This window comes from Burkholderia sp. AU19243, assembly GCF_018148075.1.
In the GTDB taxonomy this organism is placed as follows: domain Bacteria; phylum Pseudomonadota; class Gammaproteobacteria; order Burkholderiales; family Burkholderiaceae; genus Burkholderia; species Burkholderia latens_A.
In genome coordinates this window covers 1-57671 of sequence record NZ_JAGSTV010000021.1, presented here as the reverse complement: position 1 = coordinate 57671, position 57671 = coordinate 1, and the positions used below count along the sequence as shown (strand labels likewise).

49 protein-coding genes and 2 riboswitches (1 of these 51 running past the window's edge) are annotated in these 57671 nt (G+C 67.9%); of the genes, 32 read left to right on the top strand and 17 right to left on the bottom strand.

Annotation, left to right across the window (positions count from 1 at the left end):
- The 10 genes from KDW55_RS27195 to KDW55_RS27150 all read right to left on the bottom strand — a co-directional run.
- On the bottom strand, window positions 1-114 hold the 5' end (the start) of the coding sequence (locus KDW55_RS27195; protein WP_212161660.1) for an ABC transporter permease subunit. 633 nt of this gene lie to the left of the window's left edge; only the first 114 of its 747 coding nucleotides appear in the window; its start codon is at window positions 112-114; its stop codon lies beyond the left edge, outside the window.
- 12 nt (window positions 115-126) lie between these two features.
- A complete protein-coding gene (locus KDW55_RS27190) occupies window positions 127-849 on the bottom strand; it encodes an ABC transporter permease subunit (RefSeq protein WP_212161659.1) in 723 nt (240 codons plus the stop codon).
- 87 nt (window positions 850-936) lie between these two features.
- Complete coding sequence (locus KDW55_RS27185; protein ID WP_052110933.1) at window positions 937-1797, bottom strand: transporter substrate-binding domain-containing protein; 861 nt, start codon at window positions 1795-1797, stop codon at window positions 937-939.
- Window positions 1798-1974: 177 nt separating this feature from the next.
- Entirely contained in the window at window positions 1975-2241 is a 267-nt protein-coding gene (locus tag KDW55_RS29795; protein WP_212161658.1) for a hypothetical protein, read from the bottom strand.
- A gap of 274 nt (window positions 2242-2515) precedes the next feature.
- Entirely contained in the window at window positions 2516-3427 is a 912-nt protein-coding gene (locus KDW55_RS27175; protein ID WP_038570779.1) for an ABC transporter ATP-binding protein, read from the bottom strand.
- 45 nt (window positions 3428-3472) lie between these two features.
- Window positions 3473-4447 carry an ABC transporter permease gene (locus tag KDW55_RS27170; protein WP_212161656.1) on the bottom strand — a complete coding sequence of 325 codons (975 nt, stop codon included), beginning with the start codon at window positions 4445-4447 and terminating at the stop codon, window positions 3473-3475.
- A 62-nt stretch (window positions 4448-4509) separates the two neighbouring features.
- Entirely contained in the window at window positions 4510-6381 is a 1872-nt protein-coding gene (gene atzF / locus KDW55_RS27165; protein WP_212161655.1) for an allophanate hydrolase, read from the bottom strand.
- Complete coding sequence (uca, locus tag KDW55_RS27160) at window positions 6378-9980, bottom strand: urea carboxylase (RefSeq protein ID WP_212161654.1); 3603 nt, start codon at window positions 9978-9980, stop codon at window positions 6378-6380. Before uca ends, atzF begins: the two co-directional genes overlap by 4 nt.
- Before the next feature lie 79 nt (window positions 9981-10059).
- Window positions 10060-10716: an urea amidolyase associated protein UAAP2 gene (locus tag KDW55_RS27155; RefSeq protein ID WP_006413541.1), complete on the bottom strand. Its 657-nt coding sequence runs from the start codon at window positions 10714-10716 to the stop codon at window positions 10060-10062.
- 11 nt (window positions 10717-10727) lie between these two features.
- On the bottom strand, window positions 10728-11483 hold the full coding sequence (locus tag KDW55_RS27150) for an urea amidolyase associated protein UAAP1 (protein WP_038570788.1): 756 nt from the start codon (window positions 11481-11483) through the stop codon (window positions 10728-10730).
- Window positions 11484-11540: 57 nt separating this feature from the next.
- Window positions 11541-11672, bottom strand: a riboswitch (guanidine-I (ykkC/yxkD leader).
- 433 nt (window positions 11673-12105) lie between these two features.
- Window positions 12106-12227: riboswitch (guanidine-I (ykkC/yxkD leader) on the top strand.
- A gap of 141 nt (window positions 12228-12368) precedes the next feature.
- On the opposite strand from KDW55_RS27150, the gene KDW55_RS27145 reads away from it, so the two are divergent.
- Complete coding sequence (locus tag KDW55_RS27145; RefSeq protein WP_038570797.1) at window positions 12369-13391, top strand: ABC transporter substrate-binding protein; 1023 nt, start codon at window positions 12369-12371, stop codon at window positions 13389-13391.
- A gap of 146 nt (window positions 13392-13537) precedes the next feature.
- Here KDW55_RS27145 and KDW55_RS27140 read toward each other — a convergent pair whose 3' ends face one another.
- Window positions 13538-14278, bottom strand: coding sequence for a TetR/AcrR family transcriptional regulator (locus KDW55_RS27140; RefSeq protein WP_069242452.1), 741 nt, complete (start codon window positions 14276-14278; stop codon window positions 13538-13540).
- Between the two features lie 395 nt (window positions 14279-14673).
- Here KDW55_RS27140 and KDW55_RS27135 point away from each other — a divergent pair, with 395 nt between their 5' ends.
- The 6 genes from KDW55_RS27135 to KDW55_RS27110 all read left to right on the top strand — a co-directional run bounded on the left by KDW55_RS27135 (window position 14674) and on the right by KDW55_RS27110 (window position 24294).
- Window positions 14674-15840 (top strand): efflux RND transporter periplasmic adaptor subunit, encoded by a 1167-nt coding sequence (locus KDW55_RS27135; protein ID WP_212161653.1) that lies wholly within the window; start codon window positions 14674-14676, stop codon window positions 15838-15840.
- Window positions 15837-19007, top strand: a complete 3171-nt coding sequence (locus KDW55_RS27130) for an efflux RND transporter permease subunit (protein WP_212161651.1) — start codon at window positions 15837-15839, stop codon at window positions 19005-19007. Before KDW55_RS27135 ends, KDW55_RS27130 begins: the two co-directional genes overlap by 4 nt.
- Window positions 19007-20479 (top strand): efflux transporter outer membrane subunit, encoded by a 1473-nt coding sequence (locus tag KDW55_RS27125; RefSeq protein WP_212161650.1) that lies wholly within the window; start codon window positions 19007-19009, stop codon window positions 20477-20479. Before KDW55_RS27130 ends, KDW55_RS27125 begins: the two co-directional genes overlap by 1 nt.
- A gap of 134 nt (window positions 20480-20613) precedes the next feature.
- Complete coding sequence (locus KDW55_RS27120; protein WP_212161649.1) at window positions 20614-21951, top strand: PqiA/YebS family transporter subunit; 1338 nt, start codon at window positions 20614-20616, stop codon at window positions 21949-21951.
- Window positions 21952-21991: 40 nt separating this feature from the next.
- A complete protein-coding gene (locus tag KDW55_RS27115; RefSeq protein WP_212161648.1) occupies window positions 21992-23587 on the top strand; it encodes an MlaD family protein in 1596 nt (531 codons plus the stop codon).
- Window positions 23584-24294 carry a PqiC family protein gene (locus tag KDW55_RS27110; RefSeq protein WP_212161646.1) on the top strand — a complete coding sequence of 237 codons (711 nt, stop codon included), beginning with the start codon at window positions 23584-23586 and terminating at the stop codon, window positions 24292-24294. Before KDW55_RS27115 ends, KDW55_RS27110 begins: the two co-directional genes overlap by 4 nt.
- Before the next feature lie 63 nt (window positions 24295-24357).
- Here the strand turns inward: KDW55_RS27110 and KDW55_RS27105 are convergent, their stop codons facing one another.
- Window positions 24358-25122: a TetR/AcrR family transcriptional regulator gene (locus KDW55_RS27105; protein WP_038570824.1), complete on the bottom strand. Its 765-nt coding sequence runs from the start codon at window positions 25120-25122 to the stop codon at window positions 24358-24360.
- Window positions 25123-25301: 179 nt separating this feature from the next.
- Here KDW55_RS27105 and KDW55_RS27100 point away from each other — a divergent pair, with 179 nt between their 5' ends.
- The 14 genes from KDW55_RS27100 to KDW55_RS27035 all read left to right on the top strand — a co-directional run bounded on the left by KDW55_RS27100 (window position 25302) and on the right by KDW55_RS27035 (window position 42534).
- Window positions 25302-26945, top strand: a complete 1644-nt coding sequence (locus tag KDW55_RS27100; protein ID WP_212161667.1) for a bifunctional 3-(3-hydroxy-phenyl)propionate/3-hydroxycinnamic acid hydroxylase — start codon at window positions 25302-25304, stop codon at window positions 26943-26945.
- A 13-nt stretch (window positions 26946-26958) separates the two neighbouring features.
- On the top strand, window positions 26959-28029 hold the full coding sequence (locus tag KDW55_RS27095) for a VOC family protein (RefSeq protein WP_212161645.1): 1071 nt from the start codon (window positions 26959-26961) through the stop codon (window positions 28027-28029).
- Window positions 28030-28061: 32 nt separating this feature from the next.
- Window positions 28062-29018, top strand: a complete 957-nt coding sequence (locus KDW55_RS27090; RefSeq protein ID WP_012218167.1) for a fumarylacetoacetate hydrolase family protein — start codon at window positions 28062-28064, stop codon at window positions 29016-29018.
- Window positions 29015-30967, top strand: coding sequence for an acyl-CoA synthetase (locus KDW55_RS27085; RefSeq protein ID WP_212161644.1), 1953 nt, complete (start codon window positions 29015-29017; stop codon window positions 30965-30967). The genes KDW55_RS27090 and KDW55_RS27085 overlap by 4 nt, the downstream gene beginning before the upstream one ends.
- A gap of 192 nt (window positions 30968-31159) precedes the next feature.
- Window positions 31160-31906: an OmpW family outer membrane protein gene (locus tag KDW55_RS27080; protein ID WP_012218171.1), complete on the top strand. Its 747-nt coding sequence runs from the start codon at window positions 31160-31162 to the stop codon at window positions 31904-31906.
- A gap of 64 nt (window positions 31907-31970) precedes the next feature.
- Window positions 31971-32555 (top strand): TetR/AcrR family transcriptional regulator, encoded by a 585-nt coding sequence (locus KDW55_RS27075; RefSeq protein ID WP_249174122.1) that lies wholly within the window; start codon window positions 31971-31973, stop codon window positions 32553-32555.
- Window positions 32556-32587: 32 nt separating this feature from the next.
- On the top strand, window positions 32588-33349 hold the full coding sequence (locus tag KDW55_RS27070; RefSeq protein WP_209825826.1) for a response regulator: 762 nt from the start codon (window positions 32588-32590) through the stop codon (window positions 33347-33349).
- 134 nt (window positions 33350-33483) lie between these two features.
- On the top strand, window positions 33484-35235 hold the full coding sequence (locus KDW55_RS27065) for an ATP-binding protein (RefSeq protein WP_212161643.1): 1752 nt from the start codon (window positions 33484-33486) through the stop codon (window positions 35233-35235).
- Window positions 35236-35386: 151 nt separating this feature from the next.
- Window positions 35387-36817, top strand: a complete 1431-nt coding sequence (locus tag KDW55_RS27060; RefSeq protein ID WP_212161642.1) for a cytochrome ubiquinol oxidase subunit I — start codon at window positions 35387-35389, stop codon at window positions 36815-36817.
- Complete coding sequence (gene cydB / locus KDW55_RS27055) at window positions 36814-37794, top strand: cytochrome d ubiquinol oxidase subunit II (protein ID WP_212161641.1); 981 nt, start codon at window positions 36814-36816, stop codon at window positions 37792-37794. The genes KDW55_RS27060 and cydB overlap by 4 nt, the downstream gene beginning before the upstream one ends.
- Before the next feature lie 39 nt (window positions 37795-37833).
- On the top strand, window positions 37834-38577 hold the full coding sequence (locus KDW55_RS27050) for a (Fe-S)-binding protein (protein WP_038570843.1): 744 nt from the start codon (window positions 37834-37836) through the stop codon (window positions 38575-38577).
- The gene (locus tag KDW55_RS27045; RefSeq protein ID WP_012218178.1) at window positions 38574-39947 is read left to right on the top strand and encodes a lactate utilization protein B; all 1374 of its coding nucleotides are present in this window, start codon (window positions 38574-38576) and stop codon (window positions 39945-39947) included. The genes KDW55_RS27050 and KDW55_RS27045 overlap by 4 nt, the downstream gene beginning before the upstream one ends.
- Entirely contained in the window at window positions 39944-40543 is a 600-nt protein-coding gene (locus KDW55_RS27040) for an LUD domain-containing protein (protein ID WP_012464880.1), read from the top strand. Before KDW55_RS27045 ends, KDW55_RS27040 begins: the two co-directional genes overlap by 4 nt.
- A gap of 14 nt (window positions 40544-40557) precedes the next feature.
- Entirely contained in the window at window positions 40558-42534 is a 1977-nt protein-coding gene (locus KDW55_RS27035) for an FUSC family protein (RefSeq protein ID WP_212161640.1), read from the top strand.
- Window positions 42535-42638: 104 nt separating this feature from the next.
- Here the strand turns inward: KDW55_RS27035 and KDW55_RS27030 are convergent, their stop codons facing one another.
- From KDW55_RS27030 to KDW55_RS27015, 4 genes are all read right to left on the bottom strand, one after another.
- Window positions 42639-43277 (bottom strand): PqiC family protein, encoded by a 639-nt coding sequence (locus KDW55_RS27030; RefSeq protein ID WP_209825830.1) that lies wholly within the window; start codon window positions 43275-43277, stop codon window positions 42639-42641.
- Window positions 43274-44569 (bottom strand): MlaD family protein, encoded by a 1296-nt coding sequence (locus tag KDW55_RS27025; protein ID WP_209825831.1) that lies wholly within the window; start codon window positions 44567-44569, stop codon window positions 43274-43276. The genes KDW55_RS27030 and KDW55_RS27025 overlap by 4 nt, the downstream gene beginning before the upstream one ends.
- Window positions 44566-45771: a paraquat-inducible protein A gene (locus KDW55_RS27020; RefSeq protein ID WP_212161639.1), complete on the bottom strand. Its 1206-nt coding sequence runs from the start codon at window positions 45769-45771 to the stop codon at window positions 44566-44568. The genes KDW55_RS27025 and KDW55_RS27020 overlap by 4 nt, the downstream gene beginning before the upstream one ends.
- 703 nt (window positions 45772-46474) lie before the next feature.
- Complete coding sequence (locus KDW55_RS27015; RefSeq protein ID WP_212161638.1) at window positions 46475-47044, bottom strand: lipocalin family protein; 570 nt, start codon at window positions 47042-47044, stop codon at window positions 46475-46477.
- 200 nt (window positions 47045-47244) lie between these two features.
- Here KDW55_RS27015 and KDW55_RS27010 point away from each other — a divergent pair, with 200 nt between their 5' ends.
- The 11 genes from KDW55_RS27010 to KDW55_RS26960 all read left to right on the top strand — a co-directional run bounded on the left by KDW55_RS27010 (window position 47245) and on the right by KDW55_RS26960 (window position 57104).
- On the top strand, window positions 47245-48078 hold the full coding sequence (locus KDW55_RS27010) for a DUF1295 domain-containing protein (protein WP_069242214.1): 834 nt from the start codon (window positions 47245-47247) through the stop codon (window positions 48076-48078).
- The gene (locus KDW55_RS27005) at window positions 48075-49175 is read left to right on the top strand and encodes a class I SAM-dependent methyltransferase (RefSeq protein WP_212161637.1); all 1101 of its coding nucleotides are present in this window, start codon (window positions 48075-48077) and stop codon (window positions 49173-49175) included. The genes KDW55_RS27010 and KDW55_RS27005 overlap by 4 nt, the downstream gene beginning before the upstream one ends.
- Entirely contained in the window at window positions 49172-49792 is a 621-nt protein-coding gene (locus KDW55_RS27000) for a lipocalin family protein (protein WP_038570866.1), read from the top strand. The genes KDW55_RS27005 and KDW55_RS27000 overlap by 4 nt, the downstream gene beginning before the upstream one ends.
- 92 nt (window positions 49793-49884) lie before the next feature.
- On the top strand, window positions 49885-51189 hold the full coding sequence (locus KDW55_RS26995) for an FAD-dependent oxidoreductase (RefSeq protein WP_038570879.1): 1305 nt from the start codon (window positions 49885-49887) through the stop codon (window positions 51187-51189).
- Complete coding sequence (locus KDW55_RS26990) at window positions 51186-52040, top strand: DUF1365 domain-containing protein (protein WP_212198114.1); 855 nt, start codon at window positions 51186-51188, stop codon at window positions 52038-52040. The genes KDW55_RS26995 and KDW55_RS26990 overlap by 4 nt, the downstream gene beginning before the upstream one ends.
- Window positions 52037-53254 carry a cyclopropane-fatty-acyl-phospholipid synthase family protein gene (locus KDW55_RS26985; protein ID WP_212161634.1) on the top strand — a complete coding sequence of 406 codons (1218 nt, stop codon included), beginning with the start codon at window positions 52037-52039 and terminating at the stop codon, window positions 53252-53254. The genes KDW55_RS26990 and KDW55_RS26985 overlap by 4 nt, the downstream gene beginning before the upstream one ends.
- A 1-nt stretch (window position 53255) precedes the next feature.
- Window positions 53256-53783: a chalcone isomerase family protein gene (locus KDW55_RS26980; RefSeq protein ID WP_060153056.1), complete on the top strand. Its 528-nt coding sequence runs from the start codon at window positions 53256-53258 to the stop codon at window positions 53781-53783.
- A gap of 102 nt (window positions 53784-53885) precedes the next feature.
- Window positions 53886-54056, top strand: coding sequence for a DUF2256 domain-containing protein (locus KDW55_RS26975; protein WP_212198113.1), 171 nt, complete (start codon window positions 53886-53888; stop codon window positions 54054-54056).
- Window positions 54057-54639: 583 nt separating this feature from the next.
- Window positions 54640-55425 carry a hypothetical protein gene (locus KDW55_RS26970; protein WP_212161633.1) on the top strand — a complete coding sequence of 262 codons (786 nt, stop codon included), beginning with the start codon at window positions 54640-54642 and terminating at the stop codon, window positions 55423-55425.
- A 126-nt stretch (window positions 55426-55551) separates the two neighbouring features.
- Window positions 55552-56283 carry a GTP cyclohydrolase I gene (locus KDW55_RS26965; RefSeq protein WP_038570893.1) on the top strand — a complete coding sequence of 244 codons (732 nt, stop codon included), beginning with the start codon at window positions 55552-55554 and terminating at the stop codon, window positions 56281-56283.
- A 116-nt stretch (window positions 56284-56399) separates the two neighbouring features.
- Window positions 56400-57104 carry a sigma-70 family RNA polymerase sigma factor gene (locus KDW55_RS26960; RefSeq protein WP_038572211.1) on the top strand — a complete coding sequence of 235 codons (705 nt, stop codon included), beginning with the start codon at window positions 56400-56402 and terminating at the stop codon, window positions 57102-57104.
- Between the two features lie 262 nt (window positions 57105-57366).
- On the opposite strand, the gene KDW55_RS26955 is transcribed toward KDW55_RS26960, so the two are convergent.
- Window positions 57367-57671, bottom strand: a 305-nt coding sequence (locus KDW55_RS26955; RefSeq protein WP_212160929.1) for a 4Fe-4S dicluster domain-containing protein, incomplete at its 5' end; no start/stop codon positions are given.

Genomic DNA, 57671 nt, shown 5'->3' with positions numbered 1-57671 from the left:
GAGCGACAGCAGGCCGCCGAGTACGAGCGATGCGGAGAACAGGCCGAGCGTGGTGGGCACGGCCGCGAGGAGCTGGCGCAGCGTATCGACGAGAAAGGCGAAATCGATGGACATGCTGGTTCTCCGTCAATTGCGCGCGAAATTGCGGCGAAACGATCGGCCGACGATCGCCTCGGCCCGGTTGAACACGCGGTTCGACAGCCCCGTCATCAGCAGATACAACGCACCGCCGGCGACGAAGAACACGAAATACTGGTGCGTCGAATTCGCGGCGATCTGGCTCGTGCGCAGCAGCTCGGCGAGGCCGGTGACCGAGATCAATGCCGAGTCCTTCAGGCTCAGTTGCCACACGTTGCCGACACCCGGCAATGCGAAGCGCAGCACCTGCGGAATCAGGATGCGGCGCAGCACCATGCTGCGCGGCATGCCGATCGAGCGCGCCGCTTCCAGCTCACCCTTCGAAACCGCGAGCACGGCCGCGCGATACACCTCCGCCTGGTACGCACCGGAGATCATGCCGACCGCAAGCGCGCCGATCACGAACGGCGGCACGCCGATGAAGCCTTCCGCACCGAACCATTGGCCGACGGCCGTAACGAGCGTCGAGCCGCCGAAATAGAACAGGTAGATGACGAGCAATTCGGGCACGCCGCGAAACACGGTCGTGTACAGGTCGCCGAGCACGCGCGCGCTGCGGTGGCGCGACAGCTTCGCCGCCGCGATCGCCGCGCCGATGACGGCGCCGACCGCCAGCGCGGCCAGCGTCAGCGCGACGGTCATCAGCGCGGCGAGCAGCAGCACGCCACCCCAGCCTTCGGCGCCGAAGCCGAGCATTTCGAGAATCGCCATGCGTGCCTCCTGCAAGTTGAATGAATCGTCAGGCGCATGCCGCCGCGCGCGTGCGAGCCGCTTGCGCGGCGGCGGCGGATCACCCGCTTACGGCGTGACGTCGGTCTTGAACCATTTGTCGGCCAGTTTCTTCACCGTGCCGTCCGCGAGTGCCGCGCCGATCGCCGTATCGAACTTCGTCTTCAGGTCGGCATCCTGCTTGCGGAACGCGAGCCCTTCGCCGGGCCCCCAGATCGGTCCGCCGAGCTTCGGCCCCGCGAGTACGATCGATGCGTTGTCCTTCTTCGCATTGTTCGCCGCGTAGTACGTGACATCGTCGAACGACGCATCGATACGCCCCGCGACGAGGTCGAGATCCCGCTCGGGCGACGTCTTGTACACGCGGATCGACGCGATGTCCTTGAAGCTGTCGTTGATGAACTTCGTATAGACCGTGCCCGACTGGATGCCGATCGTCTTGCCCTTCAGCTGCTTGCGCAGCGCGTCGACGGTCGGCTTGTCGGCGTTCGCATCGCCGGTCAGCTTGACGATCGGGGCGCCGGGCGCCGCCTTCGGCAGGATCTTCGTATCGGTGACGGCGAAGGTCGCCGGCGTCGCCGCATACGGACGCGAGAACAGCAGGATCTTCTCGCGCTCCGGCGTGATCGAGATCGCGTCCATCAGGATGTCGAACTTCCCGGCCTGCAGGCCGGGAATCATCCCGTCCCAGTCCTGCGCGACCATGTTGCACTGCACCTTGATCCGCTCGCACACATTGGCAAGCAGCTCCGGTTCGAAGCCGCCCAGCTTGCCGCCCGGCAGCGTGAGGTTCCACGGCGCGTAGCCGCCTTCGAGCGCGACCGTGACGGTCTTCCACTCCTTCGCCTGTACCGGTGCAGCAAGTGTTGCCGCCGCAGCCGCGACGATGCCGATCGTCCTGATTGCCCAGTTGATGCGCTTGCCGTTCACGAGATTTCTCCTTGCGTTGAAGTTCGCCATCCCTTCGGAGCAGCAAGCTGCCTCAGGAATTTGTCTATACAAGCATGCAAGAAGAAAAACGGCCCGACAAGCAGTGATCAAAAAAAACCGGCAAAGCGCGGGAAATCCCCTAATTTCGGGGCGCAGCAGCGCGTCTCGGCAGCGAATTCAGGCACGGAGTTGGTGCACGCCGAGCGATCGAATCCGCAGGATGACTAGACAAATCCGGGATTCGATCAGACGCGAGAGGATGCCGGGTGTCTGCTCGCGTGCGGCTTCCTGTCCGAAACAGACGTGCAGCAGGTGCCGGCGCCGGTGGATGCCGAACGGATCGACGTCCAGCGCAATATGCAACTGGACCTGCGGGCGCGCTTCGCGCGCGTGACGCCGCCGCATCGGAGGCCGCTCGGATACGCTGCCGCTGTCGCGGCGCATCGCGCTGCTCGACTGGAACGACAAGACGTCGGCCGGTTCGTCGAAGACGACTTCGACAGCGGGTAGCGCTATCTCGACCGCCCGCTGCCGGCGTTGAAAAATCTCGAGCGGCGCGATCGCGTGATCGCGTGATCTATTCCAGCGCGCTCCAGCAAGGCGATGTGTCCGGGTTTGCGGCTCGCATGCGCGGTCGTGCCGCAGCGCACGGTAGAGTGCGTCGAGCGCGTCGCGTGCGGTATGAACCCCGGCGCTGCACGCTCCAAGCTACACGCCGCTATTCGACGTTATCCGCAACGTCCGTCATCCGGATCATGTGCGGCTTGATCCCGTCATCTTCGACCGGCGCGGCCTCCTTCGGATGAATCAGCGCTTCGAGTCGCGCCTTCGTCGCGATGAATTCCGGCGTATTGACCTGCGAATAATCGCGCGGCCGCGGCACCGGCACCTCGATCAGTTCCTGCACGCCGCCCGGATTCGCCTTCAGCACCAGGATCCGGTCGGCCAGAAAGATCGCCTCGTCGAGGTCGTGCGTGATGAACAGGATCGTCACGTCGATGTTGCGCCAGATGTCGAGCAGATGTGTCTGCATCTTCGCACGCGTTTGCGCATCCAGCGCGCCGAACGGTTCGTCCATCAGCAGGATGCGCGGACGGTTCGCGAGCGCGCGCGCGATCGCCACGCGCTGCTTCATGCCGCCCGACAACTGGTGCGGATACACGTCGGCGAAGCGCGTCAGCCCGACGAGATCGAGCCACTGCAGCGCCTCGCGCTCGGCCACGCTGCTGCTGCTGCCGTTCATGCGAAGCCCGAACATTACGTTCTTCTTCACCGTGAGCCACGGAAACAGCGTATACCCCTGGAACACCATCCCGCGATCGGCGCCCGGCCCGTCCACCGGCTTGCCGTCCAGCAGCACCTCGCCGCTCGTCTGCGCATCGAGTCCGGCCAGGATCCGGATCAACGTCGACTTGCCGCAGCCGGACGGGCCGATCACGCACACGAACTCGCGCCGGTGCGTGCGGAAACTGATGTCGTCGAGCGCGACGCATTCGCCCTGCGGCGTCGTGAAGCGTTTGCCGACGTGCCGCACGTCGAGTATCACTTCGCGGGCCTTCAGCCGTGTGAAGCGCTCGCGCACCGCGTCGGATTGAATCAGGTAATCGGGAATGGCTTGCGGGTTCTGCATGATGCCCTCTGCTCAAATCGGTCGTTGGGTGCGTGCGGACGGCGTTCACGCTTTCAGCGTGCGGTCCCACGGAAAAAGCCGGCGGCCGAGCAGCCCGAGCACGATGTCGGTGCCGAGGCCGATGATCCCGATCATCAGGATCGCCGCATACACGTTGTCGAAATGCTGGTAGCGCGCCTGCTGGCTGATGTACCACGTGATGCCCGAGCTCGTGCCGACGAGCTCAGCGACGATCAGGTAAGTCCAGGCCCAGCCGAGCAGGATCCGCTGATCGCGATACAGGTCCGGCAGCACGCCCGGAATCACGACGTGGGTAAGCAGCTTCAGTTTCTTCGTGCCGAGCGTCATCGCGGCTTCGAACAGCCCGTATTCGAGCTTGCGCGTGGTGTTCGCGATGATCAGCACTTGCTGGAACAGCGTACCGATCACGATGATCGCGATCTTCGGCGCGTCATAGATGCCGAGAATCGCGACCATCAGCGCGCCGAACGCCGGCGCCGGCAAATAGCGGAAGAACTCCAGGAACGGCTCCTGCAGCCGCGCGAGCGCGCTGAACGTGCCGCAAACGATGCCGAGCGGCACGCCGATCGCGGACGAAATCACGAAGCCCCAGAAGATGATGCGGATGCTGTGCCACAGGCTTTCGTGCAGCCATACACCGTCGCGCGACGCGGGCGGCGTCGTGAACGCCGTGTAGAACGCACGCAGCACCTGATGCGGCGCCGGCAGGTAGACCGGATTCGCGCGCTCGCCTTCGGGCACCGCCGTGTGCGCGGCCCGCGCATGCGCAAGCTCGTCGTCGAACACGTCGCGCTCGACCTGCATGCTGGCCTGGAAATAGTCGACGCTGCCGGGATTCGTGATGCGCACCTGCGGGTGCCATACGAACGGGACGTAGCTGATCAGGCACCAGACGGCGAACGGCAGCAGGAAGGACGCCAGCCCGAGCGTCCATTTTCCGCGCGTCGTCAGCTCGCGCCGCACGGCGAGCCATCCGTTCGTGTTGCGGGTCGTTGTCATCGGATTCTCCGTATCGTTTCGGGTGCCGGCCGCGGATGCACGGGCATCGCGCGACCGTGCGTTCATTGCAGTGCGCCGCCGCCGGCTTGTGCGCGATAAGCGCGCCAGCCGCCGAACCGCGTGATGTCCTGCGCATCGTCGAGCGCTACGCTCTCGCACAGGAAGCCCTGCACCCGCGAGCCGTCGGCGAGTGTCAGCGTGCCGATGCCGAGCGGCGCCGCGATGCCGGCGACGAAGCTGCCATACGCGTCGACCGGCATCTCCCAGACCTCGACCGCGATCGGCGCGCCGCCTTCCCGCACGCGCACGAGGCCCGGTTTCGCGACGCCGCCGCTCGCGGCGGCGGACAGCGCGTAGAGCCGATAGGCCGGCGCGGTCGTCGTCGCGGCGACGAACCGCGCGCCGCGCTGCGTGAGCTGCCAGTTCAACGGTTCGCCGCGCAAATGCGCACCGACGACGGCCACCCGCACGACACCCGCGGCTGCTTCACGCGCCGACGTCGCTGCCGCAGACGGCCGAACGTCGGCGACCGCGGCAGCGCCGTCGCCCCACGCATGCGCGAGATCGAGCAGACGCGCGTCGTCGTGCGCGCGGCCGACGAACGTGATCCCGAACGGCAAGCCCGCATGCGGTCCGGTTGCGCACGTGCCGGCAGGCACCGCGATCGCCGACAGGTCGAGCAGGTTCACGAAGTTCGTGTAGTAGCCGAAGCGGGAATTGATCGCGATCGGATCGGCTTCCAGCGCATCGACGGTCGCGGTCGTCGCCGAAGTCGGCATCACGATCGCGTCGACGCCGTCCCATGCGCGGGCCGCGTCGACGCGCAGCGCCGCGAGCCGGTCGAAGGCGGCGAAGGCATCGGCGGCGCTGAAGCGCGCCGCGCCGCCGACGATTTCACGAATCACCGGATGCAGCGCATCGGGCTCGCGCGCGGCAAACGCGCCGATCGCCGCGAGCCGCTCGGCGACCCACGGGCCTTCGTACAGCAGCCGGGCGGCGGCGAGGAACGGGCCGAAGTCGATCTCGACGAGCCGTGCGCCGGTCGCGCGCAACCGTTCGAGCGCCGCGCCCCAGGCCGCGCGGTACGAATCGTCGCCGAAGAATTCGAGCTGATCGGCACGCGGCATGCCGAAACGCGATTGCGCGAGCGGGCGTGCCGGCTGCGCACGCAACCCGTCCGCACCCAACAGCGGCTGCCAGGCGCGTGCGTACGGATCGCCTTCCGTCACGCCGTGCGCGGCGGCGAACACGGTGCGCGCGTCGTCGGCCGAACGCGCGAACACCGACACGCAATCGAGCGACCGGCAGGCCGGCACGACGCCGAGCGTGCTGAGCACGCCGCGCGTCGGCTTGAGCCCGACGAGCCCGTGGAACGCGGCGGGCACGCGCCCGGAGCCGGCGGTGTCGGTGCCGAGCGAGAACGTCGCGACGCCGAGCGCCACCGCCACCGCCGAGCCGGAACTCGAGCCGCCCGACGCGTAGCGCGGGTCGAGCGCGTTGCGGCACGCGCCGTAAGGCGAGCGCTGCCCCGAGAGACCGGTCGCGAACTGGTCGAGATTCGTCTTGCCGACCGGAATCGCGCCGGCCGCGATCAACCGCTCGACCACCGGCGCGCTGCGCGCCGGCGTGTACGCATAGGCGGGGCAGGCCGCCGTCGTCGGGATGCCGGCGAGGTCGATGTTGTCCTTGATCGCGAACGGCACGCCGTACAACGGCAACGATGCGATGTCGCGTGCGGCCAGCGCGTCGGCGTACGCCATCATCTCGTCGCGCGTGAGCGGCCGGATCCACGCATGGTGCGGGTCGCCCTCGTCGAAGTGCGCGGCGATCGCGTCGACGAGCGCATGCGGCGTCAGGTCGCCCGCCGCGTAGCGCGCGCGCAGCGCGGCAATCGACTGCAAGCCGGGCAGGATCGAGCGTTCGGCCGTGCTCATGCGACCTCCTCGGCGGCGCCCGCCTTCATCACCATCAGCCGCTGGCCGGCCACCACCGCCGTGCCGGGCGCGCAATCGATCGTCTCGATCGTGCCGTCTTCCGTTGCCGTCACCGCCACCTCCATCTTCATCGACTCGACGATCGCGACGACCTGCCCTTCGGTCACGCGTTCGCCGGGTTCGACCAGCACCTTCCACACGCTGCCCGACACGTCCGCGGCAATCGCGCGCTGCGCGTCGTCGAGTGCGCCCTCTACCCGGTCCGCTTGCGCGTCGCCGTGCTCCGCGTCACCGACGTATTCCGCATGGCCGGCCGCGCGCCAGCGTTCGCGTTCCGCGTCGAATGCGGCCTGCTGCGTCGCCTTGAACGCGGCGATCGAATCCGCTTCATCGCGCAGGAAGCGGTTGTACGCGCGCAGGTCGAACACCGATTCCTCGATCTTGAGCGTCGCGCGGCCCGCGATGAAATCCGCACGCAACGCGCTCAGCTCGGCCTCGCTGACCTCATAGAACCGGATCTCGTCGAAGAAACGCAGCAGCCACGGCTTGCCGGCCTCGAATTCGCGCGTCGTGCGATGGCGATTCCACATCTGCACGGTGCGGCCGACGAACTGATAGCCGCCGGGCCCTTCCATCCCGTACACGCACAGATACGCGCCGCCGATCCCGACCGCATTCTCCGGCGTCCAGGTGCGCGCGGGGTTGTACTTCGTCGTCACGAGCCGGTGCCGCGGATCGATCGGCGTCGCGACGGGCGCACCGAGATAGACGTCGCCGAGCCCCATCACCAGGTAGCGCGCGTCGAATACGATGCGCTTCACGTCGTCGATGCTCGCGAGGCCGTTGATGCGCCGGATGAACTCGATATTGCTCGGGCACCACGGCGCATCGGGCCGCACCGACTGCATGTAGCGCTCGATCGCCACGCGCGTCGACGGGTCGTCCCACGACAGCGGCAGATGGACGATGCGATTCGGCACGCGCATGTCGGTTACGTCGGGCAGTTCGCGCTCGGCAGCTTGCAGATGCGCGAGCAGCCGGGCAAGCGGCAGCGTCCGCGCGTCGAACTGCACCTGAAGCGAGCGGATGCCGGGCGTCAGGTCGAGCATGCCGGGCAGCCGGTGCGCGTCGAGCCAGCACATCAACGCGTGCACGCGAAAGCGCAGGTTCAGGTCGAGCACGAGCGGCCCGTATTCGACGAGCACGTTGCAGTCGCCCGAGCGCCGGTAGACGACGCCGATGCCGCCGCCGGCCGACGGGTCGCGGTAAAGCACGCAGTCGTCGGACGAGCCGGATGCTACGGCGGCGATCTCACGCGTCGACTGCGCTGCCGCGTTAGCCGGCATCCCGGTGCCCGCGCGCACGAACTGCACGGTATCGCCGGGCCGCAACTGCCCGAGCTTCCACAGCTCGTCGCGCACGACCGTCACCGGACACACGAAGCCGCCGAGGCTCGGCCCGTCCGGGCCGAGAATCACGGGCATGTCGCCGGTGAAATCGACGGCGCCGATCGCATACGCGTTGTCGTGGATATTCGACGGATGCAGCCCCGCCTCGCCGCCGTCCGCGCGCGCCCATTGCGGCTTCGGGCCGATCAGCCGCACGCCGGTTCGGCTGGAGTTGTAGTGGACGGTCCACTGCGTGCCGTACAGCATCGCGATGTCGTCCGGCGTGAAGAAGTCGGGCGCGCCATGCGGACCGTCGAGCACGCCGAGCGTCCACGCATGCGTCAGCGCGGGAACGTCGGCTGCGGCCAGCGTCGCGCCGGCGTCGCCACGCCCGGCGTCCGCGTGCAGATGCAGCACGTCACCCTTGCGCAGCGCGCGGCCGGCGTGGCCGCCGAACTGGCCCAGCGTAAAGGTCGCCTTGCTGCCGAGATAGTCGGGCACCTGCAGCCCGCCCTTCACTGCGAGACACGCGCGCACGCCCGCGCCCGTCACGCCGCCCAGTTTCAATACCGCGCCCGCGCGCGCACGCACGACCTGCCAGAACGGCACGGGTTCACCATCGAGCGTGGCCGCGAACGGTGCGCCGCCGAGCGCGAAGAGCGTCGCGGTATTGAAGCGCAGCGTCGCGCCGACCATCGTGAATTCGAGCCCGGCCGCGTCGCGCGCGTTGCCGAGCAGCGCGTTCGCGAGGTCGAATGCGCGATCGTCCATCGGTCCTGACGGCGGCACGCCGACGCTCCAGTAGCCGACGCGCCCCGGCGCCTGCTGCACGGTGGTCTGCACGCCGCCGTCGAGCACGTCGAGCGTGTGCGGCGCGAACGCGAAGCGCGACAGGAAGGCCGTCGTCGGTGCGCCGCGCGCGAACGTGTCGGAGCCGACGACAGCGCGCAGATAGTCGAGATTGGTCTCGATCCCGTACAGCTCGGTATCGTCGAGCGCGGCCCGCAGTGCGGCCAGCGCATCGCGCCGCGTGTCGCCGCGCACGATCAGCTTCGCGAGCAGCGGATCGTAGTGCGCGCTGATCTCCGTGCCCGCGTCGATCCAGCCGTCCACGCGAACGTTCTGCGGAAACGATACGTGCGTGAGCAGCCCTGCGCTGGGCTGGAACTGCTTGTGCGGATCCTCCGCATAGAGCCGCACCTGGATGCTCGCACCGCGCGGCGCAACGGCAAGCGTGTCGAGCGGCGGCAGGTCGCCTTCGGCCTGCAGGATCATCCATTCCACGAGATCGACGCCGGTCACTTCCTCGGTCACGCAATGTTCGACCTGCAGCCGCGTGTTCACCTCGAGGAAATAGAACCGCCGAGCGGTCGCGTCGAACACGAATTCGACCGTACCGGCCGAGGCGTAACCCACCGCGCGCGCGAGCCGCACCGCGCTCGCGTGCAATGCGTCGCGTTCCGCGCCGGTCAGATCGGGCGCGGGCGTTTCCTCGATCACCTTCTGGTTGCGGCGCTGCACCGAGCAATCGCGTTCGCCGAGCGCGATCGCGCCGCCTCGGCCGTCGCCGAAGATCTGCACTTCGATGTGCCGCGCGTGTTCGACGAACTTCTCCAGATAGACGCCTGCATGCGCGAAGTTCGCGGTGCCGAGTCGCACGACGGATTCGAAAGCCGCACCGAGCTGCGCGGCATCGCGGCACAGCGACATGCCGATGCCGCCGCCGCCCGCAGTGCTCTTGAGCATCACCGGATAGCCGATCGCGTCCGCCTCGGCGAGCGCCGTCTCCACATCGCCGAGCAGCCCGGTGCCGGGCAGCAGCGCGACGCCGTGCGCGGCGGCGAGTTCACGCGCGGTGTGCTTGAGGCCGAACGCGCGCATGTGATCGCCGCTCGGCCCGATGAAGCGCAGGCCCGCCGCTTCGCACGCATCGGCAAAGCCGGCGTGCTCGGACAGGAAGCCGTAGCCAGGGTGCACGGCCTGCGCACCGGTGTCGCGCGCGGCGGCGAGAATCGCCGCGACGTTCAGATAGCTGTCGGCCGCGGGTGCGGGGCCGACACGCACCGCTTCATCGGCGAGCGCCACGTGGCGCGCGTCGCGATCGGCATCCGAATAGATCGCGACCGACGCGACGCCCAGGCGCTTCAGCGTGCGGATCACGCGGCAGGCAATTTCGCCGCGGTTCGCAACGAGGACTTTCGCGAATCTCATGTTGCCTCCCGCGGCTTCGTCCCAACGGACGCGACTGCCCCGTTGGCGGGAAGCAAACGATAGTGAGGGTGGCGGCCGTTCATTCCGCCTCCCACACGATCAGGCGCACAGGCGTCGGGTTGTAGCCGTTGCACGGATTGTTCAGTTGCGGGCAGTTCGAGATCAGCACCGTGACGTCCATCTCCGCACGCATCTCGACATACTTGCCGGGCGCGGAGATACCGTCCTCGAACGTGAGGCCGCCGAGCGGCGTGACCGGCACGTTCATGAAGAAGTTGACGTTGCCGACCAGGTCGCGCTTGGTGAGCCGCGCGCCGGCGCCGCATGTGCAGTGCGCGATCGCGTTGAGGAAACTGTCGCGGCAGTTGTGCATGTAGCGCTTGTCGAGCGCATAGCGCACCGTGTTGCTCTCGGCCGCGCACGCGCCGCCGAGCGTGTCGTGTCGGCCGCACGTATCGGCGACGATCGTCGCCATCGGGTTGCCGCGGTTCGACACGAGCACGCTGCCCGCGCTCAGGTACAGGTTGCGCTGCGCGCGAATCGTGTCCTGCGCGCTGTAGCGCTCCTCGGGGTCGTCGCTGCGGTAGAACAGCGTGTCGACGGCCTGGTTGCCTTCCAGGTCGAGAATGCGGAACGTCTGCCCGCGCTTGAGGTCGTGCAGCCACGGGTCGCCCGCATTCAGCGTGACATCGTGAATCGCGTTGCGCGGATCGAGTCGGCTTTCGATGATCGGCATGGTCTCGCTCCTCATGCAAACAGACGGTCGGTGTTGGTGAAGCCGCGCGCGTTCTCCGCGCATGCGCGCCGGCACAGGTCGTCGTCGGGGGCCGCGCCGTCGGCCGGATACGCGCGATATGCGATCAGCTTCACGGGTTTCGGCGCATAGTCGGGCCGCGGGTCGAGCGGATGCGGTGCGGTCGAGAACGCCGCGAGCGTATTCATCTCGAAGCGCAAGTCGAACGCGCTGCCGGCAGGCGAATGTCCGGCGACGAATTCGAGCGCGCCGTCGTCGCGTGTGGCCAGCTTGCTGAAGAAATTGACGTTCGCGGCGAGATCGCGCGCCGACAGTCCGTACTTCGCGAGCTCGAGCACGAGGCTGTCGCGGCCGTTGCGAATCATCCCGTTGCGATCGGCCTGATACGACGACGTGCCGTACTTCTGCGCGAACAGCCGCGCATCGCCGACGCCGCCGAGCGGATCGTGCCAGCCGAGCGTATCGGCCGTGATCGATGCGATCACGCGCCCCATGTCGGTGTACAGCGCATGGCCGCGCGTCAGATGCGCGGTGTGTTGCGCCTTCAGCGTGTCGGCCATGTTGTAGCGTTCGAGCAGGTCTTCCTGACGATGAAAGACGGCGGACAGGTTCGCGCCGCCGTCGACGTCGACGATGCGCAGCGCGAGACCGCGGCGCAGGATGCCGGACCAGTGGGTTCCGGCGGGAATCAGCATTTCCCACGCGACGTGTGGCGGCGGGGCGAGGACGGCTTGGGGGCTCGGCGACATGACGGCTCCGTGGTCGGTTGGACAAAGGGCGTGAGAGGGCGACAGAACGACATCGCGACCTCCCGGGCTTTTATCCCTCCGTGGAGCCTCGCCGTTTCCTCGGATCGAGGCGAAGGCAAGACCGGATTGCTCTCGGACCAGGCATCGCGCGGCGCACGCCGCACGACCGGAACCCTAGCGATCCTGAAGATGATGCAAATTGCTTCGCACCTCTCGGGCGTCGAATAAGCGAGTTGCGTGCCAGCCGCGGCGCGATCACCACGCAACGCGGCCCGGCGGCGCGATGCCGTGCGACATCCGATGCGCCGACGCATGCGCGTGCCCTCGCAGCGGGCGCGCAGCGCACCATGCGCACGCCGTCGCGCACCGGCGCAGTGCGCACCACGCGCTCGCGCACCGGCCGCGCCGCGATGGCATGGGCATTGCTGAAAGTGGCGCACCGTCACTCGATGCGCGATCCTTCATGAACAAGCTCGACCTGCTCCGGCGCGCACTGAGCGCGCTGTTCGCCGCCCGCTTCATCGAACTTCAGCGCACCATGCGCCGCCGTTGACGCGCGGTGGCGCGCGCCGTTGGCACGCTTCTCGCTCGGCATGGTGCCGAGAGGTGCGGCGGAGTCGCATCTTAGGGGTGCTAGGGTTCCGGTTCATCGAACGTCTGGTCCGAGAGCAGCCCGGCGCGGGTTCGTCCGATCGCGAGACCGGATGCACGCGTGCTACACGGCGGGACAAAAGCCCGGGAGATTGGCGATGGCAACGGCCGTCGCGCCTCTCCGTGGCCGCTTCGTTCGTTCCGCATCCGCAGGAACCGGTCACGCAGCCGGAACGTGTGCTCGCGCACGCTCCGTATCGACGATCCCCGAACCCGGTCTCCTGGAGAACAACGATGACCCGTCCCGCCGCGGCGCTGCGCCGCCTCCCGTCCCTCCGTTTCATCCGTCATGCCTTCGGCGCCGCCGTCGCGGCTGCCGCGCTATGGGCGGCGCCCGCCGCGCAGGCGGCGGCCCCGCTCAAGATCGGCTACAGCGACTGGCCGGGCTGGGTCGCATTCCAGGTCGCGCTCGACAAGGGCTGGTTCAAGGAGGCCGGCGTCGACGTCGATTTCGAATGGTTCGATTATTCGGCGTCGCTCGACGCGTTTTCGGCCGGCAAGCTGGACGCGGTCGCGGCGACCAACGGCGATGCGCTCGTGACGGGTGCATCCGGCGCGAAGAACGTGATGATCCTGCTGACCGACTATTCGGCCGGCAACGACATGATCGTCGCGAAGCCGCCGCTGCGCACCGTCGAGGCGCTGAAGGGCAAGAAGGTGGGCGTCGAGCTCGGCCTCGTCGATCATCTGCTGCTCGAGACCGCGCTGCAGAAGCACGGGCTCAAGGACGGCGACGTCACGCTCGTGAACGCGAAAACCAACGAGTTGCCGCAGGTGCTCGGTTCGTCGGCCGACATCGCCGCAGTAGCCGCATGGCAACCCAACGCCGGCGAGGCGTTGAAGCGTGCGCCCGGCGCACGCGCGATCTTCACGTCGGCGGATGCGCCCGGGCTGATCTACGATGCGATCACGGTCGCACCGGCGAGCCTCGCCGCGCGCCGCGCGGACTGGGCGAAGGTCGTCAAGGTCTGGTATCGCTGCGTCGCGTACATCAACGATCCGAAGACGCAGGCCGATGCGGTCAAGATCATGTCGGCGCGCGTCGGGCTCGCGCCGGCGCAATATCTGCCGCTGCTGAAGGGCACGCACCTGCTCGACGAGGCGGCCGCGAAGCGCGCGTTCCGCAAGGGCGACGGCCTCGATTCGATCTACGGCTCGACGCGCAACGCGAATGCGTTCAACGTGCGTAACGCCGTGTACAAGCAGTCGCAGGACGTCGACGCGTATATCGATCCGCGATTCGTCGACGCGCATTGACGGCAGCACGCACACCGGCGCAGTGACGCACCGCGCCGCGCCGGTAGCAGCCGCGATCTATTCGGACGCATGCAACGATGCCCGGCCGATCGCCGTGACGGTTGGGCGGCCGGGCCGACGCGACCCTGCCGCGCGGCACCCGCCGGTCATCCGCTCGATGCGGCGGCGAAATCGCCCGGCGGCAGCGGCCGGTTCGCCACGTCCCGCGCCTCCGCCCACGTGAGGCCGAGCGTCTGCAATACGACCGCCGCCGCGCGCTCGGGGAGCCGGCTGTCGTGTCCGGACGGCGCCGCGGCGGCGCCCGCATCGGCCGAATCCGCTGCGTCGGCTGCATAGGCGTCGGCCGCGATCGCCGCGAGGATCGTGCCCGTCATCGCGAGCACGCTCATGAACGGATCGCCGACGACAAAGCGCCGCGCCGCGATTCCGCGCTCGCTGTCGCGTCTCAGCCGCTGGCCCAACCCGTGGTCGAGCGCGCGCGCCGACACACCTTCCCGCATCAGAAAGCGCCCCCAGAGCCGCTCGCGGCGCGCGCGCATCAGCGTGTGACGCACGCACACGGAAACGACCTCGGCCGGATCGGACAACCCGCTCGCCAGCCGCTCGAGCCCGTCGGCAAAATCGTCGAACACCCACTGCGTCAGCGCGGCGAAGATGCCGTCCTTCGAATCGAAGTGGTAGTAAAACGAGCCGAACCCTACATCCGCCGTCTCGGTGATCTCGCTGATCGCCACGTTGTCCCGCCCTTTTTCCGCCATCAGCGCGAACGCAGCCTGCAACAGGCGCATGCGTGTCGCTTCCTTGCGCCGCGCCCCGCGCGGCTGACGCGGTGGCGCGTCGCCTGCTGACGTGCTCGAGCGGCGAGACCGGGCCGGTGTGTCGTCCATGAGCGCGCCTCCGTTGTTCGAAAGAATCTTCTGCATGGCGCAATTCTAGATTACTCACTCATACTTGACAACTTTATCAGTTATGAGTTTAATCTCGGAAATCGCAGAACCGGTTCCGGTCCAGCGCCGCGTCCGACGGGCATCCGACTCGCGCCGATGAACGATGGCGACGTGCGAACGGCCACGCCGACGCACGCTCGACCACCGCAGCGCGCGTCCAGCCGGATCGACACGCGCGATGAAACGGAATTGTCTGCACTTTGAACATCGGAGTACTGATTGATCGTCAGGCGTACGTCGGCGGAAACGCACGCGCCCGCCTGCATAAGGCGGGGCGACCTGCCGTCGTCGCCTAACCCTTTTTAAGTTGACCCCTCACTTGTCCTGGAAACATCGTGAAATCACCCGGTCTTGACGCGCGGACTTCGACGCGCCCGTTTCTGACACGCATCGCACTGCCGGTTCGGCGTGCCCCGATCGCGCTCGCGTGCTGTGCGATTCTGCTCACCGCCTGCCACTCGCACGAGGCCGCCGCGCCCGAGCCGCAATCCGTGGTCGCGCTGCCCGTCCATGCGTCCGACGGTTCGGCGCAGCGCGTGCTGCCCGCGCAGGTTCAGGCGCGCTATTCGACGCCGCTGTCGTTCCGGGTCGGCGGCAAGATCGTCGAGCGGCGCGTGCGCCTCGGCGACACCGTCAAGGCCGGCCAGACCGTCGCGACCCTCGATCCGACGGATCTGCACAACACGCTGCTGAACGCGCGCGCCCAGCTCGATGCCGCCGAGCATCGCGTTGCGTATGCGAAGCAGCAGCTGGATCGCGATCGCGCACAGGCCCAGGCGAACCTGATCGCCCCTGCCCAGCTGGAAACGACCCAGGATGCGTATGCGTCGGCGGCGGCGCAACGCGATTCCGCGCTTGCGCAAATGGCGCTCGCGAGCGATCAACTGCGCTACGCGACACTGGTTGCGGATCACGACGGCGTCATTACGTCGGAAGATGCCGATACCGGGCAGAACGTGCAGCCGGGGCAGGCCGTGTTTCATCTGGACTGGAGCGGCGACCTCGACATCGTCTGCGACGTCGCGGAGCGCGACCTGCCCGATCTCGCGGTAGGCCGCACCGCACACGTCAGCCTGACGGCACTGCCGGGCAAGGTGTACGACGCGCGCGTGCGGGAAGTCGCGGCGGTCGCGGATCCGCAAAGCCGCACCTGGCGCGTGAAGCTGACGCTGGTCGCGCCGGGGCCGGAGGTGCGCTCCGGGATGACCGCCAGCATCGCAATCGACGCCGCCGCCGACACCGGCGCGAACCACGCCGTGACGCTGCCCGCCACCGCGCTATTCCATCGCGGCGATGCGCCGGCCGTCTGGGTCGTTCGCAAAGGCAGCGACACGCTGGAGCTGCGCCCGGTGACGGTCGGTCGCTACGACGAGCGCACGGTCACGATCACCTCGGGTCTCGCGGAAAACGAGCGCGTGGTGATGCAAGGCGTTCACACGGTGAGCAACGGCCAGCACGTGCGCGTGGTACCGCCGCTGCATGCGGAGGACCTCACGTCATGAATGCTCCGGAACACCGCACGCCGGACAACGGCGGCCACGTCGCACACGCCGACGACGCAACGCGCGATGACAATCGCTTCAACCTCTCGGCCTGGGCGCTGAAACATCAGCAACTGGTGATTTTCCTGATCGGCCTCGCGACGATCTTCGGCGTGATCGGCTATACGCGCCTCGCGCAGTCGGAAGATCCGCCGTTCACGTTCCGCACGATGGTGATCCAGACCTACTGGCCCGGCGCGACCGCGCGCGAGGTGCAGGAACAGATCACCGACCGGATTGGCCGCCAGCTTCAGGCCGCGCCGTACGTCGACAACATCAAGAGCTACTCGCGCCCCGGCGAGTCGATGATCTTCTTCGCGATGAAGGATTCGGCGCCGGTCGACCAGGTGCCGGAAACCTGGTACCAGGTGCGCAAGAAGGTCGGCGACATACGCGCGACGCTGCCGAAGGGCACGGTCGGCCCGTTCTTCAACGACGAATTCGGCGACGTCTACACCAACATCTATGCGCTCGAAGGCGACGGCTATTCGCCCGCGCAACTGCACGACTATGCGGACAGGATGCGCACGGCGCTGTTGCGCGTGCCGGGCGTCGCGAAGGTCGACTATTTTGGCGATCCGGCCCAGCACGTGTTCATCGAGATCTCGAATGCGCAGCTGACGCGCCTCGCGATCACGCCGCAGCAGCTCGCGCAAGCCATCGACGCGCAAAACGCCGTCGCGCCGGTGGGCACGATCACGACGGCCGACGATCGCGTGTTCGTCCGACCGACCGGTGCGTTCAAGGACACGCAGGCGCTCGCCGACATGCTGGTCACCGTGAACGGCCGCACCTTCCGCCTGGGCGACGTCGCGAAGATCACGCGCGGTTACGACGATCCGCCGGTCACGCAGATGCGCGCCAACGGCCATGCGGTGCTCGGCATCGGCGTCACGATGCAAAAAGGCGGCGACGTGATCGATCTCGGCAAGGCGCTCGACGCGAAGGCGGCCGAGCTGCAGCGCGGTTTGCCGGCCGGCCTGAAGCTGACCGCGGTGTCGAGCATGCCGCATGCGGTGAAGCATTCGGTGGACGACTTCGTCGAAGCGGTCGGTGAAGCCGTCGCGATCGTGCTCGTCGTGAGCCTGGTGTCGCTGGGCTTGCGCACCGGCATGGTCGTCGTCATCACGATTCCGATCGTGCTCGCCGTGACGGCATTGTGCATGCATGCGTTCGGCATCGGCCTCGACAAGGTGTCGCTCGGCACGCTCGTGCTCGCGCTCGGGCTGCTGGTGGACGACGCGATCATCGCGGTCGAAATGATGGCGGTGAAGCTCGAGCAAGGCTGGACCCGCGCACGCGCGGCAGCGTTCGCGTACACGAGCACGGCGTTTCCGATGCTGACCGGCACGCTGGTGACGGTATCGGGCTTCCTGCCGATCGCGCTCGCCAAGTCGAGCACCGGCGAATACACGCGCTCGATCTTCGAGGTGTCGGCGATCTCGCTGATCGTTTCGTGGTTCGCGGCCGTCGTGCTGGTGCCGCTGCTTGGCTATCACATGCTGCCCGAGCAACAGCATCACGGTGCGCATGCACATGATCACGATGTCTATGAGACCGGTTTTTACCGACGCCTGTCGGGCTGGATTTCGGCTTGCATCGAGCGCCGCTGGCTCGTGCTGGGCGTGACAGCCGTGCTGTTCGCGATTGCGATGGCGGCATTCACGCGCGTGCCGCAGCAGTTCTTCCCCAACTCGGAGCGCCCCGAACTGCTGGTCGACATGCGACTGCCCGAAGGCGCGTCGTTCGACGCGACGCTGCGCGAAGCTAAACGGCTCGAGAAGGTGCTGAACGGCCGCCCTGAAATCGACCACGTGATCGATTTCGTCGGCACCGGTGCGCCGCGCTTCTACCTGCCGCTCGACCAGCAACTCCAGCAACCGAACTTCGCCCAGTTCGTGATCACGGCCAAGGACATCGAAGCGCGCGATCGCCTGTCGCATTGGCTTGAATCGACGCTGGCAAACAGCTTCCCGACCGTGCGCACGCGCGTTGCCCGCCTCGAAAACGGTCCGCCCGTCGGCTTTCCGATCAAGTTCCGCGTGAGCGGCGACGACATCGCGACCGTACGCGGCATCGCGGAAAAGGTCGCGGACAAGGTGCGCGCCGACAGCCGCACGCGCAACGTGCAATTCGACTGGGACGAGCCGGCCGAGCGCTCGGTGTCGTTCGAGATCGACCAACTGAAGGCGCGCCAGCTCGGCGTGACGTCGGAGGACGTGTCGAGCTTCCTCGCGATGACGCTGTCGGGCTACACGGTCACGCAGTATCGCGAGCGCGACAAGCTGATCGACGTCGATCTGCGCGCGCCGAAGAGCGAGCGCGTCGATCCGTCGAAGCTCGCGGGCCTCGCGATCCCGACGCCGCACGGCCCGGTGCCGCTCTCCGCCATCGGCCACGTGCGCGACACGCTCGAATACGGCGTGATCTGGGAGCGCGACCGTCAGCCGACGGTCACCGTACAGGCCGACGTGCGCGGCGAAGCGCCGAGCATCGGCGTGACGCGCGACATCGACGCCGCGCTCGCACCGGTGCGCGCGACGCTGCCGGCCGGATACCGGATCGAGATCGGCGGTGCGGCCGAGGAAAGCGTGAAGGGCCAGACGTCGATCAACGCGCAGATGCCGCTGATGATCATCGCGGTGCTGACATTGCTGATGATCCAGCTGAAGCGCTTCTCGCGCACGTTCATCGTCGTGCTGACGGCGCCGCTCGGCCTGATCGGCGTGGTCGCCGCGCTGCTGCTGTTCGGCAAGCCGTTCGGCTTCGTCGCGCTGCTCGGCGTAATCGCGATGTTCGGGATCATCATGCGCAATTCGGTGATCCTGGTCGACCAGATCGACCAGGACATCGCGGCCGGCCAGCCCCGCTTCGCCGCGATCGTCGGCGCGACGGTGCGCCGCTTCCGGCCGATCATGGTGACCGCCGCGGCCGCCGTGCTCGCGCTGATCCCGCTGTTGCGCTCCGGCTTCTTCGGCCCGATGGCAACCGCGCTGATGGGCGGCATCACGATCGCGACGGTGCTGACCATCTTCTTCCTGCCGGCGCTCTATGCGACCTGCTTCAAGGTGCGCGCCGACGAACGCGAGTCGCGCGCAACGGACATCGCGTCCACGGAGACATGCTGATGAAACTCTCTCGTATCACTACGGCGCTGGCCGCGACTGCCGCGCTGGGCCTGAGCGGCTGCGCGCTGGCCCCGAGCAGCACGCCGCCCGCCATGCCGTCGCCCGCGCATTACGGCGCAGAGCCGCAGGTGCGGCAGACGGTGACTGCGCAAGGTGTCGCGCAGCAATTCGACGTCGGCGCCGCGCCCGTTCCGCAATGGTGGCGCCTGTATCGCTCCAGCGCGCTCGACGCGCTGGTCGACGAAGGCCTGCGCGCGAATCCGACACTGGCCGCGACGGAGAAAACGCTCGCCGCCGCACAGCAGGAACTGCGCGCGCAGATCGGCGCGTCGACGCTGCCGTCGCTCGACGCGAACGCGCAGGTTGCGCGCACGCGCACCCCGGACATCTCCGGCGCCGGCGCCGGCGCGCAAAGCCTGCGTTACAACGTATTCGTCGGACAGCTGCAGGCGCACTACACGTTCGACCTGTTCGGCGCGACGCGCTATGCGAATGCGGCCAGCGCCGCGCGCGTCGACGTGCGCGGTTGCGAGCTCGAAGCGGCGCGGCGTGCGCTGGCCGCCAACATCGTCGGCGCCGCGATCGGCGCGGCGGCGCTCGACCGCCAGATCCTGCTGACCGAGCGTCTGGTGGCGGTCGCGCAAGCATCCGCGGCCGAGGACCAGCAGCGCTACGCGCTCGGCGCGATGTCCCACGCGCAGGCGCTGGCGTCGACGCAAGGCGCAGCGTCGCTCGCGGCGACGCTGCCGGCGCTGCGCCAGCAACGCGCGAGCACGGTCCACGCGCTGGCGATCCTGCTCGGCCGCACGCCGGACGCGCCGCCGCCGATCCCGGCTTTCACCGAGCTGTCGCTGCCGGAACACGTGCCGGTGGCCGTGCCTTCCGACCTGCTGAAAGCGCGCCCCGACATCCGCGCGGCCGAGGCCGCCGTGCGGGCCGCGGCGGCGGACGTCGGCGAGGCGACCGCGCAGATGTTCCCGAGCCTGTCGCTCACCGCGTCGATGGGGCGCGGCGGCTTCAGTTGGCCCGCGCTGCTGTCGGGTGCGGGCGGGCTGTGGGCGGTCGGCGCCGGGCTGTCGCAGCCGCTGTTCCACGGTGGCGCGCTGCTGGCTCACCGGCGCGCGTCGCGCGACCTGTACGACGCGGCCGTGCTGCAGTACAAGGCGGCGGTACTGTCCGCGTTCGGGGACGTCGCCGATTCGCTCGCGGCGCTGGACAACGACGCGCAAGCGCTGGAGGCGAACGAACTCGCGGCACGGGCCGCGGGCGCGGCTTTCGACGAAACGGCGCAACGCCGCGCGCTGGGCGCGGTGCCCATGTCCGCGCAACAGGCGAGCGAGCAACGCTATCTGAGCGCGGAACTGGACGCGGTGCGCGCCGCGAGCCGCCGGATGACGGATACGGCCGCGCTGCTTCAGGCGATGGGCGAACTGCCGCCCGACGCCCACGCGACGATCGTGGCGCGGCAATAGCCGGCGCCTATCCCGACGCGCCCGGTCGCGCGCCTGTCGCGCCACGCCGGGCGCATTCATGGTTCCGAAGCCCGACGCGCGACGTGTCGCGTGTCGCGCGTCGCGCTTCCGTTACGCCGCCTGATGGATTCCCGATGAAACCCGACAACGTGATCGCATGCCACGAATGCGATCTGCTGCTCCAGCGTCCGCCGCGCCTGCGGGCGCTGGTCCCACACTGCCCCCGATGCGGCGCGCGCGTGAGCGGCGCGGCGCCCGGCCCCAAGACGCTCGACCAGATGTGCGCGCTGGCGCTTGCCGCGCTGCTCATGTACTGCGTCGCGCAAATCTTCCCGATCGTCGCGCTCGACGCGGCCGGCGTCGTCTCGCACGCGACGCTGGCCGACGCCGTGCGCGCGCTGTGGTCGAACGGCCAGCCGGTCGTGGCGGTGCTCGTGTTCGGCACGACGATGCTGTTTCCGCTGCTGGAGCTGGCCGCGTGGCTGTACCTGCTCGCGCCGTTGCGCGCAGCGCGCGTGCCGCGGCGCTTCGCGCCGGTCCTGCATGCCGTTCAGCGATTGCGGCCGTGGAGCATGGTGGAAGTGCTGATGCTCGGCGTGCTCGTCACGATGGTGAAGATGACGAGCGTGGCGCACGTGATCGCCGGGCCCGCGCTGTTCGCGTTCGCCGGCCTCGCCGGAATGCTCGCGTTCCTGTCGTCGATCGAGCCGGCCGGCCTGTGGAATGCGCGCGACGAACTTGTCGCGCTGCGGCCGTCCGACGCCGACGATCCGGTGCCGTCCGCAGGCGGCATCACGGTACCCGACGCACTTCCGGCTACCGGCGGCAGCAGCGGCTCGAGTGGCCTCACGGCCCACGCCGCCGGATTGATCGCGTGTCATCACTGCGCGCGCGTGCAGCCCGCGCCCGCGCACGGCCAGCGCTGCACGCGCTGCGGGTCGCCGCTGCACGCGCGGCGCCCGCGCAGCGTCGCGCGCACCGCCGCGCTCGCCGCCGCCGCCGCCCTGCTCTACATCCCGGCGAACCTGCTGCCCGTCATGCGCGCGACGTCGCTCGGCCGGGCCGAGGACGACACGATCCTCGGCGGTGTCGCGTACTTCTGGACGTCGGGCGACTGGGCGCTCGCCGTCGTCGTGTTCGTCGCCAGCGTGCTCGTGCCGATGCTCAAGCTCGCGATCCTCGCGTTGCAGGCGACGGCCGCGCATCGCGGCGCGCGATGGCGCCCGCGCGAACGCGCACGACTCCACAGGCTCGTCGAGTGCGTGGGCCGCTGGTCGATGCTCGACGTGTTCGTCGTCGCGCTGACGATTGCGCTCGTGCATTTCGGCACGTTCGCCGACATCACGCCCGGCCCCGGCGCGCTCGCGTTCGGCGCCGTGGTCGTGCTCACCATGTGCGCGTCGATGCAGTTCGATCCGCGGCTGATCTGGGACGGCGCGTGTGGCCCGACGGCCGCGCGTCGAACCTCGTGAACGGGCGCCAGCCCGCCGATTTCTTTCGAATTCCAAAACGATGCATCCGTTCGATTTACCTCAACCCGAGATCCGGCCGCGCGGCCGCTGGATTCCATCGCTCGTCTGGATCGTGCCGCTCGTATGCGCGCTGATCGGGCTGTCGCTCGTGATCCGGACCGTCGCCGCGACCGGCCCGACGATCACCGTCACGTTCGCCAACGCCGAAGGTCTCGAAGCCGGCAAGACCAAGGTCCGCTTCAAGGACGTCGATATCGGCTCCGTCCAGAGCATCACGCTCACCCCCGACTTCAAGCGCGTGGTCGTCGCGATTCAACTGACCCGCGATGCCGCGCGCTTCGCGAACCGCGGCACGCGCTTCTGGGTCGTCCGGCCGCGCATCGGCGCGACCGGAATTTCCGGGCTCGGCACGCTGCTCTCCGGCGCGTACATCGGCGCGGACCTCGGCCGCTCCCCGCAGAAGGAAACCGCGTTCACCGGCCTCGAAACGCCGCCCGCCGTCACCGCGGACCAGCAGGGCCGACGCTATCGGCTGCACGGCGACTCGCTCGGCTCGATCGACATCGGCTCGCCGGTGTTCTACCGGCATCTGCAGGTCGGTCAGGTGGTCGGCTTCTCGCTCGACGAAAAAGGTACAGGCGTCGACGTGCAGGTGTTCGTGAATGCCCCTTACGACAAATACGTCGACAACAACACGCGCTGGTGGCACGCAAGCGGCGTGGACCTGCGGCTCGACTCGAACGGCCTGAAACTGAACACGCAATCACTCGCGACGGTCGTCGTCGGCGGGCTCGCATTCCAGTCTCCGCCTGGCCAGCCGGACGCGCCGCAAGCCGCCGACAACGCATCGTTCCGGCTCGCGCCGGACGAAGCCGACGCGATGCGCGATCCGGACGGCACACCGCTGATGGTCGTGATGCGCTTCGACCAGTCGCTGCGCGGGTTGTCCGTCGGCGCGCCGGTCGACCTGCGCGGCATCGCACTCGGCCAGGTCACCAACATCGGCATCGAGTACAACGAACGCATGCGCAACTTCAGCATGAAGGTCACGATGGCGCTGTATCCATCGCGACTGAGCCGGCACAGCGACACGGCGCTCCCTGCACCGGACACGGCCGGCGGCCATGAACTGCTCGAGCACCTGGTGGTACAGGGGCTGCGCGGGCAGTTGCGCACCGGCAGCCTGCTGACCGGCCAGCTCTATGTCGCACTCGACATGTTCCCGAAAGCGCCGCGTGCGAGCGTCGACGTGCACCGCACGCCGGTGGAGCTGCCGACCGTGCCGAACACGCTCGACGAACTGCAGGTGCAGATCGCCGACATCGCGCGCAAGCTCGACCAGGTGCCGTTCGACCGTATCGGCAACAACCTGAACGGCGCGCTCGCGCATGCGAACGAATTGTTCGGCCATCTCGACCAGCAGGTCGTGCCGCAGGCGCACGACACGCTGGCGGCCGCACAACGCACGTTCGACGCGGCCGAGTCCACGCTGCGGCAGAATTCGCCGATGCAATCCGACGTGCACGAAGCGATGCAGTCGCTCACGCATACGCTGCAGTCGTTGAACGCGCTCGCGGATTATCTGGAGCGTCATCCGGAAGCGCTGCTGTTCGGCAAGAAGGGAGACCGGCAATGAACGCGCGCCTGTTTCGCCGCCTTCGCATGACCGCGCGGATCGCGACGTGCGCCGCGCTTGCCGTGCTGAGCGCATGCGCGTCGCCGCCCGTGCACTTTCACACGCTGTCGGCGCCGGCCGGCGCCGGCGGCGACCGCGCCGCCCATCCCGCATGGCTGATCGACATCCAGACCCTGCACGTCGCGGCGCCCGCCGACGGCACCCGGCTCGTCGTGCAGCGCGGCCCCGGCCTGGCCGACATCCTGGAGCAGGAACGCTGGGCCGCCCCGCTGGGCGACGAAATGCGCGACGGGCTGTCGACGCGCATCGCGTCCGGGCTGGGTGCGATCGACGTTCACCGCGTTGCCTATCCGGACGGCACGCCCGTCTACCGGATCGCCGTGGACGTCCAGCGGATCGAATCGTGGCCGGCGTCGCACGTGCTGCTCGACGCAACCTGGAGCGTCAGCGCCGCGGCGGCGGCCCCGCCCGCGCAACGGGCACTGACGTGCCGCAGCATCGTCCGAGTCGATGCGTCGGCGGGCTACGATGCGCTCGTCGATGCGCATCGCCGCGCGCTCGATGCGCTCGCGCACGCGATCGCGGCCGGCATTCGCGCGGTGGCCACGCACGCAGCGGCGCCCGCCGACTGTCGCGCGGGCGGACCCGACCCGACAGTCGCGCGTCGTGTCGCGGGCCGCGGCACGCCAGACACGTCTGACGATTGAGCCGGCGCCGCGGCAACGCGGCGAACCGGAACGGGCGGCCGGTATCGCGGCCGCCCGGCCGCATCACTGCGGCGCGTCGGCCGGCTCGACGACGGGCAGCGGGCGGCTCGCGATCTTCTCGGCTTCCGCGCGCTTGAGCCCCAGCGTCTGCAGCAGCGTGGCCGCGGTGCGTTCGGGAAAGTGCTCACCGCTGAAGCCCAGCTGCGCGAGCACGTCGGCGGCCGGCGCGCCGGGCGCAACGAAATTGAGTTCCGCGGCGATCGCGGTCAGCACCGTGCCGCCGACGGACAGGAAACCGATGAACGGATCGGCCACCACGAAGCGCTGCGCGGCGATGCCGCGCTCGATGTCGCGCAACAGCCGCTGGCCGAGGCCGAGCGTCAGCACGCGCGCCGAAAACCCCTCGCGGATCAGGAAATGGCCCCACACCGGCTCTCGCCGTGCGCGGATCAGCGTGTGCCGCACCGCAACCGCGACGACCTCGGCAGGATCGGACAAACCGTTCGCCAGGCGATCCAGCGAATCGGCGAATTCGCCGAATACCGTCTCCACGAGCGTCTCGTAGATCGCTTCCTTCGATTCGAAGTGGTTGTAGAACGACCCGAAGCCCACGTCGGCGGCCTCGGTGATCTCGTTGATGGCCACGCCTTCCATGCCTCTTTCGGCCATCAGCTTCAGCGCAGCGTCGAGCAGGCGCCCGCGGGTTTCACGCTTGCGCCGCGCGCCGCGCGGCTCGCGCTCTTCGGCGACGGGCGCGGCGACGTCGGCAGTAACGGAGGGTTCGGCGGCGGCACGTTTCGGCGTGCGCCGTTTCGGAGGGTTCGACATGACGGATCCGGTTCTGACGTGCGTCGAAGTATAGATTCAAACGTCTATATTGACAAAGTCATCATCTATGATTTTAATGTCATCAAACCCATCCCATCGCGTGCCACGGCCGCGATCGACAGACGAATGGAGACAAGGTGGAGACATTTGAAACGACAGGCGCGCACGCCGCAGGCGACATGCCGCCATCCGATGCGCGCGGGCTGCCGTCGGCGACCGACATCCTGATCGTCGGCTTCGGGCCGGTCGGCGCCGCGCTCGCGAACCTGCTGGCAGGCCACGGCGTGAACGTCGTGGCGATCGACAAGGCGTCCGACATCTTCATGGCACCACGGGCCATCGCACTCGACAACGACGCGCTGCGCATCCTGCAGATGGCCGGCGTCGACGAGCACGATTTCGATACGGTCGCGATTCCGTACGTCCGGATGCGCTCGCCGTCGCTCGGCGAATTCGGCCGGATCGACACGCTCGGCACGCTCGACGGCCACCCGAAACTCGTGACGTTTTACCAGCCCGACCTGGAGCGCTGCCTGCGCGCGCGACTGCGTGGCCGCGACAACGTGCACGTCGCGCTCGGCACGGCACTCGAGGGCTTCGTCGAGGAACAGGACGGCGTCGTCGCCGCGCTGCGCGACGAGCGCGGGAACACGCATTCGATACGCGCGCGCTACGTCGTCGGCGCGGACGGCGCGAGTTCGCTCGTACGCCAGTTGATCGGCCAGCAGTTCAACGGCAAGACCTACGCCGAAGACTGGCTCATCGTCGATGCGCGTCACGTGCCGCGGCCGATCGATCATGTCGAGTTCATTTGCGATCATCGCCGCCCGACGCCGCACATGGTCGCGCCCGGCGCGCGCGAACGCTGGGAATTCATGCTTCGTCCCGGCGAGCGCCGCGACGAGATGGAGTCCGATGCACGCATTCGCGAACTGCTCGCGCCGTGGGGCGACATCGACGACATCGCGATCGAGCGCAAGGCCGTCTACCGCTTCCATGCGCGCACGGTCGACGCATTCGGCAAGGGCCGCGTGTTTCTCGCGGGAGATGCCGCGCACATCACGCCGCCGTTCGTCGGCCAGGGGCTCGTCGCGGGGCTGCGCGACGCGGCCAACCTCGGCTGGAAGCTCGCATGGGTCGTGCTCGGGCGCGCCGATCCGCGCATCCTCGATACGTATGACGCGGAGCGCCGGCCGCATGCGAAGTCGATGATCCGGCTCGCGAAATTCATGGGGCGCCTGGTGATGCCGCGCAACGCGGCGGTTGCGCTCGCGACGCACGGACTGATGCGTGCGATGCGGTGCGTGCCGGCGCTGCGCGCGCAATTCGACGAGTTGCGCATCAAGCCGAAGAACGCATTCCGCTCCGGACTGTTCGTGGGCGGCCGCTCCGGCGCCAGGCTCACCCGGGGCGCACTGCTTGCGCAAGGATGGCTGCGGGGCGCCGCCGGCGCGGCCCGGCTCAGCGACGACGTGCTCGGCAGCGGCTACACGCTGATCGGATTCGGCTGCGACCCGCGCGTCGGACTCGCGCCCGACGCGGCGGCCGCGCTCGCGCGGGCGGGCGGCACCATCGTGCGGATCGCGCATCGCGGGCAAAGGCTGCATCCCGCCGGCGACGATTGCTGGGAAGACATCGACGGCACTTTCCTTCCGGGCGTGGCGCCCGTCGGCTGGGTGGCCGTCGTGCGCCCCGACAAAACCGTCGTCCACGACGGACCGGCGGCGCACGTGAGCCGCATCGTTTGCGACAGCCTGTCGCTGCTGGGCGCCGCGCCGCGTGCGGTGCCGTCCGCCGCCGTATCTGCCATCCGACCCACCTGAACGCGCCATCGCCATGAAACTGACCACCGCCCAGCCCGCCCGTCACCCGCGTCCGACGACGAAAGCCGCCACGCTCGCCTATTTGATGTTCGAGCGCCCGGACCTCGACGACGCCGAGCATTTCCTCAACGACTTCGGGCTGCGAACCGCTTTGCGCGAGCCCGAGTTGCTGCTGTTGCGCGCCACGGATACGTCGCCGTTTTGCTACTTGATTCGCCGCGCGCGCAAGGCGGCGTTCGTCGGCTTCGGGCTCGAGGTCGAAAGCCGGTCGGACCTCCACGCGCTGACCGGCGTACCCGGCGCATCCGGCATCGAACCGTCGGAATGGCCCGGCGGCGGCGATCGCGTCCGGCTCGTCGATCCGGCCGGCTTTCGCGTCGATGCGGTGACGGGCCGGACGCGCGTGCCGCCGCTCCCGCATCGCGCGCCGCTCGCGTTCAATTCCGTGGACATGCACCTGCGCATCAACGAGACGCAGCGGCCGCCCGCCGCGCCGCCGGAGATCGTCAGACTCGGTCACGTCGTGCTCGAGGTCGCCGATTTTCAAGCCACCTGCGCGTGGTACACGCGGCATTTCGGTTTCATCCCGAGCGATGTCCAGGTGCTGCCCGACGGCTCGCCGGCCGTGGCGTTCATGCGGCTCGACCGGGGCGACACGCCGGCCGACCATCACACGCTCGCGCTCGCGCAGGGCTTCGTGTCCACCTACAGCCACAGTGCGTTCGAGGTGGTCGATGCCGACGCGCTCGGCATGGGACAGCGGATGCTGCGCGACAACGGCTGGACCCACGCATGGGGCATCGGACGGCACATTCTCGGCAGCCAGATCTTCGATTACTGGCAGGATCCGTGGGGCGCCAAGCACGAACACTACTGCGACGGCGACCTGTTTACCGCGGACGAGCCGACGGGCGTCCATCCGGTCAGCCGCGAAGCGATGGCGCAATGGGGGCCCGTCATGCCGCGCAGCTTCACGAAGCCGCGTTTCACGCCGTCCAGCGTCGCGGCACTGTTGCGCAATCTGCGCCGCAGCCCCGATCTGACGCTGAGCAAGCTCGTCACGCTCGCGAAGCTGTTCGCCTGATTTCACCGTTTACCGATTCACGAGAGACAATCATGCCACTGCACGTCCTGCACTTCCGGCACCGCGGCCGCGCCCAATGGGGCGTCGTCGCCAACGGCGCCGTCACGCCGATTCCCGGCGAATTCGCCACCACCGCGAGCTTCCTCGCCGCGAACCCGGTTGAACGGCTCGCGATGATCGACGGCCCGACCATTCCCGAAGCGGACGTGCAGTGGCTCCCGCCCGTGACCGCCAACCAGCAGTTCGTCTGCCAGGGTGCGAACTACCGGCGGCACATGATCGAGTCGGGCATGGACCCGGACGCGAAGCAGTTCAACATGATCTTCACGAAAGCGCCGAGCTGCATCGTCGCGGCCGATTCGCGCGTCGTGAAGCCGCGCCACGTGCGTTTTCTCGACTACGAGATCGAGCTGGGGCTGGTGCTCAAGCGCGACATCACCCGCCATCAACCGGTGACCGACGCCAATCTGCACGAATACGTCGCGGGTATCGCGATCGTCAACGACTACTCCGCGCGCGACGTGCAGATCCCGCAAATGCAGTTCTACAAAGGCAAGAGCTTCCGCACGTTCGGGCCGGTCGGCCCGTATCTGTGCCTGCTCGAGCGGCACGATTTCCCGAAGCTGAAGACGCTCGAACTGACGTTGTCCGTCAACGGCACCGTCCGTCAGCAGGATTCGACGGCGAATCTCGTGTACGGCCCGGCCGAAACGCTCACGGAACTGTCGGGCGTGCACGATCTCGGCGCGGGCGACCTGCTCGCCACCGGCACGCCGGCCGGTTGCGCGCTCAGCATCCCGTCGCCGGCCAAGCAGCGCGTCGTCGCGCTGTTCCCCGAATCGGTCAAGTGGAAAATGTTCATGAAGGTGCAGGCGCAACGCACGCAATACCTGAAAGCCGGCGACATCGTCGAGGCCCGGATTGCGAGCCCGGACGGAACGATCGACCTGGGCGTGCAGCGCAACGAGATCATGGACGAAGCGGCATGAACGGCATCGCGACTCGCCACGATGTGGCCGCCATCGACGCGTGCGGCATGCCGCCCGACCTGCCGGCCAGCACCTACGCGATGATCCGCGCGGGGGCCGACATCGATCCGTGCGCCCCGGCATTGTCGTTCTTCGCCGACGCGCGCACGCACCGCGACGTGCGGCGCTGGACCTATCGCGAGCTGCTGCGCGACATCACCCGCACCGCGAATCTGTTCGTGCGGCTCGGCGTGCGCGCCGACTCGGTGATCGCCTACGTGCTGCCCAATCTTCCCGAAACGCACTTCGTGATCTGGGGCGGCCAGGCGGCGGGCATCGTGTGCGCGATCAACCCGCTGCTCGACGCGCGCGCGATCGCCGACTTGCTGAACGCATCGCGCGCGTCCGTGCTGGTCACGCTCGGGCCGTGTCCGGGGTTCGATCTCTGGGAGAAAGTGTCGAGCATCGTCGACGACGTCGAATCGCTCGCACATCTCGTTCAGGTGAATCCGGCGCGGGATGCACGCGGCGGGCCGGGGAACGCTTCGGGCGCGCCCGCGTCGGCCGGTTCCGCCGGCGCGGCTATGGACGCGGCGCACGGCCGGTCGCGCATCGCGCTTCACGACTTCGACGCGGCGATCGCGTGCGAGTCGGGCACGGCGCTCGCGCAGCCCCGTACGTTCGCACCCGGCGACATGTCGTCGTTCTTCTGTACCGGCGGCACGACCGGTCTGCCGAAGATCGCGATGCGCAGTCACGGCAACGAAGTGGCGAATGCGTGGAGCGCCGCGCGATTTCTCGGCGACAGCATCGGCCCCGGCAAGACCATATTTTGCGGGCTGCCCCTCTTTCATGTGAACGCGGCGATGGTAACGGGGCTGCTGCCGTTCTCGCGCGGCGCGCACGTCGTGCTCGGGACGCCGCAAGGCTATCGCGGGGAAGGCGTCATCGGGCGATTCTGGGAGATCGTCGCGCACCATCGCATCAACTTCTTCAGTGCCGTCCCCACGCTGTACGCAGCGCTGCTCGACGTGCCGGTCGGCGACCATGCGATCGGCTCGCTCGAATACGGGCTGTGCGGTGCGGCGCCGCTGCCGGTCGAAGTATTGCGCGCGTTTCAGGAAAAGACGGGCATCCGCATTCTCGAAGGCTACGGCCTTACGGAAGCCACCTGCGTGAGCAGCGTCAATCCGCCGCTCGGCGAGCGCCGCGCCGGATCGATCGGACTGAGCGTGCCGCTCCAGACAATGAAGGCCGTCGTGCTCGACGCCGCGGGACGCTACCTGCGCGACTGCGCGGCCGGCGAGGAAGGCTCGATCGTCATCGCCGGGCCGAACGTATTCGCCGGCTATACCGATGCCGCGCTGAACGAGCGTCTGTGGATCGATCTCGGCGACGGCAGACGCTGGCTCGACACCGGCGACCTCGGCCGCCAGGATGCCGAAGGTTACTTTTGGCTGACGGGCCGGAGGAAGGACCTGATCATCCGCGGCGGCCACAACATCGACCCGGCGACCATCGAGGAGCCGCTGCATCGGCATCCGGCGGTGCAGCTGGCCGCAGCGATCGGCCGCCCCGACGCACGCGCGGGCGAAGTGCCGATGGCCTACGTCCAGCTGAAACCCGGCGCACGGGCATCGGAGCAGGAACTGGAAGCGTTCGCGCGGCAACACATCGCCGAGCGCGCCGCGCAGCCAAAGCAGATTCGCATCGTCGACGCGATTCCGCTCACCGGTGTCGGCAAGATCTTCAAGCCCGAGCTCAAGCGCCGCGAAACCGGCGACGCACTGAGCGTCGCGCTTGCGGAAAACGGCGTGGCCGGCGCATCGGTCGACGTCCAGACCGGCGGCTCGGGCGGCATGACGGTGGTGGTCACGCTGCGCGACGCGCAGTTCGAGGCGGCGGCACACGCGGTGCTCGGTCGCTATCCGTTCACGTTCACGGTCGACGTCCAGCCGCAGGCGCACTGACGCGGGCGGGCGCCGCACCCGCCTCACCGGCGGGCGTGCATCGGTTTCGATGCTGCCCGCGCACGCACCATATATATCGTTGTGCGAATTATTCAGACGAAACATGCAATGGCGCACCGACCCATTCCCCTGTATCGGGAACGGCCGGTCCGTCGATCACGGGAACTATCCGTCGGACAATCAGGAGGAGACATGTGGAACGGTAAACGTACGACCCGCGCACTTGGCATGGCGACCGCCGTCGGGATCGGCATCGCGTCGTTCGCCGGCGACGCGCGCGCACAGGCGGCAGGCAGCGTGTCGCTCGGCGCCGGGTGGCTGCACATCATGCCGCAAAGCGGCTCCGGCGACCTGTTCGTGCAGAGCGTGGCCGGCGCGCCGGTGAATCGCGCGCTGCCAGATACGGGCGGCCACGTGGCGACGTCCAATGCGTTCAGCCTCATGGCGGAGTACCAGTTCACCGATCATGTCGGCATAGCGTTCCTCGCCGGCACGCCGTTCACCAGCGACCTGGTCGGCGACCGGTCGTTCGCCGGCTACGGCGTGCTCGGTCAGGCAAAGCCGCTCGCGCCGGTGCTCGCGCTGCGCTATCACTTTCTCGCCGCCGACGCCCGTTTCCGGCCGTTCGTCGGTCTGGGCGTGAATTACACGTGGTACGTCGACACGCACATCACCAATAAACAGTTTCTCGACGGATCGTGCGGCCCGGGCTGCACGACCCGGTCGTCGCTCAGTGCGTCATGGAATCCGACATTCGAAGCAGGCTTCAATGTCGCGCTGGGCAAGCACCTCGGCCTCAACGTGTCTGCGATGTACATCCCGATGTCGACCACGCTGACCACCGACGCGACAAACGCGGCGGGAACGCATGACGTGACGACACTGCACGTGCACACGAATCCGCTCATCACGCACGTGGATCTCGTCTATTCGTTCTAGTCGCCGGGGTCGAGCCGATGCTTCGCGCGGCGCGGCGGTGCGCCGCGCCGGTCGTTACCACCGCATGAGAGATACACACGATATGGAACCCGCCCGCCTTACCCGTGCCCAACGCCGGCTCGGCACGCGCGAACGTCTCGTCGCTGCCGCGCGCGATTGCTTCGTCGCGCAAGGCTTCGCAGATACGACCGTCGAGCATATCGTCGAGCGGGCAGGTTACACACGCGGCGCGTTCTATGCGAACTTCAAGCATAAGCGCGAGTTGCTGGCCGAAATCCTGCGCCGCGACCGCCCGCAGTTGCTGGCCTGGATGCGGCCATGCGCGATGGACGATTGGCGTTTCCGCGCCGCCGATGCCGCGCAGATCGCCGCCGGATGGGAGTGCTTCCCGCTGTGGGTCGAGGTGCACCTGCACGCGCTGCGCGATGCGGCGACACGAGAGATGGTCGACACACTGCACGCGGAGCCGGCGCCGCCGGCCGCGGCAAGCGGTGCAGCGGATTTCGCGGAGCGCACGCCGTCGCCGGCGACGTGGGCGGCGTTGCTCGGCGTTGCGTTGCTGCGTGCCGGTGCGCAGCACGCACTGCGCGGCGAGCCGGTGCAGGACGCGGCGCCGGAAGTGCCGTCCGGAGATGCGCGACGGCTATAATTCAAGCCGTTCCCCCGACGAATATCCGCGCAATGACGGACGCCAATCTTCCTCACGTGCTGGTGGTCGACGACGATCCGGCGATCCGCGAACTGTTGTCCGGCTACCTGTCCGACAACGATATCCGCGTAACGGTTGCCGCTTGCGGCCAGGATATGGCGCAAGCGCTGGAATCATTTGCAATCGATCTCGTGATTCTCGACCTGCGCATGCCGGGCGAAGACGGCGTCCAGATCGCCCGCGAGTTGCGCACGCGCTCGAACCTGCCGATCTTCATCGTCTCGGGAAAACGCGACGAAGCCGACCGCGTGATGGCGCTGGAGCTCGGCGCCGACGACTACCTGACCAAGCCGTTCAGCAATCGCGAACTGCTTGCGCGCGTCCGCGCCTTGCTCAGACGGGCCGGGGCGGCGGCCCCCGCCACCGGGCGGGCCAACGACGCACGCGCATACCGGTTCAGCGGTTGGGAACTGAACGTTGGCACGCGGCGGCTCACCGATCCGGCGGGCACGCCGGTCGAGCTTACCAACGGCGAATTCTGTCTGCTCAATGCATTTCTGGCGGCGCCCGGGCGCGTGCTGTCCCGCGACCAGCTGCTCGAGTCCAGCCGGCTGTACGACGACGTGTACGACCGTTCGATCGACGTCCAGATCCTGCGCTTGCGCCGCAAGATCGAGCCTGACCCGTCGCATCCGGTCTTCATTCGTACCGTGCGCGGCGCGGGCTACGTGCTCGACGTGCCGGTCACCCGGTTGAGCGCGGCGGGCGGATGGACGAACGGAACGCCGGTGTGAGCGGGCACCTGCCGCGTGCGCGCACGGCCCGCGACGCAAGTAGCGCGACGCGATTGCCGACGCAGCGCGCAAGCCGCGCGGCTCGAGCGGCATCCGCGCGTGTCGCCAGACTGCCGCAGCAGGACTGAACGTCGATGCCGGACAACTCGCCCTATCACCGAACGCTGTGGCGCGCGAGACGCTACCGGGCCATGATGCTGGCTGCGTGTCTGGCCGTGCTCCTCGTTATGGTCGCCTTTGCGCACGACACGACGTTCCGCGTCGGCGCCGTGAGCCTGTGCGTGATTCTGCTGATGTATGTGCTGATCGCGTACATGCGGCGTCTCGAACACGCGAACCGGGCAATGCGCGCGAGCGAACAGCGCTGGCGCGCGGTGTTCGAGAACGCGCCGGTCGGAATCCTGGTGTTGCGTGCGCACGACCGCTACCTGATGGCGAACCCCGCGTTTCAGCAGATGGTCGGCTACAGCGATCGCGAACTTTCCGAGCGACGCGCATCGGACATCACGCACCCCGATGATCGGGCCCTCACGCAGGCGCACATCGACCAGTTGGTGCGCGGCCAGGACCGCGTCAGATTCCAAAAGCGCTACGTGCACCGCGACGGCCGCGTGGTGTGGACCGACATGAGCGTCGCGCGTGTGTTTTCGGCACATCAACCGTCCGATACGGACGCGGAAGACCTGATCATCGCCACCGTCGAGGACATCACGCAGCGCCTGGCCGACGAAGAAGCGCGACACGGCCTGGAACGGCAACTGCGCCAGTCGCAGAAGCTCGAAGCGCTTGGCACGTTCGCCGGCGGCGTCGCGCACGACTTCAACAACATCCTCGCCGCGATTCTCGGATTCGGCGATCGCGCGCTCGCCGGCGTCGCACCCGACGCGCCCGCGCACCGCGACATCGAGCAGGTGCTGAAAGCCGGGGAACGGGCACGGCTGCTGGTCGAGCGCATCCTGACATTCAGCCGCAGCGGCCCGACGGCGAGGGAGCCGGTAGACGTCGGCGCGGTCGTCGACGAAACGGTGGAACTCGTGCGCGCCACGCTGCCGCCGCATGTCGCGCTCGACGTACGCATCAGCGCCCGCGATGCTTACGTGCTGGGCGACGCCACGCATCTGCACCAGGTCGTGATGAACCTTTGCGGCAATGCGATCCACGCGATGCGTGCCGGCGGCACGCTGCATATCGGACTCGACGTCGTCAGCGTCGACACACCGCGCTCGCTGTCGCACGGCGCGCTGCGCGCCGCCCGTTTCCTGCGGCTCACCGTCGCGGACGACGGTTGCGGCATTCCGGCCGAGATACTGGAACGCATCTTCAACCCGTTTTTCACGACACGCCCCGCCGGTGAGGGGACCGGCCTCGGCCTGTCGCTCGTCGACGGCATCGTCCGCGAACACGGCGGCGCAGTCGACGTGCACTCCGCGCCGGGGAAAGGGGCGCGTTTCGACGTCTTTCTGCCCGCCGCGGACGCGCGCCCGGCGCCGCGTGCCGACGGGGTCCCGCCGCCTCGCGGGAACGGGCAGGTCGTGCTGGTGATCGACGACGAAGAAACACTCGTGCGCCTCGCGGAAGACGTACTGGCCGATCTCGGGTACGAGCCGGTCGGATTCTCATCGAGCGAGGCCGCATGGGATGCCGTGAACGCCGATCCGGCCCGCTTCGACGTCGTCGTGACCGACCATACGATGCCGAATTTGACCGGCCTCCAGCTCGCGGCCCGCATCGCGGGCCGGCGCGCGGATTTGCCGGTGATCCTGTGCAGCGGCTTCAGCACGGCCTCGCTTGAACGTGAAGCCCGCGCGCTCGGTGTGAGCATGGTGCTGCGCAAGCCGCTGAAGTCGCGCGATCTCGCAGACGCGCTCGCCCGCGTGCTGCGCTGACGGGGCGACCGGGCCGGCCGCGCACCATGCGATCGGCCCAGCCGGTGCGGCGCTTGTTTCAAATGTAACGCAGCCGCGGCAATCTGCAACGCCCGAGCAACACCCCGCGCCGACACTCCATTGCAATGCAATCTCGCAATGGAGCGTACGCATGGAAGCAACGGCCCTCCTGTTGTCCCGAATCCAGTTCGCGGCCACGGTCTCCTTTCACATCATCTTCCCGTCTTTCACGATCGGCCTCGCGGCGTGGCTCGCGGTACTCGAGGCCATGTCCATCGCGACGGGCAATCGCGTGTATCGCCGCGTATTCGAGTTCTGGCTGAAGATTTTCGGCGTCGCGTTCGGCATGGGTGTCGTCTCGGGCATCGTGATGGCCTTCCAGTTCGGTACGAACTGGAGCGAGCTGTCGCGCGCGAGCGGCCCGATCCAGGGGCCGCTGCTGACTTACGAATCGTTTACCGCGTTCGCGCTCGAGGCGACGTTTTTCGGTGTGATGCTGCTGGGACGCGCGCGTGTGCGGCCCTGGTTCTATCTGACCTCGTGCATCCTCGTCGCGGCGGGTACGACGATGTCCGCCTTCTGGATCCTCGTGAACAACTCATGGATGCAGCATCCGGTCGGATACGTCGTACAAAACGGCATATTCGCGCCCACCGACTGGGCGGCGATTATCTTCAACCACGTCGTGTGGGTACGCTTCCCGCACATGCTGTTGGGTGCGTACCTGACGACCGCATTCTGCGTGGCTGCCGTCGGCGCGGCCTATCTGCTGAAGGACCGCTACCGGGTCGAAGCCACGCTCATGGTCCGGATGTCGGTTACGCTCGCTGCCGCGCTCGTCCCGCTGCAGATCCTGTTCGGCCATCTGACCGGCGACTATCTGCACGACGACCAGCCGGCCAAATTCGCCGCCGTCGAGGGAAGATGGACCGACGAACAACCTGCCGCCGAAGTGATTTTCGCCATTCCGGACGCCGCGCACGAGCGCAACCGCTTCGAATGGAAAGTACCGGTGCTCGGCAGTCTGATCGCGTCGGGCACGGCGGACTCGCGCGAAGTCGGCCTCACCGACTTTGCCGCCGCCGACCGGCCGCCGGTGCTGATTCCATTCTTCGCGTTCCGCGTGATGGCCGGCTGCGGGCTGATCATGCTGGCGCTTGCGTGGGCGGGCACCGTCGCGGCCCGGCGCGGCCGGCTCGAACGACGGCGCTGGCTCCTCTGGCCGCTCGCATGCAGCTTTCCACTCGGCTTCATCGCAATCCTCGCGGGATGGTTCACCGCCGAAGTCGGGCGCCAGCCGTGGACCGTATGGGGCGTGCTGCGCACCGCAGATGCGCTGACGCCCGGGCTGACCGCGCACTTCGCGGCTGCGACGCTCGCGCTGTTCGTCGCCATATACGCATTCATTTTCTGCTTCGGCGTGTACTACATCGTACGGATCGTGCGGCGCGGCCTCGTCATCGGCAACGTGCTGACCGTCTGGAATGGTCACGTGATTCAACAAACGCATACGCCCGCCGCGCTGCCGGTGCACGCGCGGCGCCGCGACGTCCTCAAGATTCGATCAGGAGAACTTCAATGATGACCTGGTTCTGGTTCGCCGAACTCGCGTTCGCGCTCGTCGCTTACCTGATGCTCGACGGGTTCGAGCTCGGTGTCGGCATGCTGACGGCCTTCGCCGGCGATGCGCGCGACGAGATGATCGCGTCGATCGCTCCGGTATGGGACGGCAATGGTACGTGGCTCGTCATCGCCGGCACGATCCTGTTCGGCGCGTTTCCGTCGGTGTATTCGATCGTGCTGCCTGCGCTGTATGCGCCGCTTTGTCTGATGCTCGCCGGGCTGATCATGCGTGGCGTCGCGATCGAATTTCGCCACAAGGCGGCGCGCTCGCGCCGGATCTGGGACGTGCTCCTGTTCGTCGGCTCGCTGCTTGCCAGCGTGATGCAGGGCGTATGCGTGGGCACGTACGCGCACGGGCTGCCGGTCGATCAGCTGCGCTACGCAGGCAACGGCTTCGAATGGTGTTCGCCGTTTTCGTTCTGGTGCGGCGTCAGCCTCGCGCTCGGCTATGCGCTGCTCGGCTCCGGATGGCTGGTGTTGAAAGGGCAACGGGCGTCGCAGCGCATCGGTCGCGACGCGATCGCGAGGCTCGCGCCGATCACCGCACTGTTCGTGCTGTCGATACTCGCGTCGACGCTGCTGACCGAGACGACCGTCGAAACGCGCTGGCTCCTGCATCCGCTGCTGTTCGCGCTGCCCGTCGCAGCATGCGCGACATTCCTTTGCGCGCCTGCGGCGGCGCGGCGCGACGGCGCGTCGGCCTATCTGTTCGCCGCCGGCGGATGCATCGCGATGGTGCTGATGCTCGCCGCATCGTATCTGCCGTTCATCGTGCCGTTCGACCTGACGCTCGATGCAGCGGCCGCGCCGCGAGCGAGCCAGACGTTCATGTTCTGGGGCGCAGGCCTGTTCGTCATGCCGTTCATCGTGTTCTACACCTGCATCGCGTACTCGGTATTCCGCGGCAGGGTGTCGAACGATCACGCATACCACTGACGCTTTCGCCCCGAGCGTTCAATTCAACGGAGGAATTCCATGAAGGTCGCCCTTTTCATTCCGTGCTTCATCGACGCGTTCTACCCAGACGTCGGGATCGCCACGCTGCAGTTGCTCGAGCGTCTGGGTTGCGACGTCGACTATCCGCTCGACCAGACCTGCTGCGGCCAGCCAATGGGCAACAGCGGCTGCGAAAAGCAGGCCGCTGCGACCGAGAACCTGTTCGTCAAGAATTTCACGGGCTACGACTACATCGTCGCGCCGAGCGGCAGCTGCGTGCACCACGTGCGTGACCACCTGACCGCAGCCGACCAGACCCGCGATGCCGTCGCCGTGCGCAAGAACACGTACGAGCTCGTCGAATTCCTGCACGACGTGCTGCGCGTGCGGGAATTTCCATGGGCCGAATTCCCGCACAAGGTCGGCCTGCACAACAGCTGCGGCACGCTGCGCGCGTTGCGCACAGCGAAGATGTCCGAGATCGAGGAGCCGTTCTTCTCGAAGCCGCTGACACTACTCAAGGGCGTCAAGGGTATCGAGTTCATTCAGCCCGATCGGCCCGACGAATGCTGCGGCTTCGGCGGCACGTTTTGCGTATCGGAGGAACCGGTTTCCGCGCGCATGGGCGCGGACAAGGTGCGCGACCACAAGCGCAACGGCGCGGAATACATCGTGTCGGCCGATTCGTCGTGCCTGATGCACCAGAAAGGTTGCTCGGACCGCCTGGAGCTGGGGCTGAAATTCATCCACATCGCACAGATCCTCAATGGAGCACGAGCATGAAACGCGTAGACCACGTCGGCGCATCCGCGAAATTCATCGCCGACGAAAAGCACATCCAGTTCCATGACAAGCGTCTTTGGGAACTGCGCACGTCGCGGGATGCCGAGGTGCACGCCATCCCCGAATGGGAGGAATTGCGCACGCTTGCGTCCGCGATCAAGGAGCACACGCTCACGCATTTGCCCGAGTATCTCGAGGAATTCGAGCGCAACGCGACCGCCAACGGCGTGATCGTCCACTGGGCGAAGGATGCCGAAGAACACAATCGGATCGTGTACGAGATCCTGGAGCGCCGTCACGCGAAGCTGCTCGTGAAGAGCAAGTCGATGCTGACCGAGGAATGCGAGATGCGCCCGTATCTGGAGGAGCGCGGCATCACTGTCGTCGAAACCGACCTCGGCGAGCAAATTCAGCAGCTCGATGACGAGCTCCCTTCTCACATCGTCGTGCCAGCCGTGCACAAGCTCGCCACCGACGTCGCCAAAATCTTTTCCGAGAAGATCGGCACCGACCCGAACGAAAGCAACATCCCGAAACTCGCCGAAGCGCAGCGCAACGCCACGCGTCCGCTGATCCTGAACGCCGACGCCGGCATGACCGGATGCAACTTCGCGGTCGCCGAAACGGGCGGCATCACCGTGTGCACGAACGAAGGCAATGCGGACCTCAGCGCCAACGTGCCGCCGCTGCACATCGCGTCGATCGGCATCGAGAAACTGATTCCGAAGCTCGAGCATCTGGGCGTATTCATCCGGATGTTGTCGCGCAATGCGATCGGTTCGCCGATCACCCAGTACACGTCGCACTTCCGCGGTCCGAAGAAAGGCGGCGAAATGCATTTCGTGCTGGTCGACAACGGCCGCTCCGAGCGGCTCGGCATGGACGACTTCTGGTATTCGCTCAAATGCATCCGCTGCGGCGCGTGCATGAACACGTGCCCGGTCTATCGACGCAGCAGCGGGCTCAGCTATGGCGGCGTCTACTCGGGGCCGATCGGCGCGATCATCAACCCGACCTTCAACCTGCGCAAGTACAGTTCGCTGCCGTTTGCGTCGACGATGAACGGCAGTTGCACCAGCGTGTGTCCGGTGAAGATCAATATCCACGAGCAGATCTACAAGTGGCGGCAGATCGTGGCCGAACAGCACGAACTGCCGTTCGTCAAGCAGGAGGCGATGAAAGTCGCCGGACAGGTGCTGTCGCGGCCGGCGCTGTACCGCGCAGCCGTCAAGACGGCCGGCACCGCGGTATCGGTACTGCCGCGCGCCGTGCTCTACAACCCGCTCAACGTGTGGGGCAAGCATCGAGAAGTGCCTGACGCACCCCAGCAGACTTTCCGCGACTGGTATCTGAAGAGGAACAAGAAATGAGCAGCCGAGACCTGATTCTTTCCCGTTTGCGCGACGTGCGTCCCACGCCCCGGCCGTTGCCCGACGTGCCGCTGTTCGATACGGCTCTGCCGCCTGCCGTCGACACGTTCAGGGCGTCGCTCGCGCGACTCGGCGGGACGTGGTGCGCGATGCCCGAAAACGCGTCGCTCGACGCGTTCGTGCGCTCCCGGTTTCCCGGCGCGTCCGTGTTCTGCTCGGCCACGCCCGAGTTCGACGGCAACCGCGATCTCGCCGCGATCGACGATCCGCGCGCGCTGAACGACGTCGACGTCGGGATCGTGCGCCCGGCGTTCGCCGTCGCCGAAACCGGCTCGATCTGGCTCAGCGAGGCGCAATACGACGTCAACGCGCTCGGTTACCTGTCGCAACACCTGGTCGCGCTGCTCGACCCCGCCGACATCGTCGGCAACCTCCATCACGCGTATCACCGCAGCGAGTTCTTCGCGGCCAACTACGCCGTGCTGATGAGCGGACCGTCGGCAACCGCCGACATCGAAGGCGTGCTGGTGCGCGGCGCACAGGGGATCCGCTCGCTCACCGTTATCCCGTTGCGGAGGCCCGTCGGCGAACGGTGATGCAGGAGCATGCGATGAGCGCCATCAAGCGCATCCGAGACTGGGCGGCCCGTGCGGTTCGCGACGGGCGGCATCACCTGCCGCTGCCCACGGCGCTGAAGGCCGGACTGGTGTGCGCGGCGCCCGCGCTGCTTGCCGCCACGCTGCACGCGCCGCTGCTGTGCTGGGCGGCGATTGCCGCGTTCTGGACGTGTCTCGCCGACGAGCCGTCGGAATCGATGCGCCAACGTGCGCTCGCGGGTGCGATGTTCGGATTGATCGGCTCGCTTGCATCCGCCGCAGCCACGGCCGTGGCGGATCTCGCGTGGCTCGCGGTCGGCCTGACCGGCATTGCCGTCTATATCGGCGGCCTCACCCGCGTGGGCGGCCCAACGATCGGCGCTCGGGGGCTGCTGCTTGCCACCGCGTGCGCGGTGTCGGCCGCGTTTCCCGCCCATCCGTGGCCGGCGCCTGCCGAGTATGCAGCGAGCTTCGCGGCCGGCAGTCTGTGGGCGGTCGCATGCCTCGTCGGCCTCCGGCCCGAAAGCGCGGCGACGCGCGCACGCCGGGCGGCGTTCACCTATCTGTACGCGGCGGGATCGTTCGTGCGTGCGCTGGTGCCGGTCGCGCACGATGCACGGCACGCAAGCGGCCCGAACCGCACGGCACTGCGAACGCGACTCGATGCGCTGATTCGGACGGCGCGGAGCCGCCCCGACGCGGCCGGCGCCACCGTGACGGCGTGGCAGCTAGACGGCGAACGCTCGATCGCATTGCTCGCGGGCCTCGACACCCTGCTGCGCAATCGGCCGCCCGGCAGTAGCGCCGCAACTGCGCTGCTGGTTCCGTCGCTGCACCAACTCGTCGCGTTGATCGACGCGCATGCCGACACCGTGCTCGCGCGGCCGCATGCTCGCGCCGCCGTCACGCGGCTGCGCAACCGGCTGGCTGCCGACCTGCGCGGCGCAACGCTGCGCGCCGAAGGGGCGGCGCTGACCGAACCGGCACGGACGTGGCTGCAATCGTGCCTGGCGCTCATGATGGCATTCACCGATATCGGCGGCAGCGAGGTCGGCGATCGGCGCATGGCGCCGCCGCAAACGGAACGGCACGAGCCGTTGCGCGCAAAGGCGACCGCGCCAGGCGCGGCGCTGATGGAGATTCGCACAAACGGACGCATCGCGCGCTATGCGCTGCGCCTGTCCGCTGCGGCCATGCTCTCCGCCGTGCTCGCCCGCGTGCTCGGCGTTCAGCAGGGTTACTGGATGGTGCTGACGACGTTGTTCGTCATGCAGCCGACCGTGCCGCACACGTTGAAAACGTCCGCGCTGAGAGTACTCGGCACGATCCTGGGCGCGATCCTGGCATCGGCGGTCGCGCTCGCGTGTCACAACCCGGTGCTTCTCGCGCTGGCGATCGTACCGCTCGCAACCGGCACGTTCTCCGCAAGGCCGCTCGACTACGTGTCGTACATCCTGTTCCTCACACCGCATTTCATCCTGGTTGCGTATCTCGGCGCGCCGATTGCATCGCCGTGGCTGCTTGCCGGCATGCGGGTCGCGAACAGCATCGCCGGTGCGCTCGTTGCGCTCGGCGTAAGCTTGCTCGCGTGGCCCGATTGGGAGCGCAGGCGGCTCGATGCCGTGTCGAGCGATGCGACTGCCGCCGTGACGGAATACGTCGAACTCGTCCGTGCGTTCGTCACCACGCACGGGGTCGACGCAGATGCGCTCGTTGCAGCAAGGCGGCGCGCGTGCACGGCGACGGACGAACTCGACACGCTGTTGGCCGCCATGCGCCTGGAGACCGTCGCGAGGCGCCGACGCCATATCGACGATGCGCGCGAGCTGGTTCGGCGCCTGCGCGATGCGGTCGGCGCGGCCGCGCCGCTCGAGTGCCTCACGCCGGACATGAGCGACGGGCCGAGCGCAGGACGCGGGCCGCGCGCGCGGCCGCTATTCGACGTTCCGGCGCCCCCTTTGGCGTGCGCTGTCAAAAGCGCAGCCTCGTGAGCGCCAACGCGGTAATCGGCTCGGTCCGGATCCGCGCAGAAGCGGCGCACGGGACGCCGCGCCGACGCGCCTTCACTCGCTCACCGATTCACACACCCACGCACTCAGCGCCCAGCGAGCGCACTCGCGATCCGGTCGGCGAGCTGCCCGAGCACACGGCTCAGGGCGTCAGCCTGCGCCGCCGCATCGCGCGACGTGAGTTGCGCGGTCAGCGCCGTCTCCCGGCTCGACGTCACGCGCTCCGGGCGGCCGGACAACAACGTCCACGCAGCCAGAAACGTCAGCGTGCCGCTTTCGTCGGCGTGCGCGTCCAGCACCGTGACGACGAGCGTGCGCGTATCCGCCTGCCGCGGCGCGCCGGGCAACACGACGGCACCTTCGGGCAGACGCGCCAGCAAGTCCTGCGTCAGCGTCTCGCGCATCATCAGGTCGAGCGGCGCGCCCCAGCGCGCGCCGTCGTCGATCACGAGGCGATTCGCCGAACGCTGCACGACGACCTCGAGGCGGTCGAGCGCCGCCGGAACATGCACCGCAGTCAGCTGCACGGGCGCGACGGGCTCGGTTGCGCGCGGCGCAGCACTTGCCACCGGGCTCAGCGCAACGTAGCGCGTCGGTGGGCTGTGCCCGCATCCGGCGACGACGAACGTGCCACCCAGCGCGATGGTGACGGCGAGCGCGGCCGGTGCCGATTTCACCGCGTCGCGCACCGATGTTCCGATCCGCTTGCACGCAACAGCGATCATGGCTTCTCCTCACGCCTGCCGCGCACGATCGCTTCCGGATGCCGGTCGAGATAGTCGGCCAGCGCGCGCACCGAACGCGCGGTGTCGGTCAGTTCGCGCAGCGCGGCAGGCAAACTGCTTTGCGCGGTCCCATCGTCGTCGAGCGTGCGCCTGGCCGACGCAACCGCCTGATCCGCAGCGTTCGCCGTATCGCGCAGTTGCGCGACGAGCGGGCCGATCTGCGGCGACACCTGTTGCAGCGTCCGGTCGATCTGCGCGACCGAGCGGTCGATATGCGCGAGGCTGTCGCGCAGTTGCGGCGACGCTGCCAATGCGTTGATCCGTGCCGCGATGCTGCGCACGTCGTCGCCCGTTTCCCTGATTGGCAGCGCATCGATCTTGCCCGCGATGTCGTTGGCCCGGGCCGCGATCGCGTCGAAGTCCGCGGATTCGACGCTCGGTATCTCGGCCGGCCCCTCCGCGGCCGCCAACGTCGCAGCCGGCGCATCGCGGACGAAGTCGAGACTGATCATACGGGCGCCGACGAGCGGCGGATCCTGCACGAGGCGCGCACGCAGCCCGCGTGCAACGAGTCGCCCGAGCATGCGGTCGACGATCGGGCGCCAGTTGCCATCGGCCGGCGGTTGCACGCCGGTGATACCCAGCGCTGACGGCTCGAGCGCAATCTGCACGGGCGTACCAAGCTGCTCGCTGGCGACGTCGTAGCTCAATCGCACGCGTGTGACCGTCCCGACCTGGAAGCCGCGCAACTTCACGGGCGCGCCGTCCTTGAGTTCGCCTGCAGCGCCGGCAAAGCGCACGACATACGAAACGACGGGCCCATGCCGCGGCGCAAGCGCGGGCCGCCGCTCGGTGCCATCGAAATGCCGCGCGGGCTTGCCGGGCCCGGGCTCCATGACGATTTCCGGCCCGACGACGAGCGCACGCAGCGATGACGGATCGCTCATCTCCGGTTGCGCGCCGCGCAGGAAAAACCGCGTTCCGCTGCGCAGGTACTGCTCCTCGGCACGCGCGATGGCGAGGGTGGCCTCGACGTGCTGGCCGTCGGGCGACAACGCGATGCCCGACAGCTTCCCGACCTTGACCCCGCGCAGCGTGACTTCGGTATCGTCGACTTTCATTCCGTGCGCGTCGGAAAACACGACGGTCACGGTTTCGCCGCGTTCCGCCAACGCGCGGATGCCGAGCCATCCCACCACGCCGAGCGTCGCGACCGGGACGATCCAGACCCAGCCGGGCCATGCGCTGCGGCGCACGTCGGCTCGCGTGCGTGGCGGGCGCGGCCTGTTCATCGGCTGCTCCTGTCGCGCGAGTCCCACATCAGGCGGGGATCGAATGCATGCGATGCCAGCATCGTGAAAAAGACGACGAGCGCAAATGCGGTGGCGCCGGCCGCGGGGTCGGCAGACGCGATGCCGTCGAACCGGATCAATGGAATGAACGCCGCGATCGTGAACACGTCGACGTTCGACCATCGGCCGAGTTCGTCGATCCATCGGTAGAGCCGTCCTTTTGCGCGCAAATGCCGGCGCGAGCGTCGCAGCACCGACGCGACGACCCATGCCATGCCGGCGATCTTGCCGACCGGTATCGCAATGCTCGTGATGAACGTCAGTATCCCGAACGGCCAGAGCCCCACGTGAAACAGTTGCGATACGCCGTCGATGATTCGATGCGACACCACGTGTCCGAACTGCATCGACCGCGTCATCGGCAGCAGATTGGCGGGCACGGTCAGCACGAGCGCCGCCAGCGACAACGCGCTGGCCCGCGAAAGCGGCGCCGCCTTGCGCAAGCGCAGCCCGAGCCCGCAGCGCGGACACGGCGTCCCTTCCCGCGACACCGGCAGCACGAGGTCGCAAGCGCTGCACGCAACGGTCAGCTCGCCCGGCTGCGGGTATCGCTCGGCCGCGATGGCACGCCACACGGTGCGGCGATCGAGCGACGCGCGCGTGATCATCGACATCAGTCCTGCTGCGAGCAGGCAGTAGCCTCCGGCGTCGATCGTGCCGGTCAGGTTCTGCGTCACGCGCGCGTAGCCGACGATGCAGCCGACCAGATACACGTCGGGCATTGCCCACGCATCGAGCCAGAGCGTCCACCGGAACACCACGCCGATGCCGGTGAAGGGCCGGCGGAAGCGGATCGCACCGAGCACCAGCATCAGGCCGCCGAAGCGGGCGAACGGCAATACGATGCCGAACATCGCGAGCAGCGCGGCCAGGATCACCCAACCGCGATCCCACATCGTCAGGATGCCCGACGCCAATACCGACGAGTGTGCGGTTCCGAGCATCGTGACGGTCATTAGCGGCGCGAGATTGGCCGGAAATAGCAGGATGAACGTCGCCGTCGTGCAGGCGAGTGCGGCCTGCACGCTGCGGCCGCTGCGCCGCTCCAGCGGCGCGCGGCACCGCCGGCAACGCACCAGCGCGCGAGCGCCGAGCGGCGGGATGTCGCCGAGCGTCCCGCAGGCGGGACAGCCGATGGTCATGCGGCCGTCTCCGAATCGTCGCGCCTGTGGTTGCGCCGCGCGTCACGACAAGCGTGACACGGGTCATGGCAGAACTTGTCCGCAGTCCTTGGTCGTTCATGCATTCCGGTTCGCATGGATTCTCCTGCCGCTCACGTTGTCGCACCATCCGGGACACCGATGCCCGGTACGACCCGCCGGTTTCGCCGGCCGACGCGCACACGCGAGAAAAGCGCCGCGCGACGCGCTTCGGCCGATTGCCGCCGTGTCGGTTAGGAACGGCTAGCAAGCGGCGTTCCTCGCCGTGCCGCGCGTCCGCTGACGCGGCAAGACCGAGCGAAATCCGGATCGATGCGCCGGTCGGGCCGGCTTGCGCGTGCGGCGGCATGAAGCACTGGCATGGCGCTGGAAACGTGTCGAAAGCCGGCCGCTGCCGGCGCGTCCGCCCACGCGGATGCGCGCCGAAGGCGGCATCACGCCGCCTCGCCGTGCATCGACGGCGCCATCCGGTGCTTCGCCCCGTTTGCCGAATCGCCCACGGTGATCACAGTAAGCTTGCGCGATCGCGCGGGTGGGGAGTCTGCGACGACGCCGCTCGGAACGGCGGCGCCGGCATGGACGTCCGGTCAACGGGCGTCCGTGAGCGTCGTCCTTCCCCGGCGCTGCGCCGCTTGTGTGGCCGCGCTCGGCGAAGCCGCGCACGCCGGTTGCATGTACCGCCCGCTCAGTGCGCGGTGCGGCGCAACATCGCCGTATCGTATCCGAGCGAACGGACCCGCTCGACCAGCGCCGCCGCGCGCTCGGCTGACGGCTTCGCGTCGCGCGTCAAGATCCACAGGAACCGGCCGGATGGCTCGCCGACGATCGACCATGAATAGTCGTCAGCATGATCGAGTATCCAGTAGTCGCCAAAAAAGAACGGGCCGAAGAACGAAACCTCAAGCTTCGCGTCGCCGCTGCCCGGCACGGTCCGCGCGCGGCCGTCGGAGCTGCGCGCACGGCCTTCCGGGCTGCCTTCGCGACAGGTGTTGCGCACGGAGACCAGACCGTCCTCCCGTTTCGCATAGTCTGCGGTCACGCCCTCGCATCCGCGCTCGAAGCGGTTTTCATAGCGCGCGAATTCGTACCACCTGCCGACGTAGCGATCGAGATCGACTGTTCTGGCCGGCTGCGGCACGTGGGCGTTGCCGCTCGGCCCGCCGGCCACGCCGGCGCAACCCGCGAGCAAGAGCGCTGCGCCTGCAACGAACACGATGGCCGTTAGCAACGGCCGACCAACGATAAGTCGCTTCATCCCGTTTCATCTCCACATACGAAAGCGGCTTATTGTGCACGCAATCGCCGTGCCGTTGCAGCGCAGTTCGCGCCCGGAGCGCCCGTCGCAGCAGGCACGTCGCGCGCTCCCCTGCTGCGCGAGCGCAGCGCAACGCATCCCGCTGCATCCATTCGGCCCCCGGCTTCGTATATGACGGTTATTGCGCCCCCGGAGCCCGTATGCCCGCCGTCGCCGTTGCCCTTCTCGCTTTCGTCGCACTGATCGCGTCCTTCACGGCGGTGTGGATCGCCCAGTTGCACTCCCGGAACGCGGGAATGATCGATCCGGTCTGGGCGGCGACGCTTGGCGGCGTGGCCGTATTCGTCGCCGTGCTGGGCACGGGCCCGGAACTGAATCGCGCACTCGTGGCCGCCGGCGGCGGCATCTGGGGTCTGCGGCTTGCCCGGCACCTGTGGGCCCGCAATCGCGGGCAGCCGGAGGATCCGCGCTACCGGCAATTCCGCCAGCAATGGGGCGACGCCGCGCCGCGCAACATGTTCTGGCTGTTTCAGTTGCAGGCGCTGATCTCGATGTTGCTGTCGGCGTCGTTCTTCGTGCCTGCATACAGTCCCGAACCCGCGGCCCCTGCCGCCATCGCCGCCGCCGCCGCGATCTGGATCGCCGCCGTAGCCGGAGAGACGGTCGCCGACCGCCAGCTCAAGCGCTTCCTCGCGAATCCCGACCATCGCGGCCAGGTCTGCCGCGCCGGCTGGTGGCGCTATTCGCGGCACCCCAACTATTTCTTCGAGTGCGTGCACTGGCTCGCCTACACGGCGCTCGCGATCGGCATGCCGTGGGGCTGGCTCACGCTGATGCCGCCCGTCCTGATGGCCTGGCTGCTGGTCAAGGTATCGGGCCTGCCGCTGCTTGAAGCGCGCATGGTGCAAACCCGCCCCGACTATCGCGAGTACATGCGCACCACCAGCGCGCTCATTCCGTGGCCGCCGCGAGCGGCGGCCGGCACGTCCCGCACTCGACCCGATCACCCTCAAGACCGGAGCACGCGCTCATGACCGCTACCACCTCGCAATCGTCGCCTGCCGCGATTGCCGCCCCCCAGGATGCCTGGCTGATTCGCTGCTGCGAGCGCGGCTGGCTGCCCGACGCGCTGATCCGGGCCGGGATGCGCCGGCTGATGCGGCAGCGGCTGCGCGACGCGCACGCACACGACGGCGAGCAGCGCGCGGCGGCCGTCGACGCGCTCGTGCACGAACTGCGCGCGAGCCCGATCGCGATCGAAACACACGCGGCCAATACCCAGCATTACGAAGTGCCCGGCAGCTTCTTCGAAGCCCATCTCGGCCCGCGGCTCAAATATTCGTGCGGCTATTACCCGAACGGCAACGAAACGCTGTCGCAAGGCGAGGAGGCCATGCTCGCGCTGTACGCGCAGCGCGCCGATCTCGCGGACGGCCAGCGCATTCTGGACCTGGGCTGCGGCTGGGGTTCGCTGTCGCTGTGGCTCGCCGAGCGGTATCCGGCCGCGCAGATCGTCGGACTCTCGAATTCGTACGGCCAGCGCGAGTTCATCGAACGATGCGCGGCGCTGCGCAGGCTGACGAATCTGCGGATCGTGACCGGCAACGTGGTCGACTTCGACTTCGATCCGGCGGAAGCCGGCTTCGATCGCGTGCTGTCGATCGAGATGTTCGAGCACATGAAGAACTACGGACAGCTGCTCGCGAAAATCGCGCGCTGGATGGACGACGACGGCAAGCTGTTCGTGCACATCTTCGCGCACAAGCTCGCCGCCTATCACTTCGCGGTGCACGACGACACCGACTGGATGTCGCGCCACTTCTTCACGGGCGGGACGATGCCGTCGGCCGATCTGCTGCTGCGGTTTCAGGACGATGTGCGAATCGCGCGCCAGTGGTGGCTCGACGGCACTCATTACGCGCGCACCGCGAATCAGTGGCTCGCGTCGCTCGACGCGGCGCGCCCGCGGATCATGCCCATTTTCGACACCGTCTACGGCGCCGACGCGCGCATCTGGTTCCAGCGCTGGCGGATGTTCTACATGGCCGTCGCCGAGCTGTTCGGCTACGCCGACGGGCAGGAATGGGGCGTTGCCCACTACCTGTTCGACAAGCGCGGGGGGCGCGCATGAACGCGTTGATCGTCCGCCGGATTCTCCGTCGCGCAACCATCACGGCCGTGACGGCGCTCGCGCTCGGCGGAGCCGGCTGCACGGGCAGCCCGCCGAATCCGAATCCGCGCGCCGCGGTTCCGCTGTCGACCGTACCCGTCGACTTGCCGCGCTACATGGGCCGCTGGTACGTGATCGCCAACATCCCGTACTTCGCGGAACGCGACTTCGTCGGCAGCCGGGCCGAGTGGCGCCTTCGCGACGACGGCCGTATCGACGACGCATTTGTCGGCCGCAAAGGAAGCTTCGACGGGCCCGAGAAGCGCTATCGGTTCGTCGACACCGTCAAGCCCGGCAGCGGCGGCGGCGAATGGCGCGTGCGGCTGTTCTGGCCGGTGTACGTCACGCAACTGACGCTCTACGTCGACCCCGACTACCGGTACACGATCCTCGGCTATCCGGGCAAGACGCTCGGCTGGATCTTCTCGCGGGAGCCGACGATGGACGACGCCACCTATCGCTCGCTGCTCGCGCGGCTCGACGCGATGGGTTACGACACGTCGCGCTTCAGGCGCGTGCCGCAACTGCCCGCGCAAATCGGCATGCCCGGCTTCGCGTCGCCAGGCGATCGCGAATGACGGCCGCGGATGCATCCGCGGCGCGCCGTGCACCGTATCTGCGCACATGACATTCCCTATCCCGCCCTTGTGACTGACGGAGACCATTCGCGATGCACCCGAAACCATCAGTGCCGCCGCCCGGCCGCCGGATCGCAGTCGTCGGCGCCGGCATCGCGGGCCTCGCGAGCGCATACCTGCTGGCTCGCCAGCATCGCGTGACGCTGTTCGAATCCGCCGACTATCTCGGCGGCCACACGCACACGGTGGATGTCGAACTCGACGGCGCGCGCCACCCGGTCGATACCGGATTCCTCGTGTTCAACGATCGCACGTATCCGAACCTGATCGCGCTGTTCGACGAGCTGGGCGTGGCTGCGCATGCGACCGACATGTCGTTTTCGGTGTCCGTCGACGGCGGGCGGCTCGAATGGGCCGGCAGCAATCTGAACACCGTGTTCGCGCAGCGCCGCAACCTGTTCTCGCCGACCTTTCTCGGGATGTTGCGCGATATCCTGCGCTTCAACGCGTCCGCCCAGGCGCATCTCGAATCGGCGAGCCGCGAGCGCCTGTCGGTCGGCGAGCTGCTCACGGCCGGCGGCTACGGCGCGTCGTTCCAGCATCACTACCTGCTGCCGATGGCGGCCGCGATCTGGTCGAGCGCGGCCAGCGACATCCTGCGGTTTCCGGCGGCGACGTTCCTGCGCTTCTGCCTGAATCACGCGTTGCTGCAGGTCAACAACCGGCCGACGTGGCGCACCGTCGCGGGCGGCGCGCGGCGGTACGTCGAGCGCATCGCCGCGACGCTCGACGACGTGCGCGTGAATACGCCCGTGCGCGCGATAACGCGCGACGACGCGGGTGTGACGGTGGCGACCGACACGGCCGGCCCCGAGCGTTTCGACGCGGTCGTGCTTGCATGCCATGCGCCGACGAGCCTGCGGCTGCTGGCGGACGCCAGCAACGCCGAGCGCGCCGTGCTGGCCGCCGTGCGCTACCAGCCCAACGTCGCGGTGCTCCATACCGATACGGCGCTGCTGCCGCGGCGGCGGCGCGTGTGGTCGGCGTGGAACTACCTGAGCGGACGGACGGGGCGCCGCGCCGGCCCGGCGCCGGTATGCGTGAGCTACCTGCTGAACCAGTTGCAGCCGCTGCCGTTCCGCTCGCCGGTCGTCGTCACGTTGAATCCGGTCGACGAGCCCGCGCCCGGCACCGAGCTCGGCCGCTACGATTACGAGCACCCGCTGCTCGACCTCGCGGCCGTCGATGCGCAACATCGTCTGCCGATGCTGCAAGGGCGGCGCAATACGTGGTTCGCGGGAGCATGGACGGGCTACGGCTTCCACGAGGACGGGTTGAAGTCGGCGTTGCGCGTCGCATATGACTTCGGCATCGCGCCGGCCTGGGCTCGCCCATGAACGCGCCCTTCGCGCGCGACGGCGCGGCCGCCCGGTTGCTCGTCGGCACCGTGATGCATGAGCGGCTGCGGCCGGTGCGCCATGCATTCCGGTATCCGCTCTTCCAGGTCTGCTGCGATGTCGAGCGGCTGGACGAGATCGCCGGAAGCTGGTTCGGCATCGATCGCTGGGCCCCGCTCGCGCTCGCTTGCCGCGACTACGGCCCGCGCGACGGCCGCGCGCTCGGCCCATGGATGCGGGATGTGCTCGCGCAAGCCGGCATTCGCGCCGACGGCCCGATCTGGCTGCAGACGATCCCGCGGATCTTCGGCTACGCATTCAACCCGGTGAGCTTCTGGTATTGCTACGACCGCGCGGGTGCGCTCCGCGCGCTGTACGCGGACGTGCGCAACACGTTCGGCGCGCATCACGGCTATCTGCTCAGTGCGATGCACCACGCGCCGATCGAAGCCGACACCGTGCTCGTCTGCCGCAAGACGTTTCATGTGTCGCCGTTTTGCGACGTCATCGGGGAATACGCGTTTCGTGTGTGTCAGCGCGGCGACCATCTGAGCGTGGCGATCGATTATCGCGACGACGACGGCGTGCTGCTGCACACGGCGATCGGGATGCGCACCGCGCCGCTGACGGCGGCACGCGCGTGGCGCGCGCTGGCGCGGCAGCCGCTGAACGCGATCAACGTCGTCATTCGCATCCATTGGCAGGCGCTGCGGCTATGGCTCGCACGCGTGCCGTTCCACGGCAAGACGCCGGCCGGCCGTTCCGCCGCGACCGATTCGCCATTGTCCCCCGTACCGGGCGCGTCGCCACGCGGCCGCTCGGCGATGTCCGATCACGAGGCTCGTCCATGACCTTGCTGCGCCTGCTATCCTCCGCATCACAACCGGCGATGCCGCTGTCGGCCCGGTTGTTCATCGCGCTTCTCCGGCGGATCCGCGACGGTCACCTGACGCTCGTGACGCCCGAAGGCGCGCAGCATGTGTTCGGCGATCCGCACTGCCAGCCGGCCGCGACGCTGCAGATCCGCGACTGGCGCGCGTGCCGCGCGATCCTGCGCGCGGGCGACATCGGCTTCGCGGAAGCGTATCGCGCCGACTGGATCGACACGCCCGATCTCGTCGCGCTGCTGCGCCTTGCGATCCGCAACCAGCCGGTGATCGCGAAGCCGGTGACGGGCGGCCGCGTGGCACGCGTGTGGTACGCGCTGCGCCATCGGCTGCGGACGAATACGCGAGCCGGCAGCCGCCGCAACATCCATGCGCACTATGACCTCGGCAACGACTTCTACCGGTTGTGGCTCGACGACACCTGGACGTATTCGAGCGCCTGCTTCGACGGCGACCCGCAGCGGTCGCTTGCCGACGCGCAAACGGCGAAGTATCAGCGCATCGTCGATGCGCTCGGGCTGCGCGCCGGCATGCGCGTGCTGGAGATCGGCTGCGGCTGGGGCGGCTTCGCGGTGCACGCTGCACGGCAAGGCATTCATGTACACGGCGTCACCATCTCGCACGCCCAATACGCGCTGGCCCAAGAGCGCGTCGCGCGCGAAGGGCTGTCGGATCGCGTCACATTCGACTTGCGCGACTATCGCGACGTCGAGGGCCAATACGACGCAATCGTGTCGATCGAGATGTTCGAGGCCGTGGGCGAATCGTTCTGGCCGGTGTACTTCAACACGCTCAGGCAGCGCCTGAAGCCCGGCGCCCGCGCGCTGATTCAATCGATCACGATCGTCGAGTCGCAATTCGACGCGTACCGCGCGTCGAGCGACTTCATTCGCGAGTTCATCTTTCCCGGCGGAATGTTGCCGAGCCCCGCGCGCTTCGTCGATGCCGCGCGACGCGCGCGGCTCGTCGCGAAACCGGTGTTCGCGTTCGGCGACGACTACGCACGCACGCTGCGCACCTGGCGATCCTCGTTCGATGCCCACGTCGACTCGGTGCGCGCGCAACGGTTCGACGAAACGTTCATTCGCACCTGGCGGCTCTATCTCGCCTATTGCGAAGCAGGATTCGCCGAACGGCGCACCGACGTGATGCACTTCATCGTGTCGGCGCACGACTGACATGAAGCGCCGGCTCGCGATGCTCGCCGCGTCCGTGGCGCTGGCTGCGCCGCTCGTCGCCGGCGCGAGCTGCGTCGACGAAATAGCGTCGGCGCGACTGATCGGCTCCGGCCGGTTCTGCATACTGGGTATCTGCCTGTACGACGCGCAGCTGTGGGCGCCCCGCGCGCCCGGTGCGCTCGACACGCCGTTCGCGTTGTCGTTGGCCTACCGTCGCGACGTGAAAGGGGAGCGGCTCGTGTCGACAGGCATGGACGAAATCGAGCGCCTTGCACCCGCGCCGTTGCCGGCTGCAACGCTCGACGCATGGCGCCGCGATATGGAACGAGCGTTCACCGACGTATCGCGCGGCGACGTACTATGCGGCGTCTACGTCCCCGAGCGTGGCGCACGCTTCTACACCAACGGCCGCCTCACGGCCGACGTGACCGACCCGGCGTTCGCGCGCGCATTCTTCGCGATCTGGCTCGACCCGCGCACGCGGGCCAAAGCACTGCGCCGCCAGCTGCTGGGCGACGACGCGCACTGATGCGGCGCTCGGCGATGGCCATGGGTGCGTCGTATCGCTGCGCACCGCACGCTGCCGCCCGGTGCGACCGTGCACGGGTTCCTTTTCTGCGCGTGAGTCGCGATGGCCAACAAAACGCACTTGCCTGAAAAGATCTGCGAAACCTGCGGCTTGCCTTTCAGCTGGAGAAAGAAATGGAAGGCCGTCTGGGACGAGGTCCTCTATTGCTCGGAACGTTGCCGCCGCAATCGGCGGTCGCCCGCCGGCATGAAGACGAACGCTGAACGCCGTTGACTTCGCGTTGACGCACCCATCGCTCAACGCCACGCCCGGGGCAGCGCCTCCCGCGCCGCGATGGTATGGCCGTTGTGTCGGCTCCGCGGAATCGACCGGCACCGGTGTGTCCGTCCTGGCGGCACGCCTGCCGCTGCCCGGAGCCCCCCGGGTTTCGACGGCGCGGTAGCGCCAACCTGATTCACACCGCCGCTATGCAGCACGGGCGCCCCGCGCGAAAGCGGCGCGTGTTCGCGCGCACCATCGCCCGTGTACCGCATTCCGCGCCCATGACACGATAATATGACTCAAACATGATGCATGCTTCAACGTTCTGCGCGTTGGGACGCCGAACCGGTCCTCAGTCCTCCATTCCTCCTCCGACGAATCGACTTCAAAATTCGTTTCATCAGCGGCCTCAACCTCCAATCTTCGTTCCTTATCGGGTATATCGACGTTCCCGGCGATAGGTTGCCGCGCCATTCCGGTGCACGACGCAAAAATTCCCGGTACAAATAATTCATTGAATCGCTTTTCTGCTTCACTTTCCCGGAAATTTGCATACAATCCAGCTGTGACGCATGAATCGACCAGGGAGTCCCCCGTGCCAACACGCAATCACGCCATCAATCCGCGCCGCTTACTGGCATGCCCGGCTTCATTGATCGGGCGTGGCTCCGTGGCGAGCGCCCGCGGCCCGTCCCGGCACGCCGGTGCGGCATCCGGCCCGCCGGTTGCGTCGCGCCGACTGGAGGCCGCGCAGTGTCGCGGCGAGCGTCGCCGGCACCGCTCACCGCAGCAGACCACCCCGTGCGCAAGCGCCGGCCCGAACGACACGTCGGTCGAGCCGCGATCAAACTCCGTCGCAGCGCGCGCGCATCCGACGCTCCTCGTCACGGGCAGCCTGACTGCATCCGACGAAGCGGCCGAAGGGGCCGCCCTGCATGTTTGCGAGCGCGTCGAGTCGTTGGCACGAGCGCTCCGGCAGCCGTGCCTTGCCGTGGACGCGCTGATCGCCGAGGTCACGTCGCTGCACATCGATCTGGCGAATCAGTTCGTATCGCTCGCACGGGCGCGCCATGTCCGCGCAGCCGCGCTCGTCTATGAGCACGGCAGCGCGCAAGCGCTTTCGGCGGTGCGGCGCGCAGGGTTCCACCTGTTCCGCTCGGTCGGCGGCCGCGTCGATCAAACGTTCGTGCTGACGAAGCTGCAACAGTCCGTCGCCATCACGCTGGCAGCCACGATGGCGGCGAACGACCCGGTATGGCGGCTCTACCGGGACGTCGAAGGCTGGGCGCGAGCGCCATCAGCGTGCCCATCGTGCGCGTACAGAGCCGGCGCTCCGGCGACGCGGCCGCATCGCCACGCATGCCCGCGTGCACGCAGGTGAGCGGCGCCCGCCAGATGCGCCGTCGAAACGTCGGCGGCCGCTCGGCTGTTACCCGATGAACGCGAGCATCGCATCGCGTCAGTCGTGATTCATCGCACCACCCCTAACCTCGAGAAACGAACCGAAATGGGAAATCTGATCGACGCTCCCGCGCGTACGCTGACTGCGATCGACGAGGGCATTCCTCTGTCGCTCATCATTCGCCGGCGGCTCGAGCACGCGGGCGCACGCTTCCATGCCAACGACAACATCGCCGCGCACCTGCGTGACGGCGAACTGGATGCATTGCAGAACGAAGTCGCACAGCAAATGGAAGCGGTGCTGCGCTCGCTCGTGATCGACGTCGACAACGACCACAACACCCGAGAGACCGCACAGCGCGTCGCAAAGATGTTCATCCGCGAAGTGTTCGCGGGCCGCTACGAGGCAGCGCCGCCCGTGACCGAATTCCCGAACGTCGAGCGGCTGGACGAGTTGCTGATCGTGGGCCCGCTGCGCGTACGCAGCGCGTGCTCGCATCACCTCTGCCCGATCATGGGCCGCATCTGGATCGGCGTGCTGCCCAGCGCCACGTCGAACCTGATCGGCCTGTCGAAGTATGGACGGCTGGTGAACTGGGTCATGACGCGCCCGCAGATCCAGGAGGAAGCGGTCAAGCAGATCGCCGACCTGCTCGAATCGCGCATCGCGCCCGACGGGCTGGCGGTCGTGCTCGAGGCCGACCACTTCTGCATGCACTGGCGCGGCACCAAGGACGATCAGGCAAAGATGACCAACAGCGTGATGCGCGGAAAGTTTCTCGCCGACGCATCGCTGCGCCGGGAGTTTCTCGCGTTGTTGTCGGGAAAGAATGCATAACGCGCGCGGCAGGCACGCGCGACTGATGCGACATCGCAATGTCTGGTCATGATCCGCGCTCGCTCGTCATCGCGAGCGCGCAACAGCAGGAAGCTCAAAGCCATGCGGAGTTCCCGATGAACCGTTCGCACGAATCACTCCGCCCATCTTCCGGCCCGGGGCGAACGACGCCGCTGCACGCAGGCAGGCAGCCGCAGCGGAGGGCGTCCCGCGCGCGATCGCGCCCCGGCGGCAGGACCGACATCAGCGCCGATGCCGCCGTTCTGCCTGACGAAGCATGCGACGCACATGCGGAACTCGACCGCTTGCTGGCTCGCGTCGCGACGGGCGACGAGCATGCGTTCGCGCAGCTGTATCGATGGACCGCGCCGCGGCTGTTCGGCGCGATCCTGAGGATGATCCGCGATCGTCATGAAGCGGAAGACCTGCTTCAAGACGTGTTCACGACAGCATGGCGCCGCGCCGGTTCGTTCGACGCCACGCGCGGCGCGGCAATGACGTGGTTGATGACGCTCGCCCGCAACCGGACCATCGACCGGATCCGGCAGCACCGCGAGCTGCCGCTCGACGACGAGCTGGCGCTGTCGATCCCCGACGCAAGCCCGACGCCCGATCTCGGCGCGCAGGCGAACCAGGAGCGCCTGCGTCTGGAGCGCGGACTCGCGCATCTGGGCGAGCGGCAGGCGTATGTTTTGCGGGAAGCGTTTCACGGTGGCGCGTCGTATGCGGAGCTGGCCGAACGCATGCAGGTGCCGCTCGGCACGATGAAGAGCTGGATTCGCCGCAGCCTGATGCGGTTGAAGATCTATCTGGAGCAGTAAGCGCGAGCGGCGCGACCCGGTTCGATCGCGCCGAGCCACCTGGCCCGAGCAACGGCGCGCTTCGCGCAGCCGTTGCATCGGCATTCTCGGGAGCCGAATCCGCACGATATTGACGTGCTTGCCGACCGCTGGGAATCGGCGCCGCACCGCATCCATCCCGCTCGATGCGGACGACGAATGACGGTCGTGCAGCGGCGCGTGAATCCTCATTCCAAGCGACCGCGTACATCGACACCCCCGCCCTTTCACACGCGCCAGCGCTTCAAACCGCGCGGCGAACCATCAGTTCCTTGATCTTGCCGATCGCCTTCGTCGGATTCAGGCCCTTCGGGCACACGTCGACGCAGTTCATGATCGTATGGCAACGGAACAGACGGTACGGGTCTTCCAGATTGTCCAGACGCTCGCCGGTGGCCGTGTCGCGGCTGTCCGCGATGAACCGGTAAGCCTGCAGCAGGCCCGCCGGGCCGACGAACTTGTCCGGGTTCCACCAGAAGCTCGGGCACGACGTCGAGCAGCTCGCGCACAGAATGCACTCGTACACGCCGTCGAGCTCGTCGCGCTCTT

Excerpts from the sequence above, each read along its gene's own strand:
- KDW55_RS27110 (WP_212161646.1), top strand. The coding sequence starts at position 23,584 with ATGAACGCGCGCCTGTTTCGCCGCCTTCGCATGACCGCGCGGATCGCG.
- KDW55_RS27170 (WP_212161656.1), bottom strand. The coding sequence starts at position 4,447 with ATGACAACGACCCGCAACACGAACGGATGGCTCGCCGTGCGGCGCGAG.
- KDW55_RS27015 (WP_212161638.1), bottom strand. The coding sequence starts at position 47,044 with ATGAAGCGACTTATCGTTGGTCGGCCGTTGCTAACGGCCATCGTGTTC.
- KDW55_RS27040 (WP_012464880.1), top strand. The coding sequence starts at position 39,944 with ATGAGCAGCCGAGACCTGATTCTTTCCCGTTTGCGCGACGTGCGTCCC.
- KDW55_RS27025 (WP_209825831.1), bottom strand. The coding sequence starts at position 44,569 with ATGAACAGGCCGCGCCCGCCACGCACGCGAGCCGACGTGCGCCGCAGC.
- atzF (WP_212161655.1), bottom strand. The coding sequence starts at position 6,381 with ATGAGCACGGCCGAACGCTCGATCCTGCCCGGCTTGCAGTCGATTGCC.
- KDW55_RS27100 (WP_212161667.1), top strand. The coding sequence starts at position 25,302 with ATGCCGCCATCCGATGCGCGCGGGCTGCCGTCGGCGACCGACATCCTG.
- KDW55_RS26990 (WP_212198114.1), top strand. The coding sequence starts at position 51,186 with ATGAACGCGCCCTTCGCGCGCGACGGCGCGGCCGCCCGGTTGCTCGTC.
- uca (WP_212161654.1), bottom strand. The coding sequence starts at position 9,980 with ATGAGATTCGCGAAAGTCCTCGTTGCGAACCGCGGCGAAATTGCCTGC.
- KDW55_RS27175 (WP_038570779.1), bottom strand. The coding sequence starts at position 3,427 with ATGCAGAACCCGCAAGCCATTCCCGATTACCTGATTCAATCCGACGCG.
- KDW55_RS26985 (WP_212161634.1), top strand. The coding sequence starts at position 52,037 with ATGACCTTGCTGCGCCTGCTATCCTCCGCATCACAACCGGCGATGCCG.
- KDW55_RS27075 (WP_249174122.1), top strand. The coding sequence starts at position 31,971 with ATGAGAGATACACACGATATGGAACCCGCCCGCCTTACCCGTGCCCAA.
- KDW55_RS27050 (WP_038570843.1), top strand. The coding sequence starts at position 37,834 with ATGAAGGTCGCCCTTTTCATTCCGTGCTTCATCGACGCGTTCTACCCA.
- KDW55_RS27045 (WP_012218178.1), top strand. The coding sequence starts at position 38,574 with ATGAAACGCGTAGACCACGTCGGCGCATCCGCGAAATTCATCGCCGAC.
- KDW55_RS27105 (WP_038570824.1), bottom strand. The coding sequence starts at position 25,122 with ATGTCGAACCCTCCGAAACGGCGCACGCCGAAACGTGCCGCCGCCGAA.
- KDW55_RS27085 (WP_212161644.1), top strand. The coding sequence starts at position 29,015 with ATGAACGGCATCGCGACTCGCCACGATGTGGCCGCCATCGACGCGTGC.
- KDW55_RS27035 (WP_212161640.1), top strand. The coding sequence starts at position 40,558 with ATGAGCGCCATCAAGCGCATCCGAGACTGGGCGGCCCGTGCGGTTCGC.
- KDW55_RS27145 (WP_038570797.1), top strand. The coding sequence starts at position 12,369 with ATGACCCGTCCCGCCGCGGCGCTGCGCCGCCTCCCGTCCCTCCGTTTC.
- KDW55_RS27125 (WP_212161650.1), top strand. The coding sequence starts at position 19,007 with ATGAAACTCTCTCGTATCACTACGGCGCTGGCCGCGACTGCCGCGCTG.
- KDW55_RS27090 (WP_012218167.1), top strand. The coding sequence starts at position 28,062 with ATGCCACTGCACGTCCTGCACTTCCGGCACCGCGGCCGCGCCCAATGG.
- KDW55_RS26960 (WP_038572211.1), top strand. The coding sequence starts at position 56,400 with ATGAACCGTTCGCACGAATCACTCCGCCCATCTTCCGGCCCGGGGCGA.
- KDW55_RS27010 (WP_069242214.1), top strand. The coding sequence starts at position 47,245 with ATGCCCGCCGTCGCCGTTGCCCTTCTCGCTTTCGTCGCACTGATCGCG.
- KDW55_RS26980 (WP_060153056.1), top strand. The coding sequence starts at position 53,256 with ATGAAGCGCCGGCTCGCGATGCTCGCCGCGTCCGTGGCGCTGGCTGCG.
- KDW55_RS27070 (WP_209825826.1), top strand. The coding sequence starts at position 32,588 with ATGACGGACGCCAATCTTCCTCACGTGCTGGTGGTCGACGACGATCCG.
- KDW55_RS27065 (WP_212161643.1), top strand. The coding sequence starts at position 33,484 with ATGCCGGACAACTCGCCCTATCACCGAACGCTGTGGCGCGCGAGACGC.
- KDW55_RS27120 (WP_212161649.1), top strand. The coding sequence starts at position 20,614 with ATGAAACCCGACAACGTGATCGCATGCCACGAATGCGATCTGCTGCTC.
- KDW55_RS26995 (WP_038570879.1), top strand. The coding sequence starts at position 49,885 with ATGCACCCGAAACCATCAGTGCCGCCGCCCGGCCGCCGGATCGCAGTC.
- KDW55_RS27150 (WP_038570788.1), bottom strand. The coding sequence starts at position 11,483 with ATGTCGCCGAGCCCCCAAGCCGTCCTCGCCCCGCCGCCACACGTCGCG.
- KDW55_RS27140 (WP_069242452.1), bottom strand. The coding sequence starts at position 14,278 with ATGGACGACACACCGGCCCGGTCTCGCCGCTCGAGCACGTCAGCAGGC.
- KDW55_RS27030 (WP_209825830.1), bottom strand. The coding sequence starts at position 43,277 with ATGATCGCTGTTGCGTGCAAGCGGATCGGAACATCGGTGCGCGACGCG.
- KDW55_RS27130 (WP_212161651.1), top strand. The coding sequence starts at position 15,837 with ATGAATGCTCCGGAACACCGCACGCCGGACAACGGCGGCCACGTCGCA.
- KDW55_RS26975 (WP_212198113.1), top strand. The coding sequence starts at position 53,886 with ATGGCCAACAAAACGCACTTGCCTGAAAAGATCTGCGAAACCTGCGGC.
- KDW55_RS27005 (WP_212161637.1), top strand. The coding sequence starts at position 48,075 with ATGACCGCTACCACCTCGCAATCGTCGCCTGCCGCGATTGCCGCCCCC.
- KDW55_RS27155 (WP_006413541.1), bottom strand. The coding sequence starts at position 10,716 with ATGCCGATCATCGAAAGCCGACTCGATCCGCGCAACGCGATTCACGAT.
- KDW55_RS27080 (WP_012218171.1), top strand. The coding sequence starts at position 31,160 with ATGTGGAACGGTAAACGTACGACCCGCGCACTTGGCATGGCGACCGCC.
- KDW55_RS29795 (WP_212161658.1), bottom strand. The coding sequence starts at position 2,241 with ATGCGCCGCGACAGCGGCAGCGTATCCGAGCGGCCTCCGATGCGGCGG.
- KDW55_RS27060 (WP_212161642.1), top strand. The coding sequence starts at position 35,387 with ATGGAAGCAACGGCCCTCCTGTTGTCCCGAATCCAGTTCGCGGCCACG.
- KDW55_RS27115 (WP_212161648.1), top strand. The coding sequence starts at position 21,992 with ATGCATCCGTTCGATTTACCTCAACCCGAGATCCGGCCGCGCGGCCGC.
- KDW55_RS27190 (WP_212161659.1), bottom strand. The coding sequence starts at position 849 with ATGGCGATTCTCGAAATGCTCGGCTTCGGCGCCGAAGGCTGGGGTGGC.
- KDW55_RS27095 (WP_212161645.1), top strand. The coding sequence starts at position 26,959 with ATGAAACTGACCACCGCCCAGCCCGCCCGTCACCCGCGTCCGACGACG.
- cydB (WP_212161641.1), top strand. The coding sequence starts at position 36,814 with ATGATGACCTGGTTCTGGTTCGCCGAACTCGCGTTCGCGCTCGTCGCT.
- KDW55_RS27020 (WP_212161639.1), bottom strand. The coding sequence starts at position 45,771 with ATGACCATCGGCTGTCCCGCCTGCGGGACGCTCGGCGACATCCCGCCG.
- KDW55_RS27000 (WP_038570866.1), top strand. The coding sequence starts at position 49,172 with ATGAACGCGTTGATCGTCCGCCGGATTCTCCGTCGCGCAACCATCACG.
- KDW55_RS26965 (WP_038570893.1), top strand. The coding sequence starts at position 55,552 with ATGGGAAATCTGATCGACGCTCCCGCGCGTACGCTGACTGCGATCGAC.